This is a genomic window from Sulfurovum sp., from assembly GCF_049668085.1.
In the GTDB taxonomy this organism is placed as follows: domain Bacteria; phylum Campylobacterota; class Campylobacteria; order Campylobacterales; family Sulfurovaceae; genus Sulfurovum.
Genome location: NZ_JBATIY010000048.1, coordinates 1 through 45,673, shown reverse-complemented (window position 1 = coordinate 45,673; position 45,673 = coordinate 1). Strand labels below are relative to the sequence as shown.

Genomic DNA, 45,673 nt, shown 5'->3' with positions numbered 1-45,673 from the left:
TCTTTGATAGGACTTTCAAAGAGACCCATATAAAATCTATCAAGTAAAGCTCGCATACCTTCTTCCCCAATGTCTGTTAAGAATGCAGGATTAGGTTTGGTTACAGGAGGGTTAATACCTTCCTGGTAAGGGAGTATAGAGAAATCTAGAGTGGATGCAGTAAAGTTCATAAAATGCCTTTTGTTTATTGGGAGGTTATAACATGAAACAGCTTAGGTGTCAAGCACTAGAGAATTATCGACACCCGCCTGTACCGCAACTATCACTGTTGTCCACAGCGAAGCTATTGGCATATCCGCATTCCAAACATTCAAAAGAGAGTATCTTCGGCCCGGAACATCCGCCAGACCGTTGATCTGTCAGCTCAATGCTTTTTTGATGACATTTAGGGCAAAACCCTCGCTTTATCGCATCGAGTTGTTCTTTTTTTTCTTTAAGATAATAGATGTACACAAATACAGAGCCTAAAAGGATGATGAGCATAAAAGCCAGAAGATAAAATGAATCGATAATAGACTCCTTACGTCATATATGTTTTTAGTTCTTTGACTTGTCTTTTGTAGTCAGGTAAATGTTGTTCAACCAGTTGCCAAAAATCTTTTTGATGATGTTTATGTTTGATATGTGCCAGTTCATGAATAATGATGTATTCTATCACATCGTGCGGGAGTTTCATCATCATCGTATTAAAGCTCAAAACATTTTTTCCACTACAGCTTCCCCACTGCCGTTTTGTTTTCCGAAAACGAATATCTGCAGGAGAGAGGTTCATTTTCTCTGCCCAGCTTTCTACATGAGCAGGTATGTGCTTTTGTGCTTGATTTTTGTAGAATCGGTCGAAGTGTATTTGAAAAAGTCTTTCATCATAGGTATGGTAAAAGAGTGTAAACTTTTCGCCGTCAAAATTAAGTTTTACTCTTTTTTTACTATGTTGGGTTAATGTAAATGGGTAGGTTTGACCTAAAAAATAGCACTCCGGATTTTTGGAAAAATCTAAAGATCTCCCCTTTTTTTGTTGTATCTTCTCTCTGGAATTATTGATCCATGAAGACTTCTTCAGTAAAAGTTGTTCTATCTTACGTTGAGATACTTTAGGAGATTTGATGACGAGGTTTCCCTCGTTGTCAAAAGTAAGATAAATGTGTTTAAGTTTGGGGTTAATGATATGTATATATTGTGGCAGTAAACTCATGTCGTTAGATCAATTAATGATCTTATCGTTTTTAAACGTTACACTTCTATGCACGCTTCCATCGACGTTGTAAGAAAATGCCTGTCCATTTCTTATACCATATTTATAAGGTATGGTTGCTAAGGTATCACCATTTGGATATAAGTCTTGTACATCACCATGTACTTCTCCATTGATAAAAGGTACTTTTCTTATTACTCGACCATTATTATCGTAGATTAACTTCATACCGTCATTTACACCATTTTTAATACGGACAGTTGAAGCCAGAATTCCATTGTAACGATACTCTTTGCGAAGACCATTTTTACCGCTTTTATCATCCATAATAAATTCAGAGCGCAATTCACCGCCGGTATAGTACTCTTTTTTAACTGTTTTTCCAGAAAGACCAGGTTCATTACAGCCATTTAAAGTAAGAAGTACCAATAGAGAAAGAAATAAAGATAGTTTTTTCATAGAAAGCCTTGATATTTTAAATATTGCTAGGAGTATACTATAAATTGCCTTTTTTTGCTGTTTAGTATAGCGTATTGTTTATACACAAGATCATTCTATATGTTTGAGGAGCATGTTATGCATATCTTCTTTGGACATAGGATGACTGTAGTAATGCCCTTGGATATTGATACACCCTTGCTCTAGCAGGAAGTCTTTTTGTTGAGAGGTCTCTACCCCTTCTGCAATAAGATCAAGTTTTAGACTTTCAGCTAGTGCAATAATTGCTTTAACAATAGCAACATCCTCTTCATCATCTGGGATATCTTTGACAAATGAACGGTCAATTTTAAGCCTATTGATCGGTAAACGTTTCAAGAGAGACAAAGATGAGTATCCTGTTCCAAAATCATCGATAGAAATACCTATGCCTAGATCATTTAATTGAGTAAGTTTTGTGATGATATCTTCAGGATTTTTCATCATTTGACTTTCAGTGATCTCCAGTTCTAACCAGGAGGCATTAAAATCATTCTTCTGAAGACACTCTTCTATCTTCTGGATAAAATTAGGTTTATCTAACTGTTTGATAGAAATGTTGAGACCAAGTACCCCTGGATTCAGTCCCTCTTTATACCATTTAGACATTTGATCCATCGCACTATGCATAACCCACTGATCGATCTCAACGATCATGCCTGTTTCTTCTGCTAGAGGAATAAACTCATCAGGTTGCAGAAGTCCCATAGTAGGGTGTTCCCAGCGTACCAATGCTTCTACTCCTACCAATCTACTGTTAGATGCATTTATCTGTGATTGAAAATGAATAATAAATTCTTTATTTTCTATAGCCTCTCGTAGACTTGTATGCATTGTCATACGCTGCAAAGCATATTCTGTCATTTTAGGTGAATAGAACTGATAATTATTACGTCCTTCTTCTTTTGCTTTATACATAGCGGTATCGGCATACTTCAGTAGAGACTGTGCATCTGTAGCATCTTGTGGGTAAAAACTAATCCCGATACTTCCTGATACATAAAGTGTATGTTTGTCGACCACGACTGTTTCTGTCAATGCTTTAAGGATCTTGTCTGCCAATATAGCAGCATCTTCAGGCTGCCGTAACTCTTCCATAATGAGTGTAAATTCATCACCGCTTAAACGAGCCAACGTATCTTCCTTTCTGGTAATACTTTCAAGACGTTTTGCTATGGCTTTTAGAACAAGGTCACCTATTTGATGGCCCAGGGAATCATTAATGTGCTTAAACTTATCTAGGTCAATAAAAAAGAGTGCTAATACATCTTTATGGCGTTTTGCTTTTTCAATCCCCTGTATTAGGCGATCATTAAATAAGACTCGGTTTGGAAGACCGGTCAATGTATCATGATGTGCTTGATGTTGGATCATCTCTGCTTGCTGCACTAGTTTCAATTGATCCTCTTTCTCTTCACTGATATCTGTATGTGTACCAATCATACGAATAGCCTTTCCCTCCTCATCAAACAGTACTTTTCCTCTATCTTGAATCCAAACCCAATGACCATCCTTATGTTGTAATCGATGTACATTTTCATAATACTCAGTCTCTCCATTTAGATGTTTATGGATATCTGCCCACGTCTCTTCTGCATCACTAGGATGGAGTTTACTCTCCCACGTTGAGAATTCATTAGTGAGTTCATGATCTTCATATCCAAGCATCTCTTTCCAGCGGGCTGAAAAGTAAACAGAATCATCAAGAATATTCCAATCCCAAATACCATCGTTGCTTCCCAGAAGGGCCAATTCCATACGCTCTTTGAGTTCTTTGTTTATTCTATTGCTTTCTTTAAGTGCTTTGGTTTGTTCTTCCACTTCTTCACTGGTGATATTGATAAGATGTGTAAGCGCTTCGATAGAAGCACTGTTGATATTAGGTTTATGAGATTCTATATCTAGAGAAGCATGCGATATGATATCACTTTCGCTTAGCGAGACCAAAGTCATTGTTTGGTTGAACAGTTCTCTTTTTTTAGAGGTGAAAAACTCTCCATAGGTAAAAAATCCAGATACGGGAGCGATCTGTTGTAGAGGCATGACTTCAGATTCGATCTCATCCCCCATAAAGTACTTACGAGTCATACAGGAGTAGATAAAGATCCCTTCAGAAGGTTTTTTTGAAGTGGTATCTAGTATATTTTGCGATTTTTTTAAAATTTCTTTACTGTTCCCATACCCGATCCTGACTTTTTCTCCTGTATATAGATTGCCTGCAACGATCAGCGACCCATCTTTCTCTTTAGCCAGTGCAACACGAGAGATATGTGAACCATGACGATTGAGTATTAATGGAAATTCGATGCCAATACTAGGAAGACCTTTCGCAAGGTCTTCTCCTAAATAATAAGCATAGGTATCTACCGCACTCCTCCCGTCAATGGTATAAATCCGGTTCCCTTCAGCTTTAGTGATAGTAAGCTCATTCCCGATAGGATGCCAGTTGAAACTGTAATCCTTATGGACATTTAAGTGCCTACTATTCAACGTCACAGCAACAGCACCTTGTGTGCATATATGCTCTTTCGTAAAGACAAATGTTTTTATAAAATGATTGTTGTCTCCTGCATGCCCCCCTGCAACAATGACATGATCATTCACAGAGCTGATACCACTTAGAAAATCTTCCCCATTTGTATGCAAGCCGTCTACAAAAGAAATAAGCAGCTTTGTATCAGGCCCTATCAACTCTTTTGCCAAGTATTGACCACTGTGATAGCCATTTTTTTTATGCTCTATGGAAGCTGTTTTAAGTGTAGTGTTCTCAAACTGGGTAAAACTCAGGACAACTTTTCCAGAAGAAACTTTTCCATCCATGATCTCACCATCAGTAGTACTCCCTATGATCACAGCATTTGGTAGAAGTTGCGTTAATTCTGATAAAAGAGTAGATATAAAAGGTTTCTCTGTAATAGCAGAAAACACTTGTATTAAAAGAGAGGAAGAGTTTTGAATCTTTTCATCATGGATAAATGATGCTAATTCTTCTTTGTGTGTATAATAGGTATTGATACTCTTCATAACGGAATTACTCCCCCCTTATATTTACAATGCAGACATATAACACAACACACTATCTATTATAATATAGTGCATGATAAAAGTAAAGGATTCTTGTCCAGATACGAGAATAGATATTTGAATGATACTTTTTGGATATTCTAATACATGACTTGTAGGTTTATATGGCTGAGAGGAAGGGATTCGAACCCTCGGTGAGTTACCCCACACAGACGTTCCAGGTCTGCACCTTCGACCACTCGGACACCTCTCATTATACATATTAAATATCTATCAATAAACAAAAAAAGTTTTGGATTATCGCTTGAAGATATTAAGAAGATCGTAATACCCCTCCCCAGATCCCTGCGGCACACAGTAAAGAAAGGTGGGCTGCTATGTTCCCATCCTGACCCGTTGTCTCTCAGAACCGTTGCACAGGTCTGAAAAGAGGCATGCGAATTTTAACCAAAGCTAGCTTATAGTTAGGCGTTTACTCAAAAAGTGTTTCATCATGAATAACACTCCATTCATTAAAAGGAATGGCTTCAAAATGCAGTTTTTCTATCTGGTATTCATAGCTATTGGCTACAGTAACAATGGTTACTTTTTTGATACCGTATTTTTTGTAGATGGAAAATTTACTTTGAGACTTTACCCAAAGGCTCTCTTCGCTCTCAAATGGCGCAGGGATAATGAGTTCATATTGGGTGGTTACATATCCATGTATACCCAGCGTTTGTACATGAATACGGTGTTTGATAAGTGCTAAGGCTATCATGGTGTCAAATTGTAAAATGAATGGTTGTCCCAGAGTAAGATATTTGGCAAAGGCAAAGTCAAAAAGCAGCATCTTTTTTCCCGATTTCTGGTATCGGTCTTCGATGAATAAAATAAGTTTTTCCTGGGTAAAGCGTTTCATCGTTTTATAGAGCCAGTCTTTTGAAACTTTGAACTTCTCTTTTGCAAATGTATATATTTGGTGGGTAGTGAGGTGTTTTGTATGGTGTTGTGCTAGGATGAGGAGCAGCTTTTTTTCATTGTCGTCAAAGGAACTCTGCAAAAAGGTTTTCATTGCTTGTATACTTGTTTTCTGTGATCTTGCAATCAAAGGCAGTGTTCCAGAGCGTAAGAAGTGGTTAAATCCACTACTTTGTGAGGCGCTGCTTTCAAAGGCAAGAAACTCCTCATAATCCAAAGGGAAAAGCTCAACAGGTGTAAGGTCTTTCATCTCAAGTGCTATACGTGAGAGCACGATAAGCCTTTCTACATTTGGAAAATAGGGAAGATACCCTTCTGTGTAATGATCAAGTACAAGCAGGGTAATGCCTTCACGATCAATATACTGCTGTAGTGAGAGTGTAGTGAGTGTATGAAAAACAAGATTAGGATCTTCAAGATCTATATAAAGTGTAGTATCTTGATCTTCTTCATGCAGCAGGTCGAAGATCATAGCTGTCTTACCTGATCCACGTACACCATAGAGGTTAATGTCCCCTTCTGGAGGCAATTGACATTTTCTAGGGATATAATTTTCAGTTAAGTGGCGTTGATTTTGGTAATATTCAAGTAAATCCATGACCATCCATGTGTTAAGTTTCCTTATTAAAAGGAAATATTTTTCAGTATTGTAGCGTTTTTAGACTAAAAAGTATTGTACCTTTCAAAAACTTTGGGTATAATTCGCGTTCCTAAATTTATGTTAGAGGGTTTAAGCCCTGTGTTTTAGGCACGTACTAACGAGTTCTTTTAAAGGTAAAATATGGAAAAAATTAGATTAAAGCTTAAAGCTTACGATCACAGAGTATTAGACAGATCAGTTGCTGCTATTATAGATGCAGTTAAACGTACAGGTGCAGAGATTAGAGGGCCAATTCCAATGCCAACTAAGCTTAAGCGTTATACGGTTCTTAAATCACCACACGTCAACAAAGACGCTCGTGAGCAGTTTGAGATCAGAATTCACGGAAGAATGATCGACATCGTTTCGGCTACTTCAGATACTATTGATTCACTTATGAAGTTGGATCTAGCACCTGAAATTGAAGTTGAAATCAGATCAATGGACAAGTAGGAGTAGAGAATGGAATTTATTGTAGAAAAAATTGGTATGAGCAGAACTGTTGATGTACCAGCTGTTCCAGTTACACTTCTTAAAGTCGTTGAAACGAAAGTTTGTGAAGTGAAAGAAGACGGAAAAGCACTTGTTGCGTACAACTCAAGTAAAAAACTTAACAAAAGCATTGAAGGTCAGCAGACTAAATTTAATGTTTCTAAAGAGTTTAACAAATTTATGACTATTGAAGTAGCAGAAGGTACTGAAGCTGGCGATTTAAGCACAGCTGCATTGTCAGATACTGAAACTGTTAAAACTTCACTTAACACTAAAGGTAGAGGTTTTGCCGGTGGTATGAAGAGACATAACTTTGGTGGTGGACCTGCTTCCCATGGTCACAGATTTGGTAGACGTATCGGTTCAATCGGTAATGCTGAATGGCCAGGACGTGTTCAAAAAGGTAAAAAAATGCCTGGACAATACGGAAACACTAAAACAACTGTGAAAAATGACGTTGTGTCATTTGATGCTGAAAATGGCATCTTAGTATTAAAAGGTTCAATTCCTGGTCACAATGGTGCCAGAGGATTGGTAAGGATAGTTAAATAATGAAAACAACAGTAATTAAAACAACAGACCTTCCTCAAGCATTTTTGGAAGTTCACCCACATAACCTTTACCTTTATTGTAAAGCGTATGCATCTGGTCTTAGAGCCAACACAGCACAGACTAAAACTAGATCTGATGTACGTGGTGGTGGTAAGAAACCATGGGCTCAAAAAGGTGGAGGACGTGCAAGAGCAGGTTCATTAAGATCACCTATATTCGTTGGTGGTGGTGTTGCATTTGGACCAAGTACAAATAAAAACTATGATCAAAAAGTGAACAAAAAGCAAAAGAAACTTGCGCTTTACCATGCATTGGCAGAGATGGCAGCAAATGAGAGACTTTTTGTTGTTGATAACATCGAAATTGCATCAGGTAAGACAAAAGATGCATTGGCATTTGTAAACGGACTTGAGCAAAGAGATGTACTTGTAGTGAAAGAGATGATTGATGATAAGACTTTCTTAGCATTTAGAAACCTCCAGAACGCATACCTTGTTGAATCAAATGAGCTTAATGCTTATTTAGCTGCTGCATATCACTCAATCGTGATTGAAAAAGCAATATTTGATAAATTGACTAAAGAGGCTTAAGATGGCAGATATTACAGATATTAAAGCAATTATGTATACAGAGAAGAGTTTGGCTCTTCAAGAAGATGGTGTCATCGTAGTTCAAACAACTCCAAGAATGACTAAAAATGGTCTTAAAGAAGTTTTTAAAGAGTTCTTCGGGATCAATCCACTTAGAGTTAACTCAATGAGAGTAAACGGTAAAGTGAAAAGATTTAAGGGTGTTGAAGGAAAAAGACCAGACTTGAAAAAGTTCTATGTGAAGCTTCCAGAAGACGCTAAAATCGAAAGCTTAGCGGTATAAGGATAGAAGATGGCAATTAAAACATATAAACCAACCACACCTTCCCGTCGTTATATGACTAACCTTGACAGTGGTGATATCACTGCTAAAGCAAGCGTTAGAGCACTACTTAAAAATCTTCCAAGATCTGCAGGTAGAAACAGTAACGGTAGAATCACTTCTCGTCACAGAGAAGCAGGTGCTAAAAAACTATACAGAATCATCGATTTTAAAAGAAATAAATTTAACATCGAAGGTACAGTAGCAACTGTTGAGTACGATCCATACAGAAACTGTAGAATTTGTCTTATCAAATATGTTGATGGTGACAGAAGATATGTACTTCAACCAAAAGGTCTTAATGTAGGTGATAAAATCATGTCAGCTGAATCAGGTCTTGATATCAAGACTGGTAACGCAATGAAATTGATCAATATCCCAGTGGGTACTTTGGTACACAACATTGAAATGAGTCCAGGTCATGGTGGTCAGATCGCACGTTCTGCGGGTGGTTATGCACAGATCATGGGTAGAGATGGTAAATACGTTTCACTTAGACTTCCATCTGGTGAGATGAGATACGTTCTTGGTCAATGTCTTGCAACTATCGGTACTGTTGGTAACGAAGATTTCGCAAATATCGTTATTGGTAAAGCAGGTAGAAGCAGACACCTTGGTATTAGACCACAAACTCGTGGTTCTGCAATGAACCCTATCGATCACCCACACGGTGGTGGTGAAGGTAAAACGAACTCAGGTCGTCATCCAGTATCTCCATGGGGTACGCCAGCTAAAGGGTTTAAAACTCGTAAGAAAAAAGCTAGTGATAAGTTAATTATCTCTAAAAAGAAAACAGGTAGGGGCTAAGATATGGCAAGATCGACAAAAAAAGGTCCATTTATCGATGGTCACTTAATGAAAAAAGTGTTAGCGGCAAAAGAGTCTGCTGACAAAAAACCAATTAAAACTTGGTCAAGAAGATCTGTGATCTTCCCTGAGTTCATTGGTTTGACAATCAACGTTCACAATGGTAGACAATTTGTACCAGTATTTATAACTGAAAACCACGTAGGTTATAAACTAGGTGAATTCGCACCAACTAGAACATTTAAGGGCCATAAAGGTTCTGTACAGAAGAAGGTAGGTTAATTATGAGTAGAGCATTATTAAAATTCGTAAGAGTATCACCTACTAAAGCTAGACTTATCGCTAGAGAAGTTCAGGGAATGAATGCTGAACTTGCTCTTGCAGCGCTAGAGTTTATGCCTAACAAAGCAGCGGGTATCGTTTCTAAAGTAATTGCTTCTGCAGTTGCTAACGGTGACTTTGAGCCAGAAGAAGTAGTGATTACTTCTTGTAGGGTTGACAAAGCAGCGGTAATGAAAAGATGGAGACCAAGAGCTAGAGGTACAGCTTCTAGAATCATTAAACCAACAGCGCACATTTTAGTTGAAGTTGGCGTAGCTGAAAAAACTGGGGAGGACGCATAATATGGGTCAAAAAGTAAATCCTATAGGTCTTAGACTTGGAATCAACAGAAACTGGGAATCAAGATGGTTTCCAGCAAAAGGTAGAACAGCAGATTTTATTGCTGAAGATTACAAAATCAGAAAATACCTTAAAAAAGAACTTTTCTATGCAGGTGTTTCTAACATCATCATCGAAAGAACGGTTAAAAAATTAAGAGTAAATATCGTAACTGCTAGACCTGGTATTATTATCGGGAAAAAAGGTGCGGATATTGAAAAATTGAAAGCAACACTTATCAAAATGCTTGGTAAAGATGTTTCTATCAACATTAAAGAAGAGAAACGTCCTCAAGCTTCAGGTCAACTTGCTGCTGAAAACGTTGCAACTCAACTTGAGAGAAGAACTGCATTTAGACGTGCAATGAAAAAAGTAATCCAAGGTGCACTTAAATCAGGTGCAAAAGGGATTAAAATTTCTGTATCTGGACGTCTTGGTGGTGCTGAGATGGCAAGAACTGAGTGGTACTTAGAGGGTAGAGTTCCTCTTCATACACTTAGAGCTAAGATCGATTACGGTTTTGCTGAAGCACATACTACTTATGGAATCATTGGTATTAAAGTTTGGATCTTCAAAGGTGAAGTTCTTGCTAAAGGTATCCAAGCTGAGCCACAAGAAGAGAAAAAAGGTGGTAGAAAGCCATCTAGAAAAAGAGGTGAATAGTTATGTTGATGCCTAAAAGAACAAAATTCAGAAAAGTAATGAAAGGTCGTAACCGTGGAAAATCTTTCCGTGGTAACAAGATCGAGTTTGGTGATATTGCGATCAAAGCTATAGAAGCTGGTAGAATCGATTCTAGACAGATCGAAGCTGCGCGTATTACTATGACTAGAAAAATTGCTAGAACAGGTAAAACTTGGATCAGAGTTTTCCCAGATAAGCCACTTACTGCTAAACCACTTGAAACAAGAATGGGTAAAGGTAAGGGTGCTGTTGATAAATGGGTTATGAACATTAAGCCAGGTAGAATTATTTTCGAAATGGCTGGCGTTGAAGAAACTCTTGCAAGAGCAGCTTTAACACTTGCAATTCATAAAATGCCATTTAAGTGTAAAATCATCACTTTAAAGGATACTAATGAACTATATTGATTTAAAAGATAAAAGTGAAGCAGATCTTTTAGAGATGCTTAAAGAGAAAAAACTTGAATTGTTTACATTGAATGCAAAGCAAAAAACTATGCAACTTACAAACACTTCTGAATTAAGAGTAGCGAAAAAAGATATCGCAAGAATTCAAACAGCATTAACTGCTGCTAGATCGAAGTAAAGGGTCAGACATGCCAAAAAGACAAATAACTGGTACTGTGATTAAAAAGGCTGGAGAAAAAACTGCAACTGTATTGGTTGAGAGAAGAGTACTTCACCCAAGATATCACAAGACTGTAAAAAGATTTAAAAAATATCTTATTCACGATGAGAAGAATGACATTAATGTTGGAGATACAGTGAGCGCTATCGAATGTAGACCACTTTCAAAAACAAAAAGCTTCAGACTTCTTGAAATCGTGAAGAGAGGAGAAGTGTAATGATCCAAGGTTTTACTAGATTAAATGTAGCAGATAACTCTGGTGCTAAAGAGATCATGTGTATCAAGGTTCTTGGTGGATCTAAAAGAAGATATGCATCAGTAGGTGACGTTATCGTTGCTTCTGTAAAAAAAGCACTTCCAACAGGAAAAGTAAAAAAAGGTAAGGTTGTTAAAGCAGTTGTTGTTAGAACTAAAAAAGAGATCCAGAGAGAAAATGGTTCACTTATTAGATTTGACGACAATGCAGCAGTAATTATCGATGACAAAAAAGAGCCAATAGGTACACGTATCTTTGGTCCTGTAAGTCGTGAAACTAGATATGCAGGTTTTATGAAAATTGTATCACTTGCACCGGAGGTATGGTAATGGCTAAAACATTCAAAATCAAAAAAGGTGACCAGGTAATGGTTATCGCTGGTGATGACAAAGGTACAGTTGGAGAAGTGCTTCAAGTACTTACAAAAAAAGATGCAGTAATCGTTGCAGGTTGTAAAACGGCTAAAAAAGCTGTAAAACCAAGCGAAGAAAATAAAGAGGGTGGATTTGCTAACAAAGAAATGCCGATCCATATCTCAAATGTAAAAAAAGTAGAGGGATAATCCTATGAGTAGAATGAAGCAAAAGTACAATGACATCGTTCCTGCACTCAGAGAAGAGTGTGGGATTGCAAACCCGATGCAGACTCCTAAGCTTGAAAAGATAGTTATCTCTGTTGGTGCTGGTGAAGAAGGTAAGGATAGCAAACTTATCGCTAACATGGCTGACACTATCTCACTTATCGCAGGTCAAAAAGCGGTAGTGGTTATGGCTAGAAAATCTGTTGCAGGTTTTAAGGCTAGAGAAGGTGCTCCAACAGGTATAAGAGTTACACTTAGAGGTGAGAATATGTATAACTTCTTTGACAAACTCGTATCTATTGCTCTTCCAAGAGTAAAAGACTTTAGAGGTACACCAAGAAAAGGTTTTGACGGACGTGGTAACTATAACTTCGGACTTCAAGAGCAATTGATGTTCCCAGAAGTTGAATTTGACAAAGTGATCAAAACACACGGTATGAATATTACAATCGTAACGAGTACTGAAGATGATAAAGAAGGGTTCATGCTTTTAGAAAAGCTTGGTATGCCTTTCGCTAAAGGGAGAAACTAATGGCTAAGAAATCAATGATTGCTAAGCAAAAGAGAAAAGCAAAATTCTCTACGCAAGCATATACAAGATGTAACATTTGTGGTAGACCTCACTCAGTATATAAAGACTTTGGTCTTTGTCGTGTGTGTTTAAGAAAGATGGCCAACGAAGGTCTTATCCCAGGCATGCGCAAAGCAAGCTGGTAAGGAGAATTAAAAGATGATGACAGACATAATTGCAGACTCTCTTACTCGTATAAGAAATGCTGCGCAAAGAAGACTAGACGTAACAACACTTCTTCATTCAAATACGATTGAAGCAACCGTATCTATTTTTGTAGACAAAGGTTACCTTGAGAGTTATAAAGTAAAAGAAGATGGAAACAAAAAAACTATAAAAGTAGTTCTTAAATATGATGAGAATGAAAAAAGCGTGATCAATGAGATCAAAAAAATATCTAAGCCTGGTAGACGTGTTCACCAAGGTAAAGACGATATTAGAACATTTAAAAATGGTTACGGTACTTTGGTTGTTTCAACAAGCCAGGGTGTTATTGCTAATGATGAAGCGTATACTCGTGGAATCGGTGGCGAAGTAATCTGTAGTATTTGGTAAGGAATAAAAGATGTCAAGAATAGGAAAAAGACCAGTAACTGTGGCAAGTGGTATTGAAGTATCACTAGACGGTACGACTCTCGTGGCTAAAAAAGGCAATCTTGAAAAGAGACTTGAAACTCATGGTAGAGTTGGAATCAGCATCGATGGTTCTGAAGTGACTTTTGAGAGAATAGGTGATGAAAAACAAGATGCAGCGTTCTGGGGAACATACAGAGCACTCTTCAACAACATTATCATTGGGTTAGATAAAGGTTATAGTAAATCTTTAGAGATCAATGGTGTTGGTTATAGAGCAGCTGTTCAGGGTAAAGTACTTAACCTTCAACTGGGTCACTCACATGACATTAATTTTGATATCCCTGAGGGACTTGAAATTAAAGTTGAGAAAAATATCATTACTATCAACGGTACAGATAAACAAGCAGTAGGTCAAGCCGCTGCTGAGATTAGAGATTTCAGACCACCAGAGCCATACAAAGGTAAAGGTGTGAATTATACTGATGAAGTGATCATCAGAAAAGCTGGTAAAGCAGCTGGTAAGTAAGGAGCGTTAGATGTTAAAAAGTATACAAAAAAGAAAAAATAAACTTCGCGCTCAAAGAAAAGCTAGAGTAAGAGGTAAGATCTTCGGTACAGATACATTGCCAAGATTGACTATATTTAAGTCAAACAAGCACTTTTACGCTCAAGCTATCAATGACACTACTGGTGTGACACTTGCTTCTGCTGATGGTAGAAAACTTGGTGTTAAAGTAAACCAGGAAGATGTAAAAAAAGTAGCTGTAGAGATGGCTAAAAACCTTGCTTCTAAAAACATTGAAACTGTTGTTTTCGACAGAAATGGTTACCTTTACCACGGTGTTGTTGCGTCATTTGCTGATGCACTTAGAGAAGCCGGAATTAAGTTTTAAGGAATCATGATGCAAAATAATAATGAAGAAATTGAAAAAGAATTTGAAGAAGTAATCGTTAATATCGGTCGTGTTACTAAAGTTGTTAAGGGTGGTAGAAGATTTAGATTTACTGCGCTTGTAGTTATTGGTGACAGAAACGGTACAGTTGGATATGGATTTGGTAAAGCCAAAGAAGTTCCTGATGCGATTAAAAAAGCGGTTGATGATGCGCACAAGAATCTTGTGAAAGTAAACATCAAAGGTACAACTATCGCTCATGATATTGAGCACAAATTCAACGCAAGTAGAATCGTGCTTAGACCAGCGAGTGAAGGTACAGGAGTTATCGCCGGTGGTGCTGCTAGACCAGTACTTGAGCTTGCAGGGGTAAAAGATGTCCTTTCAAAATCAATCGGTTCTAACAACCCAAATAACCTAGTAAGAGCAACAATTCAAGCACTTACTAGAATCAAAGCGTAAGGGGTAAAGTATGGGTTTACATAATTTACAACCTGCTCCAGGGTCAACGAAAAACAGAAAAAGAGTTGGTCGTGGTCAAGGTTCAGGAACAGGTAAAACAGCTGGACGTGGTCAAAAAGGTCAAAAGTCTAGATCTGGTTATAGTAGAAAAAGAGGTTTTGAAGGTGGTCAAATGCCACTTTACAAAAGATTACCTAAGATCGGTTTTACTTCTACAGTTGAAAAACCGTATGTGATCAATGTAGAAAAAATCAAAGCAATCGCTGAACTTTCTGAGATTACTCTTGAGACTATCAAGTCAGTTCATAAATTACAAAAAAATGTAACAAAAGTGAAGTTGATTGGTGTGTCTGCAAAAGATCTTGCAGCTAAGATCAAAGACGACGCTGTTACAACAAGCGGAAAATAATTATGGGCAATGCTTTAACTCAAAAAATCCTTATTACACTAGGATTCCTTTTTGCGTACAGAGTTTTAGCCTATATCCCAACTCCAGGTGTTGACTTGAATGTTATCAAAGAGTTCTTTGATACCAATTCAAACAATGCCCTTGGGCTAATGAATATGTTCTCTGGTAATGCCGTTGAACGTTTAAGTATCATCTCTTTAGGTATCATGCCTTACATTACTGCTTCCATCGTTATGGAACTTCTCGCAGCTACTTTCCCAGCACTTGGTCAAATGAAAAAAGAACGTGACGGTATGCAAAAATATATGCAGATCATTCGTTATTTCACTATTTTTATTACTGTAGTACAAGCTATTGGTGTATCTATGGGACTTCAAAGTATGACAGGTAGAGCAGGACAAAGTGCTGTAATGATCGATCCTATGATGTTTACAATAATTACGACTTTCTCTATGTTAGCGGGTACGATGTTATTGATGTGGATCGGTGAACAGATCACACAAAAAGGTATTGGTAATGGTATTTCACTCATTATCTTTGCAGGTATTGTATCTGGGTTACCATCTGCTATAGGAAATACAGTAAGAGCAGTAAATGCCGGTGAGATGAACTTCTTAGTGGTACTGGGTATTTTGGCCGTTATGCTGATTACTATCTTAGCTATTATCTATGTCGAACTTGGAGAGAGAAGGATTCCTATCTCTTATTCAAGAAAAACGATCATGCAGAATCAGACAAAAAGAGTGATGAACTATATCCCTGTAAAAGTGAACCTTTCAGGGGTTATTCCTCCTATCTTTGCTTCAGCCGTATTGATGTTCCCGCTGACAATGCTTCAGTCAAGCACTACGCCATTTCTTATGGCAATTGCTGACTCATTGGCACCAGGTGGGATCACATTTAATGTTGTAACATTCTTACTTGTAATGTTCTTCGCATTCTTCTATGCTTCAATCGCATTTAATGCTAAAGACATTTCAGACAACTTGAAAAGACAAGGTGGATTCATTCCTGGTGTAAGACCAGGAGAGCACACTAAAGAATTTTTAAATGAAGTTGCAAGTAGACTTACGGGTTCAGGTGCAGTATACCTTGCAATCGTTTCTACGATACCATTTATGATTATCTCTGGAATGGGTGCAAGCTTCTACTTTGGTGGGGTTGCTGTACTGATCATCGTTCAAGTTGCACTCGATACAATGAGAAAGATCGAAGCGCAAAGAACAATGAACCAATATGATACATTGGGTAATGTAGGTCTATAATGGCTATCGCTATTAGAAAACCTGATGAGATCGCTAAGCTCAGAAGAGCTGGCGAGATCGTTGGTAAAACACTTCAATATCTTCAAAATATAATCAAACCAGGTATGACACTTAGTGAAATTGATGCTTTAGGTGAAGCGTATGTACTAAAACACGGAGCGGTACCATCTTTTAAAGGATTGTATGGGTTTACGGGTTCTGTATGTACTTCCTTAAATGAAGTATGTATCCATGGTGTCCCTACAGATAGAGTGATTGAAGAAGGTGATATTCTGGGTTTAGATATCGGGACAAAACTGGATGGATATTTCGGTGATGCTGCGATCACAATGGCAGTAGGTAAAATATCTGCTGAAGATGAAGCACTGATAGCATGCTCTAAAGACGCACTCTATCATGCAATAGATTCTATTAGAGAAGGTATGCGCTTTAAAGAATTAACCAAAATTCTTGAAGACTATATCGTTTCTGCAGGCTTTGTTCCATTGCGTGATTATTGTGGTCATGGTATCGGTACAAAACCGCACGATGAACCTAATATCCCTAACTATCTTGAGGGTAAAACAAATCAGGGACCTAAGATCAAAAATGGCATGGTCTTCTGTTTGGAACCTATGGTATGTCAAAAAAGTGGTACTCCGGTATTACTTGACGATAAATGGTCAGTGATAAGTGAAGATCAACTTAGATCAGCACACTATGAACACCAAGTTGCAGTAGTAGATGGCAAAGCTGTCATCTTAACTGAAGCATAATAATTGATAAAGGAATACAATGGCTAAAGATGATGTAATTGAGATTGATGGCAAGGTAGTTGAAGCATTACCTAATGCGACATTTAGAGTAGAGTTGGACAATGGACACATTGTACTTTGTCACATTGCAGGAAAGATGAGAATGCACTACATTAAGATTCTTCCAGGCGATACTGTAAAAGTGGAACTTACTCCATACAGTCTTGATAAAGGTCGTATCACATTTAGATACAAATAGAACGGGAACTTTCTCGTTCATACTAGCATTTGCAAATAGATTGCAAATGCTTATTTCTACATTCAAAACCATTATTACATTTCACTATAAGATAAACTTAATAGAATTTTCGGTATAATCCCCATCCCTAAAACTATTAGGCTTTAGGAAACTGCGCGAAGAATCTTTGATTAAGTTGCACTGATTACTCAAGGGTTGGATTATGATACGTCAATAATCCACGCAAAAACAGAGTACTTAAACAGTACTTAGGTGCAAATATATCGTAGGAGTAACCATGAAGGTTAGACCATCAGTTAAAAAAATGTGTGATGATTGTAAGATCATTAAACGCAAGGGTATCGTACGCGTGATTTGTAAAAATCCAAAACATAAACAGAGACAAGGATAAACATGGCACGTATTGCAGGTGTTGATTTACCACAAAAGAAAAGAATGGAGTATGCACTTACTTACATTTACGGAATCGGATTGACAACTTCAAGAAAAATTCTTGATAGAACAGGTGTTGATTACAATAAAAGAGTACATGAACTAACAGATGCTGAAGCAGCAACGATTCGTAATGATATTCAAGAAAATATTGTAGTAGAGGGTGATCTTAGAAAAAAAGTAACTTTGGATATCAAAGCACTTATGGATTTAGGTTCTTACAGAGGTCTTAGACACAGAAGAGGTTTACCTTGTCGTGGACAAAAGACAAAGACAAATGCGCGTACTCGTAAAGGTAAGCGTAAAACTGTCGGCGCAGCGTAAGGGAGTAGTTAAATATGGCTAAGAAAAAAGCAAAAAAAAGTATTGCTAAAGGTGTAGTGTACGTAGCTGCAACTTTTAACAACACTGTAATTACAGTAACAGATGAAATGGGTAACGTTATCGCTTGGAGTTCTGCTGGAGCACTAGGGTTTAAAGGTTCTAAAAAATCAACTCCATTTGCAGCAACAGAAGCAGTTCAAGATGCGTTAACTAAAGCAATGGAAAATGGTATTAAAGAAGTAGGGATCAAAGTTCAAGGTCCTGGTTCTGGTAGAGACACTGCTGTTAAGGCGATCGGTGCGACTGAAGGTATTCGTGTAACATTCTTAAAAGATATTACACCACTTCCACATAATGGTTGTAGACCACCTAAGAAGAGAAGGGTATAAGCATGGCAAGATATAGAGGTCCAGTTGAAAAACTTGAAAGAAGACTTGGTGTTGATCTTGGATTGAAAGGTGAGAGAAGACTCGCTGGTAAAAGTGCATTGGAGAAAAGACCATATGCACCAGGACAACATGGACAAAGAAGAACAAAAATTAGTGAATATGGTCTCCAGTTAAGAGAGAAACAAAAAGCTAAATTTATGTATGGTGTAAGTGAAAAACAATTTAGAGCACTTTATAAAGAAGCAAACTCAAAAGATGGCAACACAGGTTCTATCCTTATCCAACTTCTTGAGCAAAGACTTGATAACGTAGTTTACAGAATGGGATTTGCTACAACTAGAGCATCCGCTAGACAATTCGTAAACCACGGTCACGTAACTGTAGATGGGAAAAGAGTAGATATCCCTTCATTTAGAGTAAAAGCGGGTCAGAAAATCGAGATCAGAGAGAAAAGTAAAACGAATCCTCAGATCATCAGAGCAATCGAACTTACTAACCAAACCGGTATGGTAGAATGGGTTGATATGGACAAAGAAAAACTTTTTGGTTTATTCACTAGAGTACCAGAAAGAGAAGAGATCGCAATCCCAGTTGAAGAACGTCTAATCGTTGAGCTATACTCTAAATAATACATAAGTAAAGGCTATTAATGAGAAAAATTAAAGTTGCACCATTTATGCCAACAGAAGTAGAAGTAAACGAAATTAGTGCTAACCGTGCTGAGATCGTTGCTTATCCTTTTGAGAGCGGTTATGCTGTTACACTCGCACATCCACTTAGAAGACTTATTTTAGGTTCTTCTATCGGGTACGCACCTATTTCGATCAAGATCGAAGGGGCCGCACATGAGTTTGATAACATCAGAGGTATGCATGAAGATGTTGCTGTATTTATTATCAACCTCAAGAATATTCGTTTTAAAATTAAAGACGAAAGTGATAAAGTTGAACTGAAATACAGTTTCTCTGGACACAAAGAAGTGACTGCACAAGATCTTAATAATGATCAAATTGAAGTTGTAAATGGTGATCTTCCACTTGCGACATTGAATGAAGATGCAGAACTTAACTTTACAGTGGTTATCTCAAAAGGTATTGGTTATGTACCAAGTGAAGACCTTAGAGATGATGTTGAAAGTGACAGTATTGCACTTGATGCTTTCTTTACTCCGGTAAGAAAAGCTAATTATAAGATTGAGCCTGTACTTGTAGAGGACAATCCTAACTTCGAAAAGATTATATTTGATATCGAAACAGATGGTCAGATCGGTCCGGTTGAAGCGTTTACAAATGCACTAGAAGTAATGAATAAGCAACTTTCTGTTTTTAACACGGTACTTGATTTAGATATCTCTATAGCACCGGTAAAAAGAAACAGTGATGATAGTGAACTCAAACCTTTTATGCAAACTGTAGATAGTCTTGGACTTAGTGCAAGATCATTCAACTCACTTGACAGAGCAGGTATGAAGTACCTTGGTGAATTAGTATTGATGAGTGAAAATGAGATTAAAAATATCAAAAACCTTGGTAAAAAATCTTTAGATGAAATCTCTGAGTGTCTCGTAGAGCACGGATTTGGTTCAGATTTTGAACTTGCAGACGTTACAAGAGTAAATCTTGTAAAGAAAATAGAACAACTTAAAGCATAGTTGTTACAGTAAAGGAATATTATGAGACATAAGCATGGTTACCGTAAATTAAATAGAACGTCTTCTCATAGAGCAGCGCTTCTTAAAAACCTTTCTATTGCTTTGACAAAAGAAGGTAGAATTGAGACTACATTGCCAAAAGCTAAAGAGCTTAGAAGTTATTTTGAAAAGCTTGTTACTAAAGCTTCTTCTGGTGATTTTAATGCACACAGAGCAATTTTCGCAATGTTACAACATAAAGAGAGTACAAATAAAATTGTAAACGAGATCGCACCAAAGTATGCAGACAGAAACGGTGGATATACAAGAATTATTAAAACGCGTATGAGAAAAGGTGATTCAGCACCTATGGCAATTATCGAACTCGTATAATTACCTCTGAAACTTCAGTATTTCAAGGCTTTGCCTTGAATACGATCCATTAAATCATTAAACAATTCAAACACATATTGACAAAGTAACACTTTTAGTGTATAACACACTTAAAGAACAGAGTAACAGAGATTTTACTATGATTTCGTTATAATCAGTTTATAAGATGCGCTATAAAACAGATGCATAATAAGGAGAACCATTGATACCATTTTCAGATGAAGAATTAGAACCTGCCGTAATAAATGTAATAGAGAAGGTAAGACCCTCTATTAAGCTTGATGGAGGAGATATCACTTTAATTGCTATACAAGACGGGAAAGTTTATGTGCAACTTCAGGGTGCATGTGTTGGTTGCGGTAGTTCAGGTACAACGATCAAGTTTGGTGTAGAGAGACAGATGCAAACACTCATTCACCCAGAGATCACTGTAAAAAATGTACCTGCAGGTTTTGAAGATAAGTTGGATCAATTAATTTAATATGAATAAAGTTAATCAAGATTTACTGCTACAGAGAGCCGAAAATGAGTTCCTACAGGGAAACTATGACAAGGCACTTAGAAGTTATGGATTGATCTTAAAAGATTATCCTACCTTAGATGAAGCAAAGATCGGTGTCTATTTAAGTGATCTGGGAATTGAGAGTGAAGAAGAGGCACAGGCTCTGTTTGATTATTACCAGATGATCAAAAGCGAGAAAGAGAATGCTGTGGATATCATCGACGGGCTTATTGAGAATTTAGACAGTTCAAAACATAAGCTGCAAGAACTTTTGCTTGAACCTGTTGAAGAGCAGATAGAATACAGTGATGGCATACGATACAGTGATTTCCAAAAACTTGTAAAGAGCAGAGGCAGTTTTAAAAAAACATTTGAAGATATTATGTTCTCAACTAAAGTGGTGATCACCAATAAAGATGAGTTCATAGACTTTGTTACACAATTGGCAAACGAGGGTTTTGATGAAATGGCGTTGGGATATTTGGATGCTTCAGTAAATCTATTTGGAAATGATCAGGATATATTGGCACTTTACCATGTTGTCAGAGGAAACAAATAGTGAAACTGGATTTCCAAAAAGATGGTTACCTATTTTTAACTGATGATACAAGCAAACTTGACAAAGATACACTCTTTTTAAAAACAGCTCAGAACAGTCTCTATTATGAGAAATTGGAGATAAAACCCCAGACACTTACAGTAGATGAACTTATCACTTTTTGGGGACTGGACAAGATGAAAGTGGTAGGTGTTACCGGAACCAATGGTAAAACGACCGTAACCGCAGCAATATACTCTTTTTTACTTGATCTGAATGAGAAGCCGGCATTACAAGGCACACGTGGTCTATTTGCCGAGGAAAGACGTATAGAAGAGAAGAGTATGACTACGCCTTCTATCTTGGAAACGTTGCATAATATGAAGCAGACGATGGACCTGGGATGTAATTATTTTATTATGGAAGTGAGTTCACATGCCATAGATCAAAAGCGTATAGAGGGTTTAACCTTTGCACTTAAGGTCCACACCAACGTTACTAGTGACCATTTGGATTACCATGGTACAGTTGAAGAGTATAGACGCGTTAAAAGTCTCTTCTTTGCAGATGAGTCACCTAAACTTCTTAATAAAGATGATATCAAAAACATTACCTATAACCCCATAGGGGCACAGAGTTATGGTGTAGATGAACCTGCAACATTTAAAGTGCAGGCTTTCTCTTTGCTGCATGGAATTACTGCAGGTATAAAACACTTACAGACTGAAGCAACATTCCACTCTCCTATGGTAGGTCTCTTTAACCTCTTTAATCTTATGGCAGCACTAGGTTCCGTTCAAATGTTGACGGGAAGAAGTATAGAAGAGATATGTGAAGTAGTAGAGTATTTTGCAGGGGTTTCAGGGCGTATGGAAGTGGTGAGTCGAGATCCGCTTGTGATCGTAGACTTTGCACATACAGATGACGGTATGCACGCAGTGTTAGAGTCTATGAAAGACAGAGACCTTTCAGTGGTCTTTGGTGCAGGCGGAAACAGAGATAAAGAGAAACGTCCTCGTATGGGAGCGGTTGCAGGCAGATATGCAAATAAGATATATGTCACCAGTGACAACCCTCGAGATGAAGTACCAGAAATGATACTGGAAGACATCCTTTTAGGATTGCATGGCAAAGACCATGTGACTGCGACACCAGATAGAAGACTGGCGATCAAAATGGCACTGGATGCGTTAGAAGAGAATGAAGTACTGCTTATACTCGGTAAAGGTGATGAGGATTATCAAGAGATCAAAGGGGTGAAACACCATTTTGATGATAGGGAAGTGGTGAGAGGACTTCTGGAAGAGAGAGCTTAAACCTACCTCATTTTTACTGTTTTATTGTACTATCGTGATTAACTTATTGTGATACTCTTTATTGAGAAGGATCTCTTCGACTCTTGCCTGCCATAGCTGTTGAAAGATCTTTTTTTCTTCTGTTGAAGCAAGCCCCTGAAGACATTTCCCCATAAGCGGTTTCATTTTTTCATCTGCTTTAACCAAAGAAGGATCATAAGAGAGATCAACACTTTTCATCGTGTTCAGACATGTGAGTCTTACTTCTGCATTCATAGTAGAGCCAAAAAATAGAAGATCATTTCTAGAAAATTGGCCTAGTATCCCTTTAAACCCACCTACACCACCGGCACCTAATATAAAAGAAAGAATGGTGGCGGTGACTCCAGTGACCCCGGCATCTTCATTTTCTTTCATCTCCACTTTAATAGACCCTCTGCGTGGAAGTGTATCTCCATAAAGTGCAGCTAATCCCTTGGCAGCCAAAAGATAAGCTCCCGCTATAGTAGGACATGAGTGTCCTGCCAACTTGACACAATCAAGATAGGTTACTTCAACTTCTCCTTCTTTAAGGGCACCAAGAAAATCACTTAATGGATCATAAAGCCTTATTGGTGCTACTTTAGTATAAAAATCAGGGTACTGCATGGATTTTCCTTGTTGAAAAGATGTGTAGATTATAATCAAAGCAGACCATTAAAGGGTTGATATAGGTCAATATTAGCTACTTCAACTTCGATTAAGTAAATCAGAGTAAAATACTCCTAATTAAACTCCAAAGGATTATTATGGTTCCAGGTATACCACAACCAGCGTTTTATATTTTTAAGTGTCAGCAGTCAGCACCCCCAGGGATGCCAAAACCTTCTTGTGTAAAAGCAGATGACCCAGAGTCACAACAACTTTTTCAGTACCTTTCACAGACATTGATGAAAAAAGGTATTATAAGTACAGTCACACCTATACAGACTGGATGTTTAAATCGTTGTGCGGTTGGCCCAGTGATGCTTGTAGAACCAGGTCATACAATGTATGTAAGTTTAACAAAAGAGAAGATAGACAGAATTATCGATGAGCATATTATTGGTGGGAATGTTGTTTCTGAGTTTGTGATCCCTGACATCATGTGGGGGGAAGCAATAGCCCCAGCATCCATAGTACAATAGTAATCTCTCGACTATTTGAAGTAGACCTATCTAAATTTTAGGGCTACTTCCCCAATTTCATCACATTTTTTCAGTATAATGAAGTTTAAGAGGGGATTTTGGTATAATCCCGATATTTTATAAATAGGAGCAATTATGAACATTACAATGCTTTATTCTAAAATACATAGAGCTACCGTGACAGATGCAAACTTGAATTATGTAGGCTCAATTACCATTGATCAAGAACTTTTAGATGCTGCAAGTATGCGTGTGGGGCAAAAGATCGATATTGTAAATGTTAATAACGGAGAGCGTTTTTCTACCTATATCATTCCTGGAGAAGCAGGAAAAAGAGATATCTGTCTTAATGGGGCAGCAGCTAGAAAAGTACATAAAGGTGACAAGATCATCATTATTGCGTATGCTACTATGAATGAACAGGAAGCAGATGCACATTTACCAAAAATTGTCATACTCGATGATGACAACAGCATCGCTGAAGAATTTGAAGGATTAGAGTAATGTTTGAAGGCTTGGACTTGGGCAACATGGGTAAGATGATGGAGCAAATGCAAGAAAAAGCCAAAGAGATACAAGAACAGGCGAAAAATGTACAAATGACAGCGAAAGCTGGCGGTGGTCTTGTGGAACTTACAGCAAATGGTGCAGGCGAAGTCATAGACCTAAGTATAGATGATTCACTGCTTGAGGATAAAGAATCCTTGCAGATACTGCTCATCTCAGCGATGAATGATATCAATAAAATGGTAGAAGACAATAAAAAGTCTCAGGCAATGGGAATGATGGGTGGAATGAACCCGTTCGGGTCTTGATCAATTGTTAGCGATTTGTATCGACGAGATAGTTGAATTCTTTTGAATTCTTTAATTTTACAATAGTCTTAGACATAAGCGAGCGTTTACCCTCTTCCCTGACTACTTTTTGAAGCATCTTGCTTATTTTCATCCTTTTCTCCTTTCAATTTATTTATTTCTCCTAAGAGATAGTGTCATCCTACAGTATAGCTATAACAAAATGGTAACTAAAGGATAAGATCCGGTAAGTTACCATAAAATCACTGATTAGATACGTCGCAGATATCAACATAATTGACAAAGAGTGGTGGAAAATTAAACATTTATGCTGAAAAATAATGTAAATCAAGCACCTATATTTCTCTTTTCACATTTTGTTTCTATTTTGTTACCAATTTTTGTAATTATTCCGTACAACAAACCGAATATGGTGAAAATAGGAAGACAAAAATGACTAACTTGACTAAAATTGCATTATCGCTTGCAACCATTGCTGCTTTAACAGGATGTGGTGACACATCGATTAATTATGGTGATTCTACTGTGACTATTTCTGGTGATTCTACCATTACTGATCCAACTGATCCTACTGATCCAACCGATCCTACAGCACCATCAGAACAAGAAACAGTAATAGGCAATATTGCTGAAGACACGACATGGACTGCTGATAAAGCATGGATTATGGACGGACGTATTACTATAACGGATGGTGCGACACTCACCATTGAACCAGGAACGTATATCGCTGGTAAGAGCACAGACTCATATCTACTTATTGATAAAGGTGCTAAGATCATGGCAGAGGGTACATCTGAAAACCCTATTACATTTACTTCAGTAGATGGACTGTCTGGAACTGATACAACGGTAGGTAAATGGGGTGGTGTAACACTGATCGGTAATGCGAATATGTCAGGTACACAACTTTCGTATGAAGTTGATCCAACCTTTATCGCGGGAGAAGGTGTCGCAAATGACAGTTCAGGTATCTTAAAACATGTGAAGATACTTAACTCTGCAACTGAAGTTGAACAAGATAAAGAGACCAATGGTCTTTCTATGGTAGGTGTAGGTTCTGGTACAGTGGTTGAGGATATCACGGTGGACTACTCAGGTGATGACGGCGTAGAGATATGGGGTGGTACGGTTAACTTAAAGAATATTTCTATCTCGAATTGTACAGATGACCACCTGGATGTTGACAGCATGTATGTTGGTACAATTGAAAACCTTGTTATTAATGCTAGTAATGGATATGCAGCCATTGAAATGTCAGGTACAGACACTATTTTAACTGTTGATGGTTTTACTATCACTGTTGATGGTTTTGCTGAGGATGCTTCGGCAGAAGGTGGTATCTTCTTCAAAAAAGCTGGTGTTGGCGGTAAATTCTATAATGGTACGATCATTTATCGAAGTGCATTTGCAGGGGCAATTTATTCACAGCAAGATAATGAACTTTCTAATATCGATTTCGAAAATGTAGGTATCTACACAGATGCAGGCAATGCATTTGTGAATCAAACGGATGCAACAACAGACTCAGCAGATGACATTGAAGCGATTTTTGCTGGAGGTACTGGCAATGATGATACATGTGCTATTCCAGCTTCTACTACGTTAACTGGTCAAATTACAGGATGTAATGTACTTACAAGAGACCAATCATGGGTAATCAGTTCACTTGCCTATACTTCAGCAGATGCTTCTGTCAGAATTCAGGATGGAACAACCATCGGTGGTAATGATACTTCATCATATATGCTTATCGATAAAGACTCAAAAATATTTGCAATTGGTACAAAATATGCACCAATTACATTTACTGATAAGGCAAACACAAGTGGAGTAGTTGGACTTTGGGGCGGCTTGACACTTATTGGTAACGCAAATATGTCAGCTACACAACTTTCGTATGAAGTTGATCCAACCTTTATCGCGGGAGTAAATGTCGCAGATGACAGTTCAGGTGTCTTAAAACATGTGAAGATACTTAATTCTGCAACTGAAGTTGATACAGATAAAGAGACCAATGGACTTTCTATGGTAGGTGTAGGTTCTGGTACTGTGGTTGAAGATATCACGGTGGACTACTCAGGTGATGACGGCGTAGAGATCTGGGGTGGTACGGTTAATCTAGAGAATGTGTCTATCTCGAATTGTACAGATGACCACCTGGATGTTGACAGTATGTATGTTGGTACAATTGAAAACCTTGTTATCAATGCTAGTGATGGATATGCAGCCATTGAAATGTCAGGTACAGGTACTATATTGACTGTTGATGGGTTTACTATCACTGTTGATGGTTTTGCTGATGATGCTTCGGCAGAAGGTGGTATCTTCTTCAAAAAAGCTGGTGTTGGTGGTAAATTCTATAATGGTACGATCAACTATAATAGTACATTTGGAGGAGCAATTTATTCACAGCAAATTCCTGAACTCTCTAATATCGATTTTGGAAACGTTACTATCAATACAACTGGAACAGTAGGAGATTATGATTTCGTAGACGCAGATGATGCTACCACTGATGGAGCTGATGAGATCAAAGCTATCTTTGATGCTGATACTACTAACGTGGTAAACTACAATTAACACATACTATACAGACGGACGAAGTCAGTCTGTATAGTAACTTCACTATATGCAATGTTTCCATTCAGTTATAAATTTTGGGCAGAATTTCGCATATCAAAATCCATACCGATTTTTTAATCAATAGACAAGGAAAAAAAATGGGAAAAATTAAAAAGTTGATTTCTATATCAGCAGCTATAGCAATATCTGGTTCAACAGTATATGCAGTGGAAAACTCGGAGATGATCGATTCAATTATGGAGCTCAGATCAGATGTTGAGTCTTTCTATACGCAAATCGATGATAATAAAGATGCTTATAAATCTCAGATGAAATCTTATGCACTTCAGATCTCCGATAATGAAGCACAGATCAATCGACAAGTAACTTCTTTAAAACTCACTCAACAAAACATTGAAAAAATGCAAAAAGATCTTGAAGCGTTAGGAAGTGCGACAGTCGATCTTAAGCCTGTTGTGAATGAAGCACTTGCTGCACTTGAAAAAGATATCAAAGCGGGTATTCCTTTCAAAGTAGAAGAGAGAATTGCTGGACTTCAACAGATCAAAGATGATCTTAAAAATGGAAACATTTCACAAGAGAAAGCACTCGCACTGACATGGGCGAGCTATGATGATGCATTGCGTTTGACCAAAGAGATCGGACAGTTCAAACAGGAGATCACACTTGACGGTAAAGCAACGATGGCAAAGATAGCCAAAGTGGGCTCAGTGATGATGTTCTTCGCAACACCAGATGATAGAGTTGGATATGTCAAGAAAGATGGTGAGAAGTACAGCTATGTTGTAGCTGCAGATACAGTGGAGCGTGATCAGATCATAGATCTTTTTGATGCACTGCAGAAACAGATCCGTACAGGGTACTTTACACTACCTAATGCACTACTACTCAGAGGAGCTAACTAATGAAAGCATTATCTATCACTAGACTATTTTTCGTAATCGTGACATTTCTGTCACTTTCGGCAGTTGTACAGGCTGGAGAACTTGAAAGAGCATACCAAAAAGAGTATGCATTTCTTAAAGCACAAAAAGCAGAACTAGAAAAAAGACTTGAATCAGATAAGATACAGCAAGCCAATGATCTTCAATCATCCAAAGAGAAGGTGGAAACACTTCAGAGGAAACTTCTTGATGTATCTGCACAGGTAAAATCAAGTAGTGAAAAACTGGAAAAAATCTCCAAGATATTAGTTGAGAAAGAAGAGACTGGAGGACTTACGGGTAATGTGGTCAATCAGGCACGTTTAGCACTTGAACCGTATGGTGTGAAAGTTTCAGATGACAATAAAACAAATGATGTGGAGAAGATCCAGCACGCATTTGGTGCCTCTATGAAGTTATATAGCGAACTCTCTTCTTTGAGAAATGAAAAGGGTGAGTTTTATCTTCCAGATGGGAAAAAAGTAAAAGGCGATATCGTAAAAGTGGGAAATATCGCGGCGTATGGTATCTCTAAAGAGGCAGCTGGTGCACTCTCGCCTGCTGGAGATGGTAATTATAAACTATGGAATGCTGTGGGCTCATCTGATGATTCCAAAGCAATGTTCGCCAAAGAAAAGACTGAGACGATCGATATCTTTGCCTACGAAAACCTTGATAAAGAGGTAGATTACGTAACAGAGAAGACTTTTGTAGATACTATGGAAGATGGCGGTATCATCGGATATATCATCTTTACACTTGGGCTCTTTGGTTTGGTTCTTTTAGGATTAAGAGTGATTAATTTGATGGGAGCAAGTACAAATGTAAATGAGATCACTCAAATTGTGGTAGATACATTAGAGTCTGGTGAGGGTAGCACAGTTTCATTGGAGAAGCTTAAAGGACATAAAGGCTCAACAGCAAGAGTGATCAAAGCGACGTTGAGAAATATCAAAAAAGAGAGAGCGCACATTGAAGATGTCATTATGGAAAATATCCTTAATGAAAGTACTCAGATCGACAGATTTGGTAGTTTTGTACTGGTCATTGCAGCTGTTGCCCCACTGCTGGGACTCCTTGGTACGGTAACAGGAATGATCGAGACATTTGAAGTGATCACAGAGTTTGGTACAGGTGACCCTAAACTGCTTTCGGGTGGTATCTCTGCAGCACTAGTTACAACGATGCAAGGTCTTATCGTAGCAATCCCACTTCTGTTGATCGGGAACTTGCTTTCTGGCTGGGCACAGAGTATTAAAGACTCTATGGAACAAAGTGCTTTACATATCGTAAACCTTTACGAGAAACATAGAGTTTAATATGCTTTCGCCATTTGAGTTAATCGGCACATTTGTCGATCTAATGAATACCGGAGGAGTGGTAATGTGGGTACTTTTTGTACTTAACTTCTTCCTTTGGTATGGTTTGGGATATCGTTATTTTATCCTTAAGAGGGGAACCAAAGGAAATGTCCGTCGTTTGATCACCAAGCACGAAAAAAGAGGTGAGGCCCAAGCAATGAGAGGCATGCTTGACTATGCTGTTGCTGATGCATTAGATGCAGCACAAGAGGCAAAAGCGATCGGGGCAAATATAAGAAAACATATGAACGGTGTCTTGCTTCCGTACTATAGTGATGTAAACAGTTATAGGATCATGATCAGGACAATCGTTGTGCTTGCCCCGCTTGTCGGTTTGCTTGGAACAGTGATGGGAATGATCGAGACATTTGATGCACTGCAAAGCAGTTCGATGTTTGCTCAGGGAGCGAGTATTTCTGGAGGTATTTCCAAAGCACTTTTTACAACGGAACTTGGATTGGTAGTTGCCGTTCCAGGATTGATAGTTGGACGTATACTTGATAGAAAAGCAGAACGCTATGAACTTGAATTTGAACAGATCATAGATATTATATCCACGAAGGATGCAGAATGAGAATTAGACCAAAGAAACAAGATGTAGACAATGTAGATGTATCACCATTGATCGATATGGTTTTTATCCTATTGATCTTTTTTATGGTAACCACTACGTTTGTTAAAGATATGAAATTGGAACTTGAGCGTCCATCTGCGGCAAGTGCCAGTAAGTCAGATGCAAAAGTGGTACGGGTTTACATTGATAACACGTCTCAGGTTTACATTGATAACCAACCGGTACAACTATGGGCGATCCAGAGTAAATTAAGAGACCTACTACGTACATCTACTGAGAAGTCAGTCCTGGTCATCTCTGATGATACGATTCCTGTGGAGACATTGATCGATGTAGTAGATGAGTGTCGTATGTCAGGGGCAAAAGATGTAGCAGTATCCACATCAAAAGAGATGGGATAATCTATTATGGCCAATACAAAGTTTAATAGAGATCGTGCCAAATCATATGCCTTATGGGCAATGGGTCTAGGTGCTCTTCTTATGATGATACTGGTTGTTTCATTTAATGCAAAGGTCGAGAAAAAAGAGAAAAAAGTCAAAGACCCTATGCGTTATATGAAGATGACAAAACAGCCGCCAAAAGTTGACAAGCCAAAGCCAAAGCCAAAACCGAAACCAAAAGCACAGCCAAAAGCACCACTCCCTGATCTAGGTTCGATGCTTGGTGGGATCGCTATGAATATCCCTGAATTTGCTACAGGGGACTTCATGGGTGACGGTAAAAGCCTTTTGGGTGACATGTCAGCAGATGCAGCGATGAGTGAGGGAACGGTTGACAGTAAACCAAGAGTGATATCACGCGGTCCGTTGGAGTATCCTCCTTCAGCAGCGAAGAAACGTATTAAAGGGTATGTAGTTGTGAACATGCTCATTGGTAAAGACGGGAGTGTGGAGCTGGCAAAAGTGATCGCCTCAAGTCCTGCGGGTATCTTTGACCAGGCAGCACTAAGAGGTGTAAGAAGTTGGCGTTTTGCTCCGGCAAAATACAAGGGTAACCCGGTCAAAGTATGGGCGAAGCAAAAAGTACGCTTCGATTTTAATTAAGGTGAAAAGATGTTAAAACAAATTATTACAGTAACAGTTTTTCTTTTCTTGACATATTCACTGCAGGCAAAAGAACCTGAAGAGCAAACGATCAACCACATGGAGATCGCAACCATTATGTACTATGATGGTAAATATGGCAAAGCACTGGATGAGATGCAAAAAGCCAAAGAGTCCCATACCGATATTGAATGGGATAAATACCATAACATGAGAGGATTGATTTTTCTTAAAGAGGAAAAGTATGACGCTTCTATAGCATCATTCAAAGAGGCGATTAAAGCAACGAAAGTTAAAGTGTATGTACCGCCTGTAGAAGAGAAGTCAAAAAGAGAGTATCTCTTCAAAGTATTTTCTGATGAGAAAAAGGTAGAGAAGCCGCTTGTAAAAAAACCTGTATTTGATGCTGAAAAACTTAGAAAAGATCAGATAGAAGAGATCTATATCTATCTTTCACAGGCATACTATAAGGCTGAGCAGTATATCAATGCTGTACATGCGCTCGATTCTGCCGGAGAAAAAGGGCGTAATAGTGCATCTTTGTTTACGCTTAGAGCAGAGTGCTACTGGAAAGCAGATCAAAAAGGTTCCGCGATCGATGCCCTCAGTAGAGGTGCAAAGCTTTTCCCTAAAGATGCCACGCTTTTGAAACAGAAGTTTTATTACTTTGCTGAGTTAAAGCTTTATCAAGCTTCGATCGATGCAGCAAAAGCCTATATGAAAAAGATACCGGCAAGTGCACAGGAGTATATCTCTTTGGCTCAAATGCTTCAAAGCGGTGGTGAGTCAGAGGAAGCTATCAAAGTACTTGAAGAAGCAAAGTTAAAGTTTCCTTCTTCTGCAAAAATACATATTTTACTTGGTCATTACTATAACCAAAAAGATATGCCTCATGTCACGGCTGATCTTTTTGAGAAAGGCTCTTATTATGACTCTACTTATATAAAAGAAGCAGCAGAGATGTACAGAAGAAATGGAGAGCTCGCACATGCACTTTATCTTAACTCGATGATGACAGATAAAGAAGAAAAAACCAAACAAAAAGTAGCGATCTTTATAGGTAAAGGCGAGTTTGAAAAGATCATCGGACTTAAAGATGCATTGGACAGATACGGTCTTTTACAAAATGACAATATGCGTTATGCATTAGCGTATGCATACTATATGGTGAAAGATTATGATCGTGCAGAAGCAGAGCTTAAAAAGATTGAAGATGATGAACTCTTCTCTAAAGCAACGGTGATCCGTAAAAATATTGAAAAATGTAGAAGTAACAGTCTGGAGTGTATATAGATGAAGAAGTTATTGCAATTATTGCTTTTAATGACACTGCCACTGGTAGTAATGGCAAGTCAATTAAAGGAAGGTACGCTTTCAGTGTTGCTTTTCAGCGAGGGGAAACCCCTTGCTAATAATGAAATAAAGATTGATGGTAATAAAGTTTTCAAAACAGATGAGGATGGTGCTGTAAAGATACGGGTTATAGCCGGTAGACATCAGATCGAAATTTTTGGTAAAAATGCTGCAGGTGAAAACCTAGGGTATTTTAAAAAACCTGTTGGTATCAAAGAGGGAAGAGATACAGAGATCATGGCTACACTTTCTAAAACAGGAGTAGACAGCATCGATATAGATGTTCCTGTTGCAGTGGCTGCATCAGTTGAAAGAAAAGAAGAAAAAGTTACTGGAGAAGGGAGACTTACAGGTCAGGTGCTCTCGTCAGAAGGAAATACCCCTATCTCTGGTGCAAGAGTCTTTGTAAGGGGTACAGCGGTAGATGTAAGAACAGATGAAAACGGTCGTTTTTCTGCAAAAGTGCCTTCAGGCAAGACACTAAGTATTTCAGTAGTGCATTCAGCCTACAGTGCACAGACTATCGGAGGTATCGCTGTTAAAAAAGACGGCACTACTTCAAGAACAGTGAAGTTAACTCCGGCAAGTATGGAACTAGAAGAGTTTGTTGTTCTTGCGCCGAAGATCGAAGGTAGTATTGCAGATGTACTAACAGAGGAGAAAAACATCAATGCAGTTGCTAACATCTTGGGTGCCCAAGAGATGTCAAAAAAAGGGGACTCAGATGCAGCTGCTGCACTCAAAAGAGTGACTGGTGTTACTTTGGTTGATGGGAAAGATATTTATGTTCGTGGACTTGGTGACAGGTATTCGAATGTAGAGCTAAACTCGATGCCATTGCCTTCCCCAAATCCTATGAAGAGGTCTGTACCTCTTGATATTTTCCCTACTTCAGTTATTGGTTCGATGAAAGTACAAAAAAGTGCATCTGCTGACATTCCAAGTAGTTTTGGTGGCGGATACATAGACATAAGAACGAAAGAAAGATTTAGTGAGGATTTCATCAAGATCTCTTTAGGGACTAAATTAAATCGAGATACCGGTGATGCACACATAGAGTATGTCGGCTCTGCTACAGACTGGACTGGATATGATTCTTCATACAGGGATATCCCACAACCTATTCTTGATGCGACCGAGATGTATGTTGGTCAAGCAACACCACAATTGAACACAGATTATTTTACAGAAGAACAGCTTTCTGACTTTACAAGAACGTTTGTCAATCGTTTATATACAGTTAACGAGACTACTTTGTTGCCTGGTGTAAGTGGATCAATTGAGGCTGCTAAAACGTATACAATTAACGATGATCATGAAGTGTCTGTTTTCGCAACATATGGGTATAAGCAAGAGAATTCATTTAGACAAGAACAATACTTTAACTACGACTACGATGCTGATGGAAATCAGTATGATAGCCCTACGCAGACAGGTACGATTGATCAAAGAGAAATGTCTGTATCTCATGGGGGAATGTTAAATATTGGTTATAACTTTTTGGATGTATTTAAACTTAAATATACTAAGCTGTATACAAAGGATTCAGTTCAATCAACTAGGGTTACCGATGGTATTTTAGGTTCAAATGATGAGCATTTGACGATCTATAATCTTGACTGGCAAGAGAGAGAACTTAATTCAGATCAGATAAGTGGTGAGATTGTCTATAATATATTTAATTCTGATTCGAAATTTAATTTTGGTCTACAGCATAGTACGGCTAATTATTATCAGCCTAACAATTACCAATATATTTACTATAATAGAGATGATTACGCATATCTTTACAATACAAATTCGGGTACCAATACAGCTTTAAGATTAGAGTCAGAAGATGTACTTAAGTCTGTATATCTTAAAAATAAACACGATATTGAAATTTTTAATGAAGATGAATACATTGAATATGGTATTGCTATCTCTTCTAAAGAGAGAGTTTCAAGACAAAGAAGATTTAGATTGACACCAAGTCCTACATCAGTAATAGAAGATCAATGGATGACACAAGATATTGATACACTTTATTGGTTATATGTTATACCTGACTATCCATACGAATACCGACCATTTCTCTTGACTTCATTTAATAAGCCAGCAGATGCATACGACGGATATATTGATGAAACTAGTCCATATCTTTCTTTGATGTTGCGTCCTACAGATCAAATTGAAGCAGTATTTGGACTGCGATATGTAGATCTAACACAAACAATAGATGAATATACGACTGATTCGACTAATCCAGATACGTCTTTGCGAAACAACGTTATCATTACATCGAGCAGCACGGTGGTAAATGAGTTTTTTCCTTCACTAAGTGTGAAATATGAATATGATGACAAAAATATTTTTGATATCGCAGCTTCAAAAACGTATATTATGCCAGACCTAAGAGAGCTTAGCGGTGTATATAATCATCCATTTGAACCTGCAACTATTATTGGTAACTCTGAGTTGGTTAATACCATTATGTATAACCTTGATCTAAAATATAGTTACTTTATCACTGATGATGAGTTTATAAAGCTTGGATTGTTTTATAAATATATGGACAAACCAATAGAAGATGTAAAATTGTATTCTACAGCATTACCTATCTATTCGTTTGCCAATACTGACTTTGCAACACTTTATGGGATAGAAATAGACGGTAGGAAGAACTTAGACTTCCTTGGAAAAATGTGGCAAAATTTCTATCTATCGGGGAATTTTTCTTATAATAAATCAGATGTTTCATTGACCGAAGAACAGCAAACACAATTTACATCCAACCATAGACCACTACAGGGGCTTTCACCTTATGTAGCTAACCTGACAGCAGGATACGATAATGAAGAACGATCAGTATCTCTTAATGTAAACTATATGTCAGAGCGTATTCGAAAAGTAGGTATTATCGCATTTGGAGTGCCACAACAAGACCAGTATGAAACAGCGCCAACGCTTTTAGACCTTGTTTGGACTGAAAAATTTGAATATGGTTATCCATTAGAATTGAAGGTGAAGATTGGAAATATTTTGGATGATGAATCTATTTGGAAAGAAGGGGATGGGGTGACAAGGACTTACCAGGAGGGAAGAACTTTGGATCTTAAAATATCAACTAAATTCTAAATGGTTAAATTCATGTAATCAAACTGTAATCAAATTTTTCTATACTTCCACACCAAAAAAAGAGGAAGTATACAAATGAAAAAAATTCTATTATCAATGGCGGCAATAGCGACAGTATCAATGGCTGCGGAGGACGTCATCACACCAATTAAACGAATAGCAGAAGTAAAAAGCACAACTCCAGTACTACCAGTAGCTGAAAAAAGCTTTTTAGACAGAATTCACTTCAAAGGTGACTTGAGGATAAGATATGAGAGTAAAGAGACTGAGTATTATGATGGTAGTGAAAGTAATAAGTATCTTGGTCGATATCGTTTAAGACTAGGCGCAAACATTGATATTACAGATAATCTTCACTTTGATATTGGTATGAGAAGTGGTTTTGGTAACCCAACTTCAGGTAACCAAACTTTTGCTGAGGCGAATAAGCCTACTGAAGCTCTGTCAGACTACTTTTTCCAGTCGCTTAGATTTCATGTTTTAGGTATTACTTATACATCTGGTAACTCTACTTGGAAAATAGGTCGACAGGAATATATGCTGTATAGACCTATTAGATCACAGCTTGTTTGGGATAACGATCTTTCAATGAACGGAGTGAACTACCAGTATCAAGATGATACAAAGATGATCACTGTAGGTATTAACCAGCCAACTTATGCAGAAAATGTTACTGCTAGGGACGATGTTAATCTCTTTTTGGCACAATACGTGCACAAAACAAAATTAGAATTTGCAAAACTTAATTTAGGTGCTGGTTTCTACTATTATGATGGTATCAAAGGGAACACGGCTTTTTATGACAGTGGCAGATTGGGTAACACCTTAGATGAAAATGGTTTGTATGAAAATGATTATCATATCGTAGAGGGATTTGGAGAACTCAAGTTCAAAGATGTACTTGGCAAACCATTTGCAATAGCTGCTGGTGTGGCATATAACACGGCCGCAGATGACAATAACTTCGGGTATGATATAGGGCTTAAACTTGGTAAGACTAAAGAAATTGGTGATTGGCAAGTAAAATACTCTTATACAGACATAGAAGAAGATGCGGTACTTGGTGCACACTCTGACTCAGATAACTTCGGTGGTGGTACTGCAGCCAAAGGTCATGCTATCAGAGGACAATACAAATTTGGCAAAAACACATATCTTGCCGGTACTTACTTCATCAATACACTCTATGGAAGCAAAGTTGGCGATCCTGCAGATGCAGACTACGAGCGTGTACAATTGGATGCGATTATTAAATTTTAATCCCTCTAACTTACCTACATCTCGATCTCTTTGAACGGATTTCGAGATGCAAGATTTTATGTTTTTATCACATTTCAGCAACAAAAATGTAATACTTCATATCTATAATTTTGACATTAATTACATAAAGGAATCTAGATGAACAATATGGTGAAAATGATACTTGGTGCAGCATTTGCTGTAGCAGTAGCTTTTTATGCAAACAGCATCATGGGACAAGAAACACACGGAGGCTTTTTAGTGCTTGCAGCAGTATTTGGTGCCTATATGGCAATGAATATTGGTGCAAATGATGTAGCTAACAACGTAGGACCTGCAGTGGGTTCGGGTGCATTGACTATTGGTGGAGCTATCCTCATTGCATCTATTTTTGAGGCAAGTGGAGCACTCATCGCTGGTGGTGATGTGGTTGGTACAATTAAAAAAGGTATCATCTCTCCAGATGCATTTGATAATGATCCTATGCTTTTTGTCTATGGTATGTCTGCAGCACTACTTGCAGCTGCACTATGGCTAAACCTTGCAACATGGCTTAAAGCGCCAGTATCAACGACTCACTCTATCGTAGGTGGTGTACTTGGTGGTGGTATCGCTGCAGGGGGTTTTGCTATCGTTTCTTGGGGTACGATGGGTAAGATTGCTGCTTCATGGGTGATCTCTCCTGTACTTGGTGGTGTGATCGCAGCCATTTTCCTTTATATCATTAAATCACAGATCATTTATAAGGAAGATAGAATAACAGCGGCAAAGAAGATTGTGCCTATCTTGGTAGCGCTTATGTCAGCAGCTTTTATTACATATCTAACGGTTAAAGGATTAAAAAAAGTGTGGCCTGTGATCGTAGAAATATTGAGTTTTTTACCACAAACGAAAAAACCTGCTTTCTCGGTAGCCCTTATATTTGGTGCTATTGGTGGGCTTATCACCTTGTTTATAGTAAAGCCTAAGGTAGCAAAAAAGGTGATAGGTTTAGATGGAAGTAGAGAGTCGATAAATATTCTTTTCACAATCCCTCTTATCTTTGCAGCGGCACTTTTAAGTTTTGCCCATGGCGCGAACGACGTTGCCAATGCCGTTGGACCTTTGGCTGCAGTTTATGATGCGTTAAGCACTACAGCCGTTTCGACGAAAGTAGCTATCCCTTTATGGGTGATGGTAGTTGGTGGTGTGGGTATCTCTGTAGGTCTTGCACTCTTTGGACCAAGACTTATTAGAACGGTAGGTACTGAGATCACCGAACTTGACCAGATGAGAGCATTTTCTATTATGATGGCAGCAGCGATTACAGTGGTCATCGCTTCTCAACTTGGACTCCCTGTTTCCTCTACGCATATTGCTGTGGGTGCTATCTTTGGTGTAGGTTTTCTTAGAGAGTGGCTTGACAATAAAGAGGCGGGTGAGAAGCAAGAGAAATTACAACAAGAAGTTGAAAAACAACATGCACTTAAAGCTGCACTTGCAGAACTTCAAACAGTTGAAGAGTATAGAAAACAAGAAGCACTCATTAAAGTACAAAAGAAAAAAGTAAAAAGCATTAAACGTTCATTGCGTGAGAACTATGTAAAGCGAGGGATGGTGAAAAAAATTGTTGCGGCATGGGTCATCACTGTTCCGGCTGCGGCTGTCCTTTCTGCTATTATCTTCTTTATCATTAAAGGTGTCTCTGCCTAAGATACATATGTAGTGTGGGTATTTCACCCACACGATCTTCAACTTCTTTCCTCTTCTTCATATTTTCGTAATCAAAATGTTATCGATATATACTATGCTATCATATGCAAAATACAGATATAGAAATCATCGTTATTGAAGACGAACCAGATATTTTAGAGCTTCTTGAATACCATCTCGAAAAAGAGGGGTACACTGTTACAGGATTTCTTTCTTCGGAAAATGTAGAACAGTTTTTAGAAGAGGAAAACCCTGCACTAATGATAGTCGATAGAAATCTTCCAGGTCTTGAAGGAAGTGAGTTTGTTGCACAAATGAGAGAATTGGGGTATGAAATACCTGTGATCTTTCTCACGGCAAAAGACAAGGAAAAAGACCTCGAAGAGGGATTTGTGAGTGGTGGCGATGACTACATGACAAAACCTTTTAATACCAAGGAACTTCTCTTAAGGGTGGAAGCACTGCTTAAACGAAGTGGTGTACGCTTAAGTGATAAATTAAAATACAGAGATCTTACCCTTGATATGCAAAAAAGAGAACTTTTCATAGATGACAAGCGTATAGAATTAACCAATTTAGAATTTAAACTACTGCATACTTTTGTCAAGAATCCACATCAACCCTTAGACAGAGATTTTTTACGTGATGAAGTTTGGGGTGATGACAGTGTCAACTTTCATGATAAAACCATCAATGTAGCAATGAACAGACTTAAAAAGAAGATAGACCCTGAATCAGTAAAAGAGTACTTTGCTCCTGTATGGGGTGTTGGATATAAATTACTCTAAGATCATATGTCTTTGTTACAATAGGTTCTTTCCCCCCTCCATTATGTAATCCTTTAAAGAACTACAATAGTATATCTACACACTAAAATAATGACTTTATAAAATGAATGGTGGATCATAGATTTCCACTATTATGATGAGTATAGAAAATGTTATCAAAATGAGACCATTTTGTTATAGGATACTTTTAAAATTTCTATTTCATAGAGAATGATATAAATAAAAAAGGTTTTGTAATGGATAATAACATCGACCCTATCGCATCCATTTTAATTATTGAAGACAATGAAGATCTACTTGAACTTGAAGAATTCCAGCTTCTGAAAGAAGGTTATAGGGTTATAGGTGTTACAAATACTAAAGAAGTAGAGTCTATACTCGAACAAGAGAACATTGATTTGATGCTTGTTGATCGTACACTTCCTCAAGTTGAAGGGAGTGAGTTTGTAAGTTACCTTCGTGATAAAGGTGTGACTACTCCCGTTATGTTCGTCTCTGCAAAAGATACAGATGCGGAGATAGAAGAAGGGTTTATGCGTGGTGCTGATGACTACTTAAGAAAACCCTTCAATATACAAGAACTCATTTACCGTGTAAAAGCGATACTGCGACGTACAAATTCAATAGAATATGAAAGAGTAGCAGCAAGAGACATTGTGATGGATTTCAATACCCGTAAGACATTTATAGAGAGTAGTGAAATAGCCCTCACTAAATTAGAATTTGAACTTCTTGGTCTGTTTATCAAAAATAAAAATAAAGTACTTGAGAGAGAATACTTACTTCAGAATATATGGAACGACAACGAAGATACTCAAAAACGTACTGTAAATGTCACTATCAATCGTCTGAAGAAGAAAATAGATCCACAAGATGCAAAAGAATACATCGTTCCCGTTCGTGGTATAGGATATAAGTTTCAATAGATATTTTTACAATTTATTGTTACCCCATATATCGCGTTACCCATATCTCCTCATACTACTTACTTTGATAGAGTCATAGAAAATATATTTGTATTAATATAAAAAGATGTATACTAGGTAATGGCTGTATTTTTATGTAGTAAAAATATAGTTAAAATTTAATTCAAGGACATATCTATGGCAAAAGATCTAAAGAAAAAAGCAGTAAAAAAAGCAGAAGAAAAAAAGGCGAAGAAGAAAGCAGCAGCAAAAAAGGCAGCTAAAAAAGTGGCAAAGAAAAAAGAAGCAAAAAAAGCGAAGAAAAAAGCAGCTAAAAAAGTAGCAAAAAAGTCGAAGAAATCGAAGAAAAAATCAGTAGCAAAGAAAGCAACTAAAAAAGCAAAGAAAAAATAGTAGTACCCTAGAGAGATAGAACTTTTCTGTCTCTTCTCTGCATTCAAAAATATATTATAGTTCATATGGCATGTGTAAAGCCCCCTTTAAATAGGTATGATATTTTGATATCGAAATCATAGACATTGTTTATAACAAAATGGTTACTTATCACATATGATATTGTTACAAAAATAAATCATTCTTTTATTGTACACTTTGGGCCATCTTTTCCTAGGTACACCAGATATATTATTATTGTCACCACTCCATTCTTTATTATTATCATACTTTTAAATAGTTCAATCTAGAGATGCTCTTATGTTATAGAAATGTTATCACTAATACTTATACTATTGCATTAATTAATGGAGACATCATGAAAGATGAAATATTGATATCAGATAAAAAGATAGCCAAACTTGCAAAAAGGCTTGCGAAGACCTTTTCTATAGATGAAGAAGAGGCGGTAAGTACTATTTATGAAGAGTGGGATTTGGTAGAAGCACTTTTTCATGCTCATACGAAAGTCAAAGCTGTACATCGGCATCTCGTTGAAGAGATCAATTATGCTTATAGGATAGCCTAATGCAAGTTAGTGTAGAAAATTATATGGTACACCACTATCCTGCTATTGAGACTTTCCCCAATGTGGCAAAGAAAGTATTGTTCAACGGTATGAAAAAGTTATTTCATGAAAACCAGATCAATACTTTTATGACACAAAATGCACATAAAGATACGTTCTCTTTTGTAGAAGCCATCGTAGATTATTTTGATGTTTCTATAGGCTTGAAGACCAATGAACTTACTCGTATCCCGGCTTATGGACGTACTGTGATCATAGCCAACCATCCCTTGGGTGCATTGGATGCTATGGCCCTTTTGCATTTACTCAAAGATGTACGTAAAGATATTAAGATCGTAGCAAACTCTTTTTTGGCCCAGTTTGATAATCTTAAAGATATTATCATTCCTGTGGATAATATTAATGGAAAAATGGATAAAGAAACAGTTAAAAGTATTTATCATGCACTGGAAGCAGAACAGGCAGTGATCATATTTCCTTCTGGTGAAGTAAGCCGTGCAAAGCCAAATGGCGTAAAAGATACACCATGGAAAAGTGGATTTTTAAAAATCGCATCTAAGATGCAAGCACCTATACTTCCTATTTACATTAAGGCAAAGAATTCTAAAAACTTTTATCTGCTTTCCATGATTAACCGCTCCTTGGCGACCGCAACACTTCCTCATGAGATGTTCAAAGCGCAAGGAAAAAATATTGAGTTCACTATAGGGAAAACAATCCCTTTTGATGCGTATAATGTACCAAATCTTTCACCAAAAGAGACTGTGAAACTTCTTAGAAAACATTTTTATAAAGTATCAAAAAATAACAAACCGATCTTTGCCACCTATAATGAAATTTCTGTTCCGGAAGAGAGAAGTGAACTGAAGAGGGAATTAAAGCATGGAGTACCATTAGGTAAAACAACAGATGGCAAACAGATTATTGTGTATGAATCTGAGATAGAGAACTGTGTCATTAAAGAGATAGGTAGATTAAGAGAGATCAGTTTTCGCCATGTAGGGGAAGGAAGTGGTAAAAAACGTGATATAGATAGCTATGACTTTTACTATAAGCATTTGATCATATGGGATGATGAAGCATTGGAGATCGCAGGAGCATATCGTCTAGGAATCTGCAGAGAGATCATAAGTGATTTTAATCTGGATGGACTTTATACCAGTACATTGTTTAAATTTGATCAGAAGTTTGAACCATATTTGGAAAGAGGTATAGAACTTGGTAGAAGTTTTGTACAGCCTAAATATTGGAACAGCAGAGCCTTAGACTATTTGTGGCAGGGCATAGGGGCATATGTAAAAAGTCGTCCTGATATACAGTATCTTTTTGGTGCTGTGAGTTTAAGTGATAGCTTTAACCAAAAAGCAAAAGGAGTGATGATCTATTTTTATCAAAAGTATTTTGGTTCAACAGAGAAGTTGGCAAAACACAAAGTGCCATATAGTATATCAAAATGGCTACAAGAGCATTGTGAAGAAGTATTTACAGGTGAGGACTATAAGGCTGATATGAGGGTACTTAAAGAAGAATTGGGTTTCATGGGCTACACAGTACCGACATTATTCAAACAGTATTCAGAACTTTGTGAAGAGGGTGGTGTACAGTTCTTGGACTTTGGATACGACAAGGACTTTAACAATTGTATTGACGGGTTTATAGTAGCTGATCTAAAGTTACTCAAAGAGACAAAAAGAAAACGCTATTTTTCAAATTGATTACATCCTGTAATCAAAATGTTTCCAAGTTATTTTATACTGCGCCCAATCTCAAGTCTCTCTGACATAGAGGATAACTTATTTCTTAAGGAAACAAACCATGACATTAAAAACAATTCTTACAGCAGCCGTAGCAGCTTCAGTAGCACTTACAGCAGTGAATGCTGATGAACTTAAAGGTAGAGGCGCATCATTCCCTGGACCTATATATAAAGCTTGGACATCAGAGTACTTTGCTGCAACTAAAAATCAAGTGAACTACACGCCAACTGGTTCTGGTGATGGGGTTAAATCTATTAAAAAAAGAATGGTTGATTTTGCAGGTTCAGATAAACCTCTTAAGCCAAAAGCACTTAAAAAAGGTAAACTTTATATGTTCCCTAGTGTCGTAGGTTCAGTAGTACTAGCGTATCACATTGATGGTATAAAAGATGGAGAACTTAAACTTAGCCGTGCAGCTGTTGCTGGTATCTTTAGCGGAAGCATCACACACTGGGATGATAAAGCGATCATGGCACAAAATGCTGGATTGAAATTACCTCATGAGCCTATCACTGTAGCTGTAAGAGCAGATAAGTCTGGTACAACATTTAACTTTACATATTTCCTGAATAAACTTGATGAAAATATCAAAGTGAGTAAAAAACCTACATGGAAAGCAGCAAAAGTAGTTGCGGGTAAATCAAACTCAGGTGTATCGGCAAATATCCAGCAGATAAAAAACTCTATCGGGTACATTGAATACTCTTTCAAAGAGAAATTAGGATTGGCAGCAGCACAGATAGAAAACAAAGAGGGACACTACATTAACCCAACGTTAAAGTCTTTCCAGGATGCAGCTAAATATGCAAGCTGGACAGCTGAAAATGATTTCTATGCAGTGATCGGTGACCCGGCAGGGGCAACTTCATATCCTATCGTAGCGGCAACATTTATCTTGCTTCCAGAAGAGAAAATGGAGACAAATAAAAAAGTAACAGCATTTATCGACTGGGCCTATACAAATGGTGATAAAGCTGCAACAGACCTTGGTTATGTGCCACTTCCTGCATCGACAAAAGACGAAATTAGAAAATATTGGGAAACTAAAAAGATCAAATAAAAAGATCCTAAACCCACACAAATTGGGGCCTTCATACCTGAAGGCTTTTGCAATAGACAGCATCTATTCTTATAACTCCTTGAATACGTTTATAACAAAATAAATGCAATTGGTAACCAAAATGTTACCAACTTTTACTACAATCCTTTTCAATTAATTACGAAGGCAAATGATGGGTGGTAAACTCTTTAAGAATTTTTCTTTTTTCTCTGCAACACTCTCTTTTTTTATCCTTGTGGGCATTTTTGCGGTACTTTTCACTTATGCACAAGAGGCATTGCATGAATTTGGTTTTGATTTCTTGTACAGTGAGATCTGGGAAGCAGATGAAGATGATGAAGGTGGTATATTTGGCGGGTATATACCTATCATCGGTACTTTGCTCAGCACGCTTATCGCTATGGTCATCGCAACACCATTGGCAATGGGGATCGCAATATTTTTAACAGAGATCGCTACGGAAAAACTGGTAAAACCTGTCTCCGTTGCTATCGAATTGCTTGCGGCCATTCCAAGTATCATTTATGGTATGTGGGGACTTTTTTACTTCGCCCCTATCGTACAGGCAACCGTAGGCGGCAATGGTGTAGGACTTTTGACTGCAGGGATCGTTTTGGCAATCATGATCATTCCTTTCATGGCAGCAATCACGAGAGATGCTATGAATACAGCGCCTTCAGTCCTCAAAGAATCAGCGTATGCTATGGGTGCAACGAAGTTTGAAGTGATCAAAGATGTAGTCATGCCTTATGCCAAAGGCGGGATTATCGGGTCTATTATCTTAGCACTTGGACGTGCTCTGGGTGAGACAATGGCTGTGGCATTCCTGATCGGTTCGGTGATGAGTATCCCAAGCAGAGTGACAGACCCTACGACTTCCATACCTGTATTACTTGCAAACAACTTTGCAGAAGCACAGGATCTTGAGATAAGCAGTATGTACTACCTCGCACTTATCCTTTTTGTGGTGAGTTTCATTCTTATCTCAGTAGCCAAGTTTTATTTTCTTGGTAAAAAGGAAGCATAATGAATAGACTGATACTGAATAAAATTATTTTAATACTCTCTACACTTTCAGCAGTGATAGGGATAGGGTTTCTTTTCTGGATACTTATCACTTTGAGCTATAAAGGGATCACAAGTTTACATTTTTCTACTTTCACCAACGACCTTGTTGAAGGCGGTATACGAAACTTGCTTGTTGGTCAGTTTACCATGGCCCTTATGGCATCTGCTGTAGCGGTTCCTCTTGGAATGATGGCTGGTATCTACCTTAGAGAGTACAGTAATAATAGTAAGTTGGCTTCTGTGATAAGAAATCTTAGTGATGTGATGATGTCTGCACCCTCTATTGTTATCGGTGTCTTTGTTTTTGCTATCCTTGTGGACCCTTTTGGTGGCTATAACGGTTGGGCGGGTATCGTTGCCTTGGCTATTATGATGATACCTATCATCATTAGTACCACCGATAACATGCTTGCTCTTGTTCCTAAAGAACTCAGAGAGGCAGGTATTGCTTTGGGTGGGAGCAAACATAAGATCATTTTGCAGATAGTTATTAAGGCGGCTAAAGTAGGTATCACAACAGGAGTTTTACTCTCTTTTGCCCGTATCATTGGAGAGACTGCACCGCTACTTTTTACATCAGCTAATAACCAGTTCTTTACAATGGATCTAACCGACCAGTTCCCCTCTCTTACGGTAAGTATCTATAATCTCGCAACCTATCCTGATGAGGCGAGCCGTGAGCTGGCATGGGCTGCATCGTTTGTAC

Annotated in this window: 60 protein-coding genes, 1 tRNA gene and 1 other RNA gene; 53 read left to right on the top strand and 9 right to left on the bottom strand. The window is 37.8% G+C overall.

All coding sequences use genetic code 11. The features are described 5' to 3' along the window. Nucleotides 1–234: 234 nt before the first annotated feature. From WBM70_RS03300 to WBM70_RS03270, 7 genes are all read right to left on the bottom strand, one after another. The gene (locus WBM70_RS03300) at nucleotides 235–453 is read right to left on the bottom strand and encodes a hypothetical protein (RefSeq protein ID WP_424557084.1); all 219 of its coding nucleotides are present in this window, start codon (nucleotides 451–453) and stop codon (nucleotides 235–237) included. Between the two features lie 67 nt (nucleotides 454–520). Beyond that, nucleotides 521–1,192: a M48 family metallopeptidase gene (locus WBM70_RS03295; RefSeq protein WP_424557083.1), complete on the bottom strand. Its 672-nt coding sequence runs from the start codon at nucleotides 1,190–1,192 to the stop codon at nucleotides 521–523. 9 nt (nucleotides 1,193–1,201) lie between these two features. Then, a complete protein-coding gene (locus tag WBM70_RS03290; RefSeq protein ID WP_424557082.1) occupies nucleotides 1,202–1,651 on the bottom strand; it encodes a toxin-antitoxin system YwqK family antitoxin in 450 nt (149 codons plus the stop codon). 90 nt (nucleotides 1,652–1,741) lie between these two features. After that, entirely contained in the window at nucleotides 1,742–4,693 is a 2,952-nt protein-coding gene (locus tag WBM70_RS03285; protein ID WP_424557081.1) for a bifunctional diguanylate cyclase/phosphodiesterase, read from the bottom strand. Between the two features lie 165 nt (nucleotides 4,694–4,858). After that, nucleotides 4,859–4,946: transfer RNA gene (locus tag WBM70_RS03280), tRNA-Ser, on the bottom strand. Nucleotides 4,947–5,024: 78 nt separating this feature from the next. Further along, nucleotides 5,025–5,122: signal recognition particle sRNA small type (gene ffs / locus WBM70_RS03275), an RNA gene on the bottom strand. 43 nt (nucleotides 5,123–5,165) lie between these two features. Continuing rightward, the gene (locus WBM70_RS03270) at nucleotides 5,166–6,251 is read right to left on the bottom strand and encodes a hypothetical protein (protein WP_424557080.1); all 1,086 of its coding nucleotides are present in this window, start codon (nucleotides 6,249–6,251) and stop codon (nucleotides 5,166–5,168) included. Between the two features lie 183 nt (nucleotides 6,252–6,434). Between WBM70_RS03270 and rpsJ the strand changes: the two genes are divergently transcribed. The 32 genes from rpsJ to WBM70_RS03110 all read left to right on the top strand — a co-directional run bounded on the left by rpsJ (nucleotide 6,435) and on the right by WBM70_RS03110 (nucleotide 22,556). After that, nucleotides 6,435–6,746 carry a 30S ribosomal protein S10 gene (gene rpsJ, locus WBM70_RS03265; RefSeq protein ID WP_223891937.1) on the top strand — a complete coding sequence of 104 codons (312 nt, stop codon included), beginning with the start codon at nucleotides 6,435–6,437 and terminating at the stop codon, nucleotides 6,744–6,746. Between the two features lie 9 nt (nucleotides 6,747–6,755). Further along, nucleotides 6,756–7,337, top strand: a complete 582-nt coding sequence (gene rplC / locus WBM70_RS03260) for a 50S ribosomal protein L3 (protein WP_424557079.1) — start codon at nucleotides 6,756–6,758, stop codon at nucleotides 7,335–7,337. Then, nucleotides 7,337–7,927: a 50S ribosomal protein L4 gene (gene rplD / locus WBM70_RS03255; protein ID WP_424557078.1), complete on the top strand. Its 591-nt coding sequence runs from the start codon at nucleotides 7,337–7,339 to the stop codon at nucleotides 7,925–7,927. Before rplC ends, rplD begins: the two co-directional genes overlap by 1 nt. A gap of 1 nt (nucleotide 7,928) precedes the next feature. Next, nucleotides 7,929–8,210 carry a 50S ribosomal protein L23 gene (locus tag WBM70_RS03250; RefSeq protein ID WP_424557077.1) on the top strand — a complete coding sequence of 94 codons (282 nt, stop codon included), beginning with the start codon at nucleotides 7,929–7,931 and terminating at the stop codon, nucleotides 8,208–8,210. A 9-nt stretch (nucleotides 8,211–8,219) separates the two neighbouring features. Beyond that, on the top strand, nucleotides 8,220–9,056 hold the full coding sequence (gene rplB, locus WBM70_RS03245; RefSeq protein ID WP_424557076.1) for a 50S ribosomal protein L2: 837 nt from the start codon (nucleotides 8,220–8,222) through the stop codon (nucleotides 9,054–9,056). Nucleotides 9,057–9,059: 3 nt separating this feature from the next. After that, nucleotides 9,060–9,338: a 30S ribosomal protein S19 gene (gene rpsS, locus WBM70_RS03240; protein ID WP_373030250.1), complete on the top strand. Its 279-nt coding sequence runs from the start codon at nucleotides 9,060–9,062 to the stop codon at nucleotides 9,336–9,338. A gap of 2 nt (nucleotides 9,339–9,340) precedes the next feature. Next, nucleotides 9,341–9,679, top strand: a complete 339-nt coding sequence (gene rplV / locus WBM70_RS03235) for a 50S ribosomal protein L22 (protein WP_008244854.1) — start codon at nucleotides 9,341–9,343, stop codon at nucleotides 9,677–9,679. A gap of 1 nt (nucleotide 9,680) precedes the next feature. Then, entirely contained in the window at nucleotides 9,681–10,379 is a 699-nt protein-coding gene (gene rpsC / locus WBM70_RS03230) for a 30S ribosomal protein S3 (protein ID WP_424557075.1), read from the top strand. Between the two features lie 2 nt (nucleotides 10,380–10,381). Next, nucleotides 10,382–10,807, top strand: coding sequence for a 50S ribosomal protein L16 (gene rplP / locus WBM70_RS03225; RefSeq protein ID WP_424557074.1), 426 nt, complete (start codon nucleotides 10,382–10,384; stop codon nucleotides 10,805–10,807). After that, nucleotides 10,794–10,985, top strand: a complete 192-nt coding sequence (gene rpmC, locus WBM70_RS03220; protein WP_424557073.1) for a 50S ribosomal protein L29 — start codon at nucleotides 10,794–10,796, stop codon at nucleotides 10,983–10,985. Before rplP ends, rpmC begins: the two co-directional genes overlap by 14 nt. Before the next feature lie 10 nt (nucleotides 10,986–10,995). Further along, complete coding sequence (rpsQ, locus tag WBM70_RS03215) at nucleotides 10,996–11,244, top strand: 30S ribosomal protein S17 (RefSeq protein ID WP_424557072.1); 249 nt, start codon at nucleotides 10,996–10,998, stop codon at nucleotides 11,242–11,244. After that, entirely contained in the window at nucleotides 11,244–11,612 is a 369-nt protein-coding gene (gene rplN / locus WBM70_RS03210) for a 50S ribosomal protein L14 (protein ID WP_012084107.1), read from the top strand. Before rpsQ ends, rplN begins: the two co-directional genes overlap by 1 nt. Further along, nucleotides 11,612–11,845, top strand: a complete 234-nt coding sequence (rplX, locus tag WBM70_RS03205) for a 50S ribosomal protein L24 (RefSeq protein ID WP_223891928.1) — start codon at nucleotides 11,612–11,614, stop codon at nucleotides 11,843–11,845. Before rplN ends, rplX begins: the two co-directional genes overlap by 1 nt. 4 nt (nucleotides 11,846–11,849) lie before the next feature. Continuing rightward, nucleotides 11,850–12,395 (top strand): 50S ribosomal protein L5, encoded by a 546-nt coding sequence (gene rplE, locus WBM70_RS03200; RefSeq protein WP_424557071.1) that lies wholly within the window; start codon nucleotides 11,850–11,852, stop codon nucleotides 12,393–12,395. After that, nucleotides 12,395–12,580, top strand: coding sequence for a type Z 30S ribosomal protein S14 (locus WBM70_RS03195; RefSeq protein ID WP_424557070.1), 186 nt, complete (start codon nucleotides 12,395–12,397; stop codon nucleotides 12,578–12,580). The genes rplE and WBM70_RS03195 overlap by 1 nt, the downstream gene beginning before the upstream one ends. Nucleotides 12,581–12,593: 13 nt before the next feature. Beyond that, entirely contained in the window at nucleotides 12,594–12,989 is a 396-nt protein-coding gene (rpsH, locus tag WBM70_RS03190) for a 30S ribosomal protein S8 (protein ID WP_424557069.1), read from the top strand. A gap of 10 nt (nucleotides 12,990–12,999) precedes the next feature. Beyond that, complete coding sequence (gene rplF, locus WBM70_RS03185) at nucleotides 13,000–13,536, top strand: 50S ribosomal protein L6 (RefSeq protein WP_424557068.1); 537 nt, start codon at nucleotides 13,000–13,002, stop codon at nucleotides 13,534–13,536. Between the two features lie 10 nt (nucleotides 13,537–13,546). Next, nucleotides 13,547–13,903, top strand: a complete 357-nt coding sequence (rplR, locus tag WBM70_RS03180) for a 50S ribosomal protein L18 (RefSeq protein ID WP_424557067.1) — start codon at nucleotides 13,547–13,549, stop codon at nucleotides 13,901–13,903. 9 nt (nucleotides 13,904–13,912) lie between these two features. Next, nucleotides 13,913–14,365 (top strand): 30S ribosomal protein S5, encoded by a 453-nt coding sequence (gene rpsE / locus WBM70_RS03175; RefSeq protein ID WP_309495975.1) that lies wholly within the window; start codon nucleotides 13,913–13,915, stop codon nucleotides 14,363–14,365. Nucleotides 14,366–14,375: 10 nt separating this feature from the next. Next, a complete protein-coding gene (gene rplO, locus WBM70_RS03170; RefSeq protein ID WP_424557066.1) occupies nucleotides 14,376–14,774 on the top strand; it encodes a 50S ribosomal protein L15 in 399 nt (132 codons plus the stop codon). A gap of 2 nt (nucleotides 14,775–14,776) precedes the next feature. Continuing rightward, a complete protein-coding gene (secY, locus tag WBM70_RS03165; protein ID WP_424557065.1) occupies nucleotides 14,777–16,039 on the top strand; it encodes a preprotein translocase subunit SecY in 1,263 nt (420 codons plus the stop codon). Further along, a complete protein-coding gene (gene map / locus WBM70_RS03160; protein ID WP_424557064.1) occupies nucleotides 16,039–16,794 on the top strand; it encodes a type I methionyl aminopeptidase in 756 nt (251 codons plus the stop codon). Before secY ends, map begins: the two co-directional genes overlap by 1 nt. A gap of 19 nt (nucleotides 16,795–16,813) precedes the next feature. Then, nucleotides 16,814–17,032, top strand: coding sequence for a translation initiation factor IF-1 (gene infA, locus WBM70_RS03155; protein ID WP_223891920.1), 219 nt, complete (start codon nucleotides 16,814–16,816; stop codon nucleotides 17,030–17,032). A gap of 277 nt (nucleotides 17,033–17,309) precedes the next feature. Next, nucleotides 17,310–17,423, top strand: a complete 114-nt coding sequence (gene rpmJ / locus WBM70_RS03150; RefSeq protein ID WP_295421135.1) for a 50S ribosomal protein L36 — start codon at nucleotides 17,310–17,312, stop codon at nucleotides 17,421–17,423. Nucleotides 17,424–17,425: 2 nt separating this feature from the next. Then, a complete protein-coding gene (gene rpsM, locus WBM70_RS03145) occupies nucleotides 17,426–17,788 on the top strand; it encodes a 30S ribosomal protein S13 (protein WP_424557063.1) in 363 nt (120 codons plus the stop codon). 14 nt (nucleotides 17,789–17,802) lie between these two features. After that, entirely contained in the window at nucleotides 17,803–18,177 is a 375-nt protein-coding gene (rpsK, locus tag WBM70_RS03140; RefSeq protein WP_424557062.1) for a 30S ribosomal protein S11, read from the top strand. Nucleotides 18,178–18,179: 2 nt separating this feature from the next. Beyond that, a complete protein-coding gene (rpsD, locus tag WBM70_RS03135) occupies nucleotides 18,180–18,806 on the top strand; it encodes a 30S ribosomal protein S4 (RefSeq protein WP_424557061.1) in 627 nt (208 codons plus the stop codon). Between the two features lie 20 nt (nucleotides 18,807–18,826). Further along, the gene (locus tag WBM70_RS03130; RefSeq protein WP_424557060.1) at nucleotides 18,827–19,828 is read left to right on the top strand and encodes a DNA-directed RNA polymerase subunit alpha; all 1,002 of its coding nucleotides are present in this window, start codon (nucleotides 18,827–18,829) and stop codon (nucleotides 19,826–19,828) included. Between the two features lie 21 nt (nucleotides 19,829–19,849). Then, complete coding sequence (rplQ, locus tag WBM70_RS03125; protein WP_424557059.1) at nucleotides 19,850–20,200, top strand: 50S ribosomal protein L17; 351 nt, start codon at nucleotides 19,850–19,852, stop codon at nucleotides 20,198–20,200. Between the two features lie 202 nt (nucleotides 20,201–20,402). Continuing rightward, entirely contained in the window at nucleotides 20,403–20,681 is a 279-nt protein-coding gene (locus tag WBM70_RS03120) for a NifU family protein (RefSeq protein WP_424557058.1), read from the top strand. A 1-nt stretch (nucleotide 20,682) separates the two neighbouring features. Further along, nucleotides 20,683–21,261: a hypothetical protein gene (locus tag WBM70_RS03115; protein ID WP_424557057.1), complete on the top strand. Its 579-nt coding sequence runs from the start codon at nucleotides 20,683–20,685 to the stop codon at nucleotides 21,259–21,261. Further along, nucleotides 21,261–22,556 (top strand): UDP-N-acetylmuramoyl-L-alanyl-D-glutamate--2,6-diaminopimelate ligase, encoded by a 1,296-nt coding sequence (locus tag WBM70_RS03110; RefSeq protein ID WP_424557056.1) that lies wholly within the window; start codon nucleotides 21,261–21,263, stop codon nucleotides 22,554–22,556. Before WBM70_RS03115 ends, WBM70_RS03110 begins: the two co-directional genes overlap by 1 nt. A 21-nt stretch (nucleotides 22,557–22,577) precedes the next feature. On the opposite strand, the gene WBM70_RS03105 is transcribed toward WBM70_RS03110, so the two are convergent. Beyond that, nucleotides 22,578–23,183, bottom strand: coding sequence for a hypothetical protein (locus tag WBM70_RS03105; RefSeq protein WP_424557055.1), 606 nt, complete (start codon nucleotides 23,181–23,183; stop codon nucleotides 22,578–22,580). 140 nt (nucleotides 23,184–23,323) lie between these two features. On the opposite strand from WBM70_RS03105, the gene WBM70_RS03100 reads away from it, so the two are divergent. From WBM70_RS03100 to WBM70_RS03090, 3 genes are all read left to right on the top strand, one after another. Continuing rightward, entirely contained in the window at nucleotides 23,324–23,701 is a 378-nt protein-coding gene (locus WBM70_RS03100) for a (2Fe-2S) ferredoxin domain-containing protein (protein ID WP_424557054.1), read from the top strand. A 135-nt stretch (nucleotides 23,702–23,836) separates the two neighbouring features. Then, nucleotides 23,837–24,205, top strand: coding sequence for an aspartate 1-decarboxylase (gene panD / locus WBM70_RS03095; RefSeq protein WP_223891903.1), 369 nt, complete (start codon nucleotides 23,837–23,839; stop codon nucleotides 24,203–24,205). Continuing rightward, nucleotides 24,205–24,516 carry a YbaB/EbfC family nucleoid-associated protein gene (locus WBM70_RS03090; RefSeq protein ID WP_424557053.1) on the top strand — a complete coding sequence of 104 codons (312 nt, stop codon included), beginning with the start codon at nucleotides 24,205–24,207 and terminating at the stop codon, nucleotides 24,514–24,516. The genes panD and WBM70_RS03090 overlap by 1 nt, the downstream gene beginning before the upstream one ends. A 7-nt stretch (nucleotides 24,517–24,523) precedes the next feature. On the opposite strand, the gene WBM70_RS03085 is transcribed toward WBM70_RS03090, so the two are convergent. Next, complete coding sequence (locus tag WBM70_RS03085; RefSeq protein WP_424557052.1) at nucleotides 24,524–24,649, bottom strand: hypothetical protein; 126 nt, start codon at nucleotides 24,647–24,649, stop codon at nucleotides 24,524–24,526. Between the two features lie 299 nt (nucleotides 24,650–24,948). Here WBM70_RS03085 and WBM70_RS03080 point away from each other — a divergent pair, with 299 nt between their 5' ends. The 18 genes from WBM70_RS03080 to pstA form a co-directional block, all read left to right on the top strand. Next, complete coding sequence (locus tag WBM70_RS03080) at nucleotides 24,949–27,099, top strand: hypothetical protein (protein ID WP_424557051.1); 2,151 nt, start codon at nucleotides 24,949–24,951, stop codon at nucleotides 27,097–27,099. A 140-nt stretch (nucleotides 27,100–27,239) separates the two neighbouring features. Then, nucleotides 27,240–28,007: a DUF3450 family protein gene (locus WBM70_RS03075; protein WP_424557050.1), complete on the top strand. Its 768-nt coding sequence runs from the start codon at nucleotides 27,240–27,242 to the stop codon at nucleotides 28,005–28,007. Beyond that, nucleotides 28,007–29,344: a MotA/TolQ/ExbB proton channel family protein gene (locus WBM70_RS03070; RefSeq protein WP_424557049.1), complete on the top strand. Its 1,338-nt coding sequence runs from the start codon at nucleotides 28,007–28,009 to the stop codon at nucleotides 29,342–29,344. The genes WBM70_RS03075 and WBM70_RS03070 overlap by 1 nt, the downstream gene beginning before the upstream one ends. A 1-nt stretch (nucleotide 29,345) precedes the next feature. Beyond that, entirely contained in the window at nucleotides 29,346–29,960 is a 615-nt protein-coding gene (locus tag WBM70_RS03065; protein WP_424557048.1) for a MotA/TolQ/ExbB proton channel family protein, read from the top strand. Continuing rightward, nucleotides 29,957–30,361 (top strand): ExbD/TolR family protein, encoded by a 405-nt coding sequence (locus tag WBM70_RS03060; RefSeq protein ID WP_424557047.1) that lies wholly within the window; start codon nucleotides 29,957–29,959, stop codon nucleotides 30,359–30,361. The genes WBM70_RS03065 and WBM70_RS03060 overlap by 4 nt, the downstream gene beginning before the upstream one ends. Before the next feature lie 6 nt (nucleotides 30,362–30,367). After that, entirely contained in the window at nucleotides 30,368–31,006 is a 639-nt protein-coding gene (locus tag WBM70_RS03055; protein WP_424557046.1) for an energy transducer TonB, read from the top strand. 9 nt (nucleotides 31,007–31,015) lie between these two features. Continuing rightward, nucleotides 31,016–32,299: a tetratricopeptide repeat protein gene (locus WBM70_RS03050; protein ID WP_424557045.1), complete on the top strand. Its 1,284-nt coding sequence runs from the start codon at nucleotides 31,016–31,018 to the stop codon at nucleotides 32,297–32,299. Further along, entirely contained in the window at nucleotides 32,300–35,476 is a 3,177-nt protein-coding gene (locus WBM70_RS03045) for a carboxypeptidase regulatory-like domain-containing protein (RefSeq protein WP_424557044.1), read from the top strand. 75 nt (nucleotides 35,477–35,551) lie between these two features. Beyond that, nucleotides 35,552–36,736, top strand: a complete 1,185-nt coding sequence (locus WBM70_RS03040) for a putative porin (protein WP_424557043.1) — start codon at nucleotides 35,552–35,554, stop codon at nucleotides 36,734–36,736. A gap of 138 nt (nucleotides 36,737–36,874) precedes the next feature. Next, the gene (locus WBM70_RS03035; RefSeq protein ID WP_424557042.1) at nucleotides 36,875–38,407 is read left to right on the top strand and encodes an inorganic phosphate transporter; all 1,533 of its coding nucleotides are present in this window, start codon (nucleotides 36,875–36,877) and stop codon (nucleotides 38,405–38,407) included. A 104-nt stretch (nucleotides 38,408–38,511) separates the two neighbouring features. Next, nucleotides 38,512–39,195 (top strand): response regulator transcription factor, encoded by a 684-nt coding sequence (locus WBM70_RS03030; RefSeq protein ID WP_424557041.1) that lies wholly within the window; start codon nucleotides 38,512–38,514, stop codon nucleotides 39,193–39,195. 236 nt (nucleotides 39,196–39,431) lie between these two features. Next, on the top strand, nucleotides 39,432–40,121 hold the full coding sequence (locus tag WBM70_RS03025) for a response regulator transcription factor (RefSeq protein WP_424557040.1): 690 nt from the start codon (nucleotides 39,432–39,434) through the stop codon (nucleotides 40,119–40,121). A 177-nt stretch (nucleotides 40,122–40,298) separates the two neighbouring features. After that, nucleotides 40,299–40,514, top strand: a complete 216-nt coding sequence (locus WBM70_RS03020; protein WP_424557039.1) for a hypothetical protein — start codon at nucleotides 40,299–40,301, stop codon at nucleotides 40,512–40,514. A gap of 358 nt (nucleotides 40,515–40,872) precedes the next feature. Next, nucleotides 40,873–41,082, top strand: coding sequence for a hypothetical protein (locus WBM70_RS03015; protein ID WP_424557038.1), 210 nt, complete (start codon nucleotides 40,873–40,875; stop codon nucleotides 41,080–41,082). After that, entirely contained in the window at nucleotides 41,082–42,797 is a 1,716-nt protein-coding gene (locus WBM70_RS03010; protein ID WP_424557037.1) for a lysophospholipid acyltransferase family protein, read from the top strand. Before WBM70_RS03015 ends, WBM70_RS03010 begins: the two co-directional genes overlap by 1 nt. A gap of 100 nt (nucleotides 42,798–42,897) precedes the next feature. After that, nucleotides 42,898–43,899, top strand: a complete 1,002-nt coding sequence (gene pstS, locus WBM70_RS03005; protein ID WP_424557036.1) for a phosphate ABC transporter substrate-binding protein PstS — start codon at nucleotides 42,898–42,900, stop codon at nucleotides 43,897–43,899. 172 nt (nucleotides 43,900–44,071) lie between these two features. Further along, nucleotides 44,072–44,926 carry a phosphate ABC transporter permease subunit PstC gene (pstC, locus tag WBM70_RS03000; protein ID WP_424557035.1) on the top strand — a complete coding sequence of 285 codons (855 nt, stop codon included), beginning with the start codon at nucleotides 44,072–44,074 and terminating at the stop codon, nucleotides 44,924–44,926. Further along, on the top strand, nucleotides 44,926–45,673 hold a 748-nt coding region (pstA, locus tag WBM70_RS02995; RefSeq protein ID WP_424557034.1), incomplete at its 3' end, for a phosphate ABC transporter permease PstA. The genes pstC and pstA, both read left to right, overlap by 1 nt.

Coding starts and splice junctions, on each gene's coding strand:
- WBM70_RS03085 (WP_424557052.1), bottom strand. CDS start 24,649: ATGAAAATAAGCAAGATGCTTCAAAAAGTAGTCAGGGAAGAGGGTAAA.
- rplO (WP_424557066.1), top strand. CDS start 14,376: ATGGGTTTACATAATTTACAACCTGCTCCAGGGTCAACGAAAAACAGA.
- rpsK (WP_424557062.1), top strand. CDS start 17,803: ATGGCTAAGAAAAAAGCAAAAAAAAGTATTGCTAAAGGTGTAGTGTAC.
- rplN (WP_012084107.1), top strand. CDS start 11,244: ATGATCCAAGGTTTTACTAGATTAAATGTAGCAGATAACTCTGGTGCT.
- map (WP_424557064.1), top strand. CDS start 16,039: ATGGCTATCGCTATTAGAAAACCTGATGAGATCGCTAAGCTCAGAAGA.
- rpsE (WP_309495975.1), top strand. CDS start 13,913: ATGCAAAATAATAATGAAGAAATTGAAAAAGAATTTGAAGAAGTAATC.
- rpmJ (WP_295421135.1), top strand. CDS start 17,310: ATGAAGGTTAGACCATCAGTTAAAAAAATGTGTGATGATTGTAAGATC.
- rplP (WP_424557074.1), top strand. CDS start 10,382: ATGTTGATGCCTAAAAGAACAAAATTCAGAAAAGTAATGAAAGGTCGT.
- panD (WP_223891903.1), top strand. CDS start 23,837: ATGAACATTACAATGCTTTATTCTAAAATACATAGAGCTACCGTGACA.
- rpsM (WP_424557063.1), top strand. CDS start 17,426: ATGGCACGTATTGCAGGTGTTGATTTACCACAAAAGAAAAGAATGGAG.
- WBM70_RS03075 (WP_424557050.1), top strand. CDS start 27,240: ATGGGAAAAATTAAAAAGTTGATTTCTATATCAGCAGCTATAGCAATA.
- WBM70_RS03010 (WP_424557037.1), top strand. CDS start 41,082: ATGCAAGTTAGTGTAGAAAATTATATGGTACACCACTATCCTGCTATT.
- rpsQ (WP_424557072.1), top strand. CDS start 10,996: ATGCCAAAAAGACAAATAACTGGTACTGTGATTAAAAAGGCTGGAGAA.
- WBM70_RS03070 (WP_424557049.1), top strand. CDS start 28,007: ATGAAAGCATTATCTATCACTAGACTATTTTTCGTAATCGTGACATTT.
- WBM70_RS03290 (WP_424557082.1), bottom strand. CDS start 1,651: ATGAAAAAACTATCTTTATTTCTTTCTCTATTGGTACTTCTTACTTTA.
- WBM70_RS03270 (WP_424557080.1), bottom strand. CDS start 6,251: ATGGATTTACTTGAATATTACCAAAATCAACGCCACTTAACTGAAAAT.
- WBM70_RS03285 (WP_424557081.1), bottom strand. CDS start 4,693: ATGAAGAGTATCAATACCTATTATACACACAAAGAAGAATTAGCATCA.
- WBM70_RS03195 (WP_424557070.1), top strand. CDS start 12,395: ATGGCTAAGAAATCAATGATTGCTAAGCAAAAGAGAAAAGCAAAATTC.
- WBM70_RS03105 (WP_424557055.1), bottom strand. CDS start 23,183: ATGCAGTACCCTGATTTTTATACTAAAGTAGCACCAATAAGGCTTTAT.
- rpmC (WP_424557073.1), top strand. CDS start 10,794: ATGAACTATATTGATTTAAAAGATAAAAGTGAAGCAGATCTTTTAGAG.
- WBM70_RS03100 (WP_424557054.1), top strand. CDS start 23,324: ATGGTTCCAGGTATACCACAACCAGCGTTTTATATTTTTAAGTGTCAG.
- rplE (WP_424557071.1), top strand. CDS start 11,850: ATGAGTAGAATGAAGCAAAAGTACAATGACATCGTTCCTGCACTCAGA.
- rplQ (WP_424557059.1), top strand. CDS start 19,850: ATGAGACATAAGCATGGTTACCGTAAATTAAATAGAACGTCTTCTCAT.
- rplF (WP_424557068.1), top strand. CDS start 13,000: ATGTCAAGAATAGGAAAAAGACCAGTAACTGTGGCAAGTGGTATTGAA.
- rpsH (WP_424557069.1), top strand. CDS start 12,594: ATGATGACAGACATAATTGCAGACTCTCTTACTCGTATAAGAAATGCT.
- rpsD (WP_424557061.1), top strand. CDS start 18,180: ATGGCAAGATATAGAGGTCCAGTTGAAAAACTTGAAAGAAGACTTGGT.
- WBM70_RS03035 (WP_424557042.1), top strand. CDS start 36,875: ATGAACAATATGGTGAAAATGATACTTGGTGCAGCATTTGCTGTAGCA.
- rpsJ (WP_223891937.1), top strand. CDS start 6,435: ATGGAAAAAATTAGATTAAAGCTTAAAGCTTACGATCACAGAGTATTA.
- rplB (WP_424557076.1), top strand. CDS start 8,220: ATGGCAATTAAAACATATAAACCAACCACACCTTCCCGTCGTTATATG.
- WBM70_RS03065 (WP_424557048.1), top strand. CDS start 29,346: ATGCTTTCGCCATTTGAGTTAATCGGCACATTTGTCGATCTAATGAAT.
- WBM70_RS03020 (WP_424557039.1), top strand. CDS start 40,299: ATGGCAAAAGATCTAAAGAAAAAAGCAGTAAAAAAAGCAGAAGAAAAA.
- rplR (WP_424557067.1), top strand. CDS start 13,547: ATGTTAAAAAGTATACAAAAAAGAAAAAATAAACTTCGCGCTCAAAGA.
- rplC (WP_424557079.1), top strand. CDS start 6,756: ATGGAATTTATTGTAGAAAAAATTGGTATGAGCAGAACTGTTGATGTA.
- rplV (WP_008244854.1), top strand. CDS start 9,341: ATGAGTAGAGCATTATTAAAATTCGTAAGAGTATCACCTACTAAAGCT.
- rpsS (WP_373030250.1), top strand. CDS start 9,060: ATGGCAAGATCGACAAAAAAAGGTCCATTTATCGATGGTCACTTAATG.
- pstS (WP_424557036.1), top strand. CDS start 42,898: ATGACATTAAAAACAATTCTTACAGCAGCCGTAGCAGCTTCAGTAGCA.
- WBM70_RS03130 (WP_424557060.1), top strand. CDS start 18,827: ATGAGAAAAATTAAAGTTGCACCATTTATGCCAACAGAAGTAGAAGTA.
- pstC (WP_424557035.1), top strand. CDS start 44,072: ATGGGTGGTAAACTCTTTAAGAATTTTTCTTTTTTCTCTGCAACACTC.
- WBM70_RS03015 (WP_424557038.1), top strand. CDS start 40,873: ATGAAAGATGAAATATTGATATCAGATAAAAAGATAGCCAAACTTGCA.
- WBM70_RS03040 (WP_424557043.1), top strand. CDS start 35,552: ATGAAAAAAATTCTATTATCAATGGCGGCAATAGCGACAGTATCAATG.
- WBM70_RS03115 (WP_424557057.1), top strand. CDS start 20,683: ATGAATAAAGTTAATCAAGATTTACTGCTACAGAGAGCCGAAAATGAG.
- WBM70_RS03060 (WP_424557047.1), top strand. CDS start 29,957: ATGAGAATTAGACCAAAGAAACAAGATGTAGACAATGTAGATGTATCA.
- WBM70_RS03025 (WP_424557040.1), top strand. CDS start 39,432: ATGGATAATAACATCGACCCTATCGCATCCATTTTAATTATTGAAGAC.
- secY (WP_424557065.1), top strand. CDS start 14,777: ATGGGCAATGCTTTAACTCAAAAAATCCTTATTACACTAGGATTCCTT.
- WBM70_RS03295 (WP_424557083.1), bottom strand. CDS start 1,192: ATGAGTTTACTGCCACAATATATACATATCATTAACCCCAAACTTAAA.
- rplD (WP_424557078.1), top strand. CDS start 7,337: ATGAAAACAACAGTAATTAAAACAACAGACCTTCCTCAAGCATTTTTG.
- rpsC (WP_424557075.1), top strand. CDS start 9,681: ATGGGTCAAAAAGTAAATCCTATAGGTCTTAGACTTGGAATCAACAGA.
- infA (WP_223891920.1), top strand. CDS start 16,814: ATGGCTAAAGATGATGTAATTGAGATTGATGGCAAGGTAGTTGAAGCA.
- WBM70_RS03045 (WP_424557044.1), top strand. CDS start 32,300: ATGAAGAAGTTATTGCAATTATTGCTTTTAATGACACTGCCACTGGTA.
- WBM70_RS03250 (WP_424557077.1), top strand. CDS start 7,929: ATGGCAGATATTACAGATATTAAAGCAATTATGTATACAGAGAAGAGT.
- WBM70_RS03080 (WP_424557051.1), top strand. CDS start 24,949: ATGACTAACTTGACTAAAATTGCATTATCGCTTGCAACCATTGCTGCT.
- WBM70_RS03055 (WP_424557046.1), top strand. CDS start 30,368: ATGGCCAATACAAAGTTTAATAGAGATCGTGCCAAATCATATGCCTTA.
- WBM70_RS03030 (WP_424557041.1), top strand. CDS start 38,512: ATGCAAAATACAGATATAGAAATCATCGTTATTGAAGACGAACCAGAT.
- WBM70_RS03050 (WP_424557045.1), top strand. CDS start 31,016: ATGTTAAAACAAATTATTACAGTAACAGTTTTTCTTTTCTTGACATAT.
- rplX (WP_223891928.1), top strand. CDS start 11,612: ATGGCTAAAACATTCAAAATCAAAAAAGGTGACCAGGTAATGGTTATC.
- WBM70_RS03090 (WP_424557053.1), top strand. CDS start 24,205: ATGTTTGAAGGCTTGGACTTGGGCAACATGGGTAAGATGATGGAGCAA.